General features: G+C 31.6%; 49 protein-coding genes (1 of these 49 only partly in view). 24 read left to right on the top strand and 25 right to left on the bottom strand.

Annotation, left to right across the window (positions count from 1 at the left end; all coding sequences use genetic code 11):
• Window positions 1-56 precede the first annotated feature (56 nt).
• The 4 genes from ASC44_RS15045 to ASC44_RS15030 form a co-directional block, all read right to left on the bottom strand.
• Entirely contained in the window at window positions 57-755 is a 699-nt protein-coding gene (locus ASC44_RS15045; RefSeq protein WP_055448446.1) for a lysoplasmalogenase family protein, read from the bottom strand.
• A 72-nt stretch (window positions 756-827) separates the two neighbouring features.
• Complete coding sequence (locus ASC44_RS15040; protein WP_055448445.1) at window positions 828-1,538, bottom strand: lysoplasmalogenase family protein; 711 nt, start codon at window positions 1,536-1,538, stop codon at window positions 828-830.
• 103 nt (window positions 1,539-1,641) lie between these two features.
• The gene (locus ASC44_RS15035) at window positions 1,642-2,817 is read right to left on the bottom strand and encodes a GlmU family protein (protein ID WP_055448444.1); all 1,176 of its coding nucleotides are present in this window, start codon (window positions 2,815-2,817) and stop codon (window positions 1,642-1,644) included.
• A 148-nt stretch (window positions 2,818-2,965) separates the two neighbouring features.
• Window positions 2,966-3,217 carry a type B 50S ribosomal protein L31 gene (locus ASC44_RS15030; protein WP_055448443.1) on the bottom strand — a complete coding sequence of 84 codons (252 nt, stop codon included), beginning with the start codon at window positions 3,215-3,217 and terminating at the stop codon, window positions 2,966-2,968.
• A 157-nt stretch (window positions 3,218-3,374) separates the two neighbouring features.
• Between ASC44_RS15030 and ASC44_RS15025 the strand changes: the two genes are divergently transcribed.
• From ASC44_RS15025 to ASC44_RS14995, 7 genes are all read left to right on the top strand, one after another.
• On the top strand, window positions 3,375-3,908 hold the full coding sequence (locus ASC44_RS15025; RefSeq protein WP_055448442.1) for a DUF4199 domain-containing protein: 534 nt from the start codon (window positions 3,375-3,377) through the stop codon (window positions 3,906-3,908).
• A gap of 34 nt (window positions 3,909-3,942) precedes the next feature.
• The gene (locus ASC44_RS15020) at window positions 3,943-4,908 is read left to right on the top strand and encodes a glycosyltransferase family 2 protein (RefSeq protein WP_055448441.1); all 966 of its coding nucleotides are present in this window, start codon (window positions 3,943-3,945) and stop codon (window positions 4,906-4,908) included.
• Between the two features lie 67 nt (window positions 4,909-4,975).
• A complete protein-coding gene (locus tag ASC44_RS15015) occupies window positions 4,976-6,706 on the top strand; it encodes a phospho-sugar mutase (protein ID WP_152973348.1) in 1,731 nt (576 codons plus the stop codon).
• Entirely contained in the window at window positions 6,707-8,536 is a 1,830-nt protein-coding gene (locus ASC44_RS15010) for an ABC transporter ATP-binding protein (RefSeq protein ID WP_055448440.1), read from the top strand.
• A gap of 315 nt (window positions 8,537-8,851) precedes the next feature.
• Complete coding sequence (locus tag ASC44_RS15005; RefSeq protein WP_055448439.1) at window positions 8,852-9,394, top strand: RNA polymerase sigma factor; 543 nt, start codon at window positions 8,852-8,854, stop codon at window positions 9,392-9,394.
• A 70-nt stretch (window positions 9,395-9,464) separates the two neighbouring features.
• Complete coding sequence (locus tag ASC44_RS15000; protein WP_152973347.1) at window positions 9,465-9,983, top strand: hypothetical protein; 519 nt, start codon at window positions 9,465-9,467, stop codon at window positions 9,981-9,983.
• Window positions 9,984-10,050: 67 nt separating this feature from the next.
• Window positions 10,051-10,509, top strand: a complete 459-nt coding sequence (locus tag ASC44_RS14995; protein WP_055448437.1) for a hypothetical protein — start codon at window positions 10,051-10,053, stop codon at window positions 10,507-10,509.
• A 44-nt stretch (window positions 10,510-10,553) separates the two neighbouring features.
• Here ASC44_RS14995 and ASC44_RS14990 read toward each other — a convergent pair whose 3' ends face one another.
• The 12 genes from ASC44_RS14990 to ASC44_RS14935 all read right to left on the bottom strand — a co-directional run bounded on the left by ASC44_RS14990 (window position 10,554) and on the right by ASC44_RS14935 (window position 20,400).
• Window positions 10,554-11,612 (bottom strand): WD40/YVTN/BNR-like repeat-containing protein, encoded by a 1,059-nt coding sequence (locus tag ASC44_RS14990; protein WP_055448436.1) that lies wholly within the window; start codon window positions 11,610-11,612, stop codon window positions 10,554-10,556.
• A gap of 335 nt (window positions 11,613-11,947) precedes the next feature.
• Entirely contained in the window at window positions 11,948-12,643 is a 696-nt protein-coding gene (locus ASC44_RS14985) for an SCO family protein (protein WP_055448435.1), read from the bottom strand.
• Window positions 12,612-13,235, bottom strand: a complete 624-nt coding sequence (locus tag ASC44_RS14980; RefSeq protein ID WP_055437615.1) for a toxin-antitoxin system YwqK family antitoxin — start codon at window positions 13,233-13,235, stop codon at window positions 12,612-12,614. Before ASC44_RS14980 ends, ASC44_RS14985 begins: the two co-directional genes overlap by 32 nt.
• 12 nt (window positions 13,236-13,247) lie before the next feature.
• The gene (locus ASC44_RS14975) at window positions 13,248-14,054 is read right to left on the bottom strand and encodes a YHYH protein (protein ID WP_055437614.1); all 807 of its coding nucleotides are present in this window, start codon (window positions 14,052-14,054) and stop codon (window positions 13,248-13,250) included.
• Window positions 14,055-14,133: 79 nt separating this feature from the next.
• Window positions 14,134-14,457 (bottom strand): EF-hand domain-containing protein, encoded by a 324-nt coding sequence (locus ASC44_RS18390; protein ID WP_055448434.1) that lies wholly within the window; start codon window positions 14,455-14,457, stop codon window positions 14,134-14,136.
• A 22-nt stretch (window positions 14,458-14,479) separates the two neighbouring features.
• Complete coding sequence (locus ASC44_RS14965; protein WP_083476320.1) at window positions 14,480-16,123, bottom strand: YHYH protein; 1,644 nt, start codon at window positions 16,121-16,123, stop codon at window positions 14,480-14,482.
• A gap of 66 nt (window positions 16,124-16,189) precedes the next feature.
• Window positions 16,190-16,939: a hypothetical protein gene (locus tag ASC44_RS14960; RefSeq protein WP_055448433.1), complete on the bottom strand. Its 750-nt coding sequence runs from the start codon at window positions 16,937-16,939 to the stop codon at window positions 16,190-16,192.
• Between the two features lie 112 nt (window positions 16,940-17,051).
• Entirely contained in the window at window positions 17,052-18,518 is a 1,467-nt protein-coding gene (locus ASC44_RS14955) for a CotH kinase family protein (protein ID WP_055448432.1), read from the bottom strand.
• Window positions 18,519-18,559: 41 nt separating this feature from the next.
• Window positions 18,560-18,844, bottom strand: a complete 285-nt coding sequence (locus ASC44_RS14950; RefSeq protein ID WP_055448431.1) for an EF-hand domain-containing protein — start codon at window positions 18,842-18,844, stop codon at window positions 18,560-18,562.
• A gap of 136 nt (window positions 18,845-18,980) precedes the next feature.
• On the bottom strand, window positions 18,981-19,457 hold the full coding sequence (locus ASC44_RS14945) for a Spy/CpxP family protein refolding chaperone (protein WP_152973346.1): 477 nt from the start codon (window positions 19,455-19,457) through the stop codon (window positions 18,981-18,983).
• Between the two features lie 5 nt (window positions 19,458-19,462).
• On the bottom strand, window positions 19,463-19,768 hold the full coding sequence (locus ASC44_RS14940) for a hypothetical protein (protein WP_055448429.1): 306 nt from the start codon (window positions 19,766-19,768) through the stop codon (window positions 19,463-19,465).
• Between the two features lie 53 nt (window positions 19,769-19,821).
• Window positions 19,822-20,400, bottom strand: coding sequence for an RNA polymerase sigma factor (locus tag ASC44_RS14935; protein ID WP_055448428.1), 579 nt, complete (start codon window positions 20,398-20,400; stop codon window positions 19,822-19,824).
• A 188-nt stretch (window positions 20,401-20,588) separates the two neighbouring features.
• Between ASC44_RS14935 and ASC44_RS14930 the strand changes: the two genes are divergently transcribed.
• The 3 genes from ASC44_RS14930 (at window position 20,589) to purL (ending at window position 27,485) form a co-directional block, all read left to right on the top strand.
• On the top strand, window positions 20,589-21,803 hold the full coding sequence (locus ASC44_RS14930; protein ID WP_055448427.1) for an RsmB/NOP family class I SAM-dependent RNA methyltransferase: 1,215 nt from the start codon (window positions 20,589-20,591) through the stop codon (window positions 21,801-21,803).
• A gap of 19 nt (window positions 21,804-21,822) precedes the next feature.
• Complete coding sequence (locus ASC44_RS14925; RefSeq protein ID WP_055448426.1) at window positions 21,823-23,661, top strand: endonuclease; 1,839 nt, start codon at window positions 21,823-21,825, stop codon at window positions 23,659-23,661.
• A gap of 161 nt (window positions 23,662-23,822) precedes the next feature.
• Window positions 23,823-27,485, top strand: a complete 3,663-nt coding sequence (purL, locus tag ASC44_RS14920; protein ID WP_055448425.1) for a phosphoribosylformylglycinamidine synthase — start codon at window positions 23,823-23,825, stop codon at window positions 27,483-27,485.
• A gap of 99 nt (window positions 27,486-27,584) precedes the next feature.
• On the opposite strand, the gene ASC44_RS14915 is transcribed toward purL, so the two are convergent.
• Together ASC44_RS14915 and ASC44_RS14910 are read right to left on the bottom strand one after the other, a co-directional pair.
• Window positions 27,585-28,034, bottom strand: a complete 450-nt coding sequence (locus ASC44_RS14915; RefSeq protein WP_055448424.1) for a hypothetical protein — start codon at window positions 28,032-28,034, stop codon at window positions 27,585-27,587.
• Entirely contained in the window at window positions 28,025-28,588 is a 564-nt protein-coding gene (locus tag ASC44_RS14910) for a hypothetical protein (protein ID WP_055448423.1), read from the bottom strand. Before ASC44_RS14910 ends, ASC44_RS14915 begins: the two co-directional genes overlap by 10 nt.
• Before the next feature lie 289 nt (window positions 28,589-28,877).
• Between ASC44_RS14910 and ASC44_RS14905 the strand changes: the two genes are divergently transcribed.
• The 6 genes from ASC44_RS14905 to ASC44_RS14880 all read left to right on the top strand — a co-directional run bounded on the left by ASC44_RS14905 (window position 28,878) and on the right by ASC44_RS14880 (window position 37,936).
• Window positions 28,878-29,678 carry a helix-turn-helix domain-containing protein gene (locus ASC44_RS14905; protein WP_055448422.1) on the top strand — a complete coding sequence of 267 codons (801 nt, stop codon included), beginning with the start codon at window positions 28,878-28,880 and terminating at the stop codon, window positions 29,676-29,678.
• Window positions 29,679-29,942: 264 nt separating this feature from the next.
• Window positions 29,943-31,718, top strand: a complete 1,776-nt coding sequence (locus ASC44_RS14900) for an AMP-dependent synthetase/ligase (protein WP_055448421.1) — start codon at window positions 29,943-29,945, stop codon at window positions 31,716-31,718.
• A 183-nt stretch (window positions 31,719-31,901) separates the two neighbouring features.
• The gene (locus tag ASC44_RS14895) at window positions 31,902-32,357 is read left to right on the top strand and encodes a MarR family winged helix-turn-helix transcriptional regulator (RefSeq protein WP_055448420.1); all 456 of its coding nucleotides are present in this window, start codon (window positions 31,902-31,904) and stop codon (window positions 32,355-32,357) included.
• A 1-nt stretch (window position 32,358) separates the two neighbouring features.
• Window positions 32,359-34,767: a 3-hydroxyacyl-CoA dehydrogenase/enoyl-CoA hydratase family protein gene (locus tag ASC44_RS14890; RefSeq protein WP_055448419.1), complete on the top strand. Its 2,409-nt coding sequence runs from the start codon at window positions 32,359-32,361 to the stop codon at window positions 34,765-34,767.
• 121 nt (window positions 34,768-34,888) lie between these two features.
• Entirely contained in the window at window positions 34,889-36,082 is a 1,194-nt protein-coding gene (locus ASC44_RS14885; protein ID WP_055448418.1) for an acetyl-CoA C-acyltransferase, read from the top strand.
• 54 nt (window positions 36,083-36,136) lie between these two features.
• Window positions 36,137-37,936 (top strand): acyl-CoA dehydrogenase family protein, encoded by a 1,800-nt coding sequence (locus ASC44_RS14880; protein WP_055448417.1) that lies wholly within the window; start codon window positions 36,137-36,139, stop codon window positions 37,934-37,936.
• Window positions 37,937-38,017: 81 nt separating this feature from the next.
• Here ASC44_RS14880 and ASC44_RS14875 read toward each other — a convergent pair whose 3' ends face one another.
• Genes ASC44_RS14875 through ASC44_RS14865 form a run of 3 tightly spaced genes read right to left on the bottom strand, consistent with a single transcriptional unit; the run spans window position 38,018 to window position 40,536 of the window.
• The gene (locus ASC44_RS14875) at window positions 38,018-38,803 is read right to left on the bottom strand and encodes a hypothetical protein (protein ID WP_055448416.1); all 786 of its coding nucleotides are present in this window, start codon (window positions 38,801-38,803) and stop codon (window positions 38,018-38,020) included.
• A gap of 37 nt (window positions 38,804-38,840) precedes the next feature.
• Window positions 38,841-39,419 (bottom strand): hypothetical protein, encoded by a 579-nt coding sequence (locus tag ASC44_RS14870; RefSeq protein WP_055448415.1) that lies wholly within the window; start codon window positions 39,417-39,419, stop codon window positions 38,841-38,843.
• 34 nt (window positions 39,420-39,453) lie between these two features.
• Entirely contained in the window at window positions 39,454-40,536 is a 1,083-nt protein-coding gene (locus ASC44_RS14865) for a hypothetical protein (protein WP_055448414.1), read from the bottom strand.
• Window positions 40,537-40,672: 136 nt separating this feature from the next.
• On the opposite strand from ASC44_RS14865, the gene ASC44_RS14860 reads away from it, so the two are divergent.
• The 4 genes from ASC44_RS14860 (at window position 40,673) to ASC44_RS14845 (ending at window position 45,203) form a co-directional block, all read left to right on the top strand.
• Entirely contained in the window at window positions 40,673-41,590 is a 918-nt protein-coding gene (locus ASC44_RS14860; RefSeq protein ID WP_055448413.1) for a helix-turn-helix transcriptional regulator, read from the top strand.
• Window positions 41,591-41,710: 120 nt separating this feature from the next.
• Window positions 41,711-43,360, top strand: a complete 1,650-nt coding sequence (locus tag ASC44_RS14855) for a M1 family metallopeptidase (protein WP_055448480.1) — start codon at window positions 41,711-41,713, stop codon at window positions 43,358-43,360.
• Window positions 43,361-43,362: 2 nt separating this feature from the next.
• Complete coding sequence (locus ASC44_RS14850) at window positions 43,363-43,935, top strand: YdeI/OmpD-associated family protein (RefSeq protein ID WP_055448412.1); 573 nt, start codon at window positions 43,363-43,365, stop codon at window positions 43,933-43,935.
• A gap of 56 nt (window positions 43,936-43,991) precedes the next feature.
• Complete coding sequence (locus ASC44_RS14845; protein ID WP_055448411.1) at window positions 43,992-45,203, top strand: bifunctional alpha/beta hydrolase/OsmC family protein; 1,212 nt, start codon at window positions 43,992-43,994, stop codon at window positions 45,201-45,203.
• 9 nt (window positions 45,204-45,212) lie between these two features.
• Here the strand turns inward: ASC44_RS14845 and ASC44_RS14840 are convergent, their stop codons facing one another.
• The 3 genes from ASC44_RS14840 to ASC44_RS14830 form a co-directional block, all read right to left on the bottom strand.
• On the bottom strand, window positions 45,213-46,613 hold the full coding sequence (locus ASC44_RS14840) for a glycosyl hydrolase family 8 (RefSeq protein ID WP_055448410.1): 1,401 nt from the start codon (window positions 46,611-46,613) through the stop codon (window positions 45,213-45,215).
• A gap of 193 nt (window positions 46,614-46,806) precedes the next feature.
• On the bottom strand, window positions 46,807-48,273 hold the full coding sequence (locus ASC44_RS14835; RefSeq protein ID WP_055448409.1) for a hypothetical protein: 1,467 nt from the start codon (window positions 48,271-48,273) through the stop codon (window positions 46,807-46,809).
• 164 nt (window positions 48,274-48,437) lie between these two features.
• Window positions 48,438-49,565 carry a vWA domain-containing protein gene (locus ASC44_RS14830; RefSeq protein WP_055448408.1) on the bottom strand — a complete coding sequence of 376 codons (1,128 nt, stop codon included), beginning with the start codon at window positions 49,563-49,565 and terminating at the stop codon, window positions 48,438-48,440.
• A 97-nt stretch (window positions 49,566-49,662) separates the two neighbouring features.
• On the opposite strand from ASC44_RS14830, the gene ASC44_RS14825 reads away from it, so the two are divergent.
• The 4 genes from ASC44_RS14825 to ASC44_RS14810 all read left to right on the top strand — a co-directional run bounded on the left by ASC44_RS14825 (window position 49,663) and on the right by ASC44_RS14810 (window position 54,964).
• Entirely contained in the window at window positions 49,663-52,866 is a 3,204-nt protein-coding gene (locus tag ASC44_RS14825; protein ID WP_055448479.1) for a VPS10 domain-containing protein, read from the top strand.
• Window positions 52,867-52,935: 69 nt separating this feature from the next.
• Window positions 52,936-53,556 carry a YceI family protein gene (locus ASC44_RS14820; RefSeq protein WP_055448407.1) on the top strand — a complete coding sequence of 207 codons (621 nt, stop codon included), beginning with the start codon at window positions 52,936-52,938 and terminating at the stop codon, window positions 53,554-53,556.
• 78 nt (window positions 53,557-53,634) lie between these two features.
• Window positions 53,635-54,165, top strand: a complete 531-nt coding sequence (locus tag ASC44_RS14815; protein WP_055448406.1) for an RNA polymerase sigma factor — start codon at window positions 53,635-53,637, stop codon at window positions 54,163-54,165.
• Between the two features lies 1 nt (window position 54,166).
• Window positions 54,167-54,964, top strand: a complete 798-nt coding sequence (locus ASC44_RS14810) for an anti-sigma factor (RefSeq protein WP_055448405.1) — start codon at window positions 54,167-54,169, stop codon at window positions 54,962-54,964.
• 537 nt (window positions 54,965-55,501) lie between these two features.
• Here the strand turns inward: ASC44_RS14810 and ASC44_RS14805 are convergent.
• Window positions 55,502-57,671, bottom strand: partial view of a TonB-dependent receptor gene (locus ASC44_RS14805; protein ID WP_055448404.1) — the 3' portion only. It continues 80 nt past the right edge of the window; the window shows 2,170 of its 2,250 coding nt (coding positions 81-2,250); its start codon lies beyond the right edge, outside the window; it ends in the stop codon at window positions 55,502-55,504.

Here is a 57,671-nt window from a genome sequence, read left to right as displayed (position 1 = left end):
TATAGAGAAATAATAATTACGACTATAATTTTATAATTAATTAATTTTTTTATTAATCAAACCTCTTCAACAACCTTTACTTCTACTAAAATCCCAAAAACAATTAGAAATTGAGCTATTCCATAAAAAAGCATAACCGAAATATCTTGAAAAGGAATAGTTATATAATAAGTTTTTATAGCCATAATAATCTCTGAGAGTATTAAAAAAAACATCGCTAATAATACCAAATTATAACTCCTGGCATTAACATCATTCTTTCTTAAATAAGCAAATAAACATAATAATAAAGAGACAAAAAAGTAGATTAAAACCGGTATAAAAAAATATCCCAAACCTCTATAAATAATAGCAAAAACTAATACCATTAAAACAAAACTTCCTGCTAAGAATGGTAATAATCTTGAAATTTTAAAATCTCTTGTATTAGTAAATCTAAAACAATAACTCACCTTAGCTAAAATAAAAAACAACATACCTATAATAAACCTCAAATTATTAATATGATTAATTACAGCAATACTTGCAACCCAAAATAAAAACAAAGATATTAAAGTTAAATAGTGTTTTTTTTTGTCGTTGCCTCTAGAGTTTCTTATATAAAATACTATTAATAAAACCATTAATAGTGATTTAGTAAGATACCGATATGGAAAAGGGTTTAAATATAATTTTCCCCAAAGATCTAAGGATAAAGATAAAAAATAACCAATTACAAAATATGGCTTATTAATATTAAAAAGTTTCTCAAGCATTTGGGGCTTCAAAATTATGTATTAATAAATGTTATTATATAAGTAAACACAAAGCAATTTAAACTCATTAAATTATTTTAAATCTATGTTCTTTTTATAATTGTTCTCTTTCAAAATCCCTAATACAATTAGATATTGTGCCAAGCAATAAAAGAACATAACAGTTATCTTATTGTACGCTATTAAAGGATTATAAAACATTTTAAGTATGTTTATACTATCTGCAATCATAAATGCTATTACTCCTACTATACCATACCAAAAACTAGGAGCATTTACTTCACCTTTTCTTAAATAAGCAAATTGCATTAAAAGCATAGCAACAAACAAATAGAGTAATAATGGGATGAAGTATTTACCTAAATTATGATAAACAATAGACATGACAATACTCATGTATATAAAGCAGAAAAATAAAAATGGAATTAATTTATTTATATTAAAGTCTTCGTTATTTAAAAACCGAATAGAGTAACATATTTTCGCACTAACAAATAAGAAACTAGCAATTACAAAATGAAACATATTACCATAGTTTCCAGAAATAAAAAAAAAGTCTCCAATAATAAAAAAACTTAGAGCTGTAATGACTAACTTCTTTTTATTGGCATCTTTCTGATTAGTATTAAAAAGATAAAATAGTAATAAGCTTAAACTTAATATTATTTTTGAAATGTACCGAAAGGCATATAGCGCATCATTATTCTTAAAAAAAGTATCTAAAAGATATAGTGCGATATATAAAACTGAAAATCTAAATGTATTTTTAAAAATAAATTTCATGTTGGTAGTTGGGATACCGAATATAAACTTTTAATTTAAATTTAACAATTAAAGACTTACAAAAAAATACTTTAATTACTCATTACCAAGCCTTAAAAAATATTTAGGCTCTTCGAAACTTACTAGTTTCTTCAAAAACATGCTCTAAAATAGATTGGTCTATTTCAGTAAATTCTAGTGCTCTTCTAGACATAACAACTTTACAAACCTCGAAAGCTTTTTTTGTTAAATACGTTGTAAAACCAGCACTTCCTCCCCAACTATAACTTGGCACAAAGTTTCTTGGAAAACCACTTCCAAAAATATTAGCGTTTACACCTACAACAGTTCCTGTATTAAACATGGTGTTAATACCGCATTTACTGTGGTCTCCCATCATTAAACCGCAAAATTGTAAACCTGTTTTAGCAAAACCTTCGGTTTCGTAATCCCAAAGCCTAACCTCTGCATAATTATTTTTCAGGTTAGAATTATTAGAATCGGCACCCAAATTACACCATTCTCCTATTACAGAATTTCCTAAAAAACCATCGTGTCCTTTATTAGAATACCCAAATAAGACAGAGTTATTAACTTCTCCTCCAACTTTACTATGTGGTCCTACAGTTGTTGCTCCATAAATTTTTGTTCCAAGTTTTAAAGTCGCATTATCACACAAAGCCAACGGTCCACGAACCATACTACCTTCCATAATTTCTGCATCCTTACCTATATAAATTGGACCAGAACTTGCATTAAGTGTTGCAAATTCAAGCTTTGCTCCTTCTTCTATGAAAATATTTTCAGGAGCTATTACATTATTAGATTTAGGTATTGGTTGTGTTTCCCTATCCTTTGTTAACAACTCAAAATCTTGAGCAATTGCATCTGCGTTTTTAGAAAAAATATCCCAAGTGTGCTCTATAATTAATAAATCTCCCTCAAACTCTATAGCTTTAAAAGTAGATAAATCGATATCTTCTTGATCTTCTTCAGTAAAGAAAGCGACAACTTCTTCATCCTTAAAAATTGCCTGATTTTTCTTCAAGCTCTTAATTTTATCAACCAAATCTTCAGTAGGACAAAAGGAAGCATTAATCATCACATTGTCTTCCATTTCCACCATTGGCCATTTTTCAGACAAATAATCTTCTGTTATAGTAGTTGTAGTTGCTAGTAAATGTTTTTCCCATTTTTCGCGAATGGTCAAAATACCTACTCTAATATCTGCAACTGGTCGCGTATAAGTAAATGGTAATAATTGGTTTCTTGCAGGACCATCGAAGAGAATGTAATTCATAAAAAAGTAAAGATTAAAAGCTATAAAGTAAAAGTTAAACTTACTTTTTCTTTAGAACTTAGGGTTAAAACAAAAATAGTCTAAATACTGAAAACAAAAAAGTCCTTTCAATTTTAAATGAAAGCTTTTTAATATATTGTAGTTTAAATTATTTTTTAAACTTAGCGTATTTAGTTTTGAACTTATCAATACGACCAGCTGTATCTATTAATTTAGATTTACCTGTATAAAATGGATGAGATGTTCTAGAGATTTCCATTTTAACTACTGGATACTCAACACCATCTACTTCGATAGTTTCACTTGTATTTGCTGTAGATTTTGTTAAAAATACGTCTTCGTTAGACATGTCTTTAAATGCTACTAGTCTATAATTTTCTGGATGTATACCTTTTTTCATCGCTTTATGCTTTAATTGTATTCTAAATTCGAGGTGCAAATTTAGTCATTTTTTGCAAACTCACACTATTATTTTAAAAATAATTTAAACTTATTTCTGTAACGTTTTTTTATCTTTGGCAACTAACCATTATAATTAACTTAAAAACTACAAATATATGGAAACATCAACAAAATCATCTGCAATTAATCTTGGCCTTTATTTAGGAGGATTAATGTCAATTATTACCATTTTAGGTTATGCCCTATATCTAGAACTTTTAACTAAATGGTGGCTTGGAATAATACTATTTATCGCAATTATCGCATTTGGAATAGTCTCGGCTTTAAAATCGAAAAAAATGCAAGACGGTTTTATTACTTTTAAAGAAGCCTTTAGCTCTTACTTTATTACTGTTGCCATTGGAATATTAATTAGTATGGTTATAAGTATTATAATTTTCAATTTTGTTGATCCTGAAGCTGCCTTAGCTTTAAAAGAGAAAACAATTGAAGCCTCTGTACAAATGATGCGCAGTTTTAATGCTCCAGAAGAAGCTGTTGCGACAGCCGTAGAACAGATGGAAGCTCAAAAAAATCAATTTTCTATAGCACCTCAATTACAATCGAATGCAATATTTTTAATTATTCAGGCAGTAATAGGTCTTATTGTAGCTTTAATAGTTAAAAGAGACCCAGAAAAGGCATTATAGGCTTATATTTGAAGTATCAATTTCAAAATAATATATGGACATATCTGTAGTCATACCACTACTTAACGAACAAGAATCTCTCACAGAATTACACGATTGGATTGCAAAAGTTATGCAATCCAATCGTTTTTCTTATGAAATAATCTTTATAGACGACGGTTCTACAGATGGTTCTTGGCAAACTATAGACACACTTTCTAAAACCGATGCTAATGTAAAAGGCATACGGTTTCTAAAAAACTTTGGAAAATCTCAAGCATTACACGCTGGGTTCGAAAAAGCACAAGGTGATGTTATTATTACTATGGATGCCGATTTACAGGATAATCCAGAAGAAATACCTTCGCTTTACAATAAAATTACTACGGAGCATTTTGACCTTGTTTCTGGTTGGAAAAAGCAACGTTACGATAATAAACTTACCAAAAACTTACCGTCTAAATTATTTAATTGGGCAGCAAGAAAAACATCTGGCGTAAAACTTAACGACTTTAATTGTGGCTTAAAAGCCTACAAAAATATTGTTGTAAAACATATAGAAGTAAGTGGAGAAATGCATAGATACATTCCGGTACTAGCCAAAAACGCAGGTTTCACAAAAATTGGAGAGCAAGTTGTACAGCACCAAGCAAGAAAATATGGTGAAACTAAATTTGGAATGGAACGCTTTATCAATGGTTTTCTAGATTTAATTACCATTTGGTTTATATCGCGTTTTGGAAAAAGACCAATGCATTTATTTGGAGCATTAGGCGTTATTATGTTTGCTATTGGCTTGGCTTTTTCATTATATTTAGGAATAGACAAGTTGTTTTTTCATACAGATGGAAGATTAATAACACAAAGACCTCAGTTTTACATTGCGCTAGTTACCATGATTATTGGTACCCAATTTTTTATTGCTGGATTTTTAGGTGAAATAATTTTACGCTCTAAACAAAACAAAAAACGTTATTTGGTAAAAGAGGAATTAAACTTAAATGCCAAAACACTAACTTAACATAGAGCTAAATATATTCTTTTATATTATGCTTATTTTTATATTCTATTAACTTACTATCCTACTCATGATACATATAGAACCAAAATTATTAGATAGAGTCAATACTTGGTTAACTCCAGCGTTTGACAAAGACACTCAATTACATATTAAAGATCTTATAGGTACAAATCCTAAAGAACTAAAAGAAAGTTTCTACAAAGATTTAGAATTTGGAACTGGTGGCATGCGCGGTGTAATGGGAATTGGTACTAATAGAATTAATAAATATACATTAGGAAAAAATACGCAAGGCATTAGCGATTATATGCATAAGGTTTTTCCTAACGAAACATTAAAAGTTGCTATTGCTTTTGATTGTAGACACAATAGTAAAAGCTTAGCTAAGGTAGTAGCAGATGTGTTTTCGGCCAATAATATTGAAGTCTTTTTATTCGAAGACCTTCGCGCAACTCCAGAATTATCTTTCGCTTTAAAACACTTAAACTGCCATTGTGGTATTGTTTTAACAGCTTCACATAATCCTCCAGAATACAACGGTTATAAAGTATATTGGCAAGATGGCGGACAATTGGTTCCACCGGAAGATGCTGAAATTATTTCGGTTATTAATAATTTAGACTATGCTGAAATTAAATTTGATGCAAATGAAAAATTAATTCAATATATAGGTAAAGAAGTAGACGACGTTTTTATTAATGCCTCTGTTAAAAACGGAAGCTTTAATACTTCCGCGGAAGCGAGAGAAAATTTAAACATCGTATTTACATCTCTTCACGGAACATCTATTACAGCAGTACCAGAAACATTAAATCGTGCTGGTTACACCAATGTTAATATAGTTGAAGAACAACGCGAACCAAATGGCGATTTCCCAACAGTAGTCTCTCCAAATCCAGAAGAGCCAGAAGCTTTAAAAATGGCTATGGAATTGGCGAGTAAAACAGATGCCGATATTGTAATTGGTACAGATCCAGATTGCGACAGATTAGGCGTTGTTGTTAGAGATCTAGATAACGAACTTGTTATTTTAAACGGAAATCAAGCGATGTTATTAATGACGGATTTCTTATTAAAACAATGGCAGAGTGAGAACAAAATTAACGGCAATCAATTTATTGCTAGTACTATTGTTTCTACACCAATGATGAGCGTTTTAGCCGAATCTTACAACGTAGAGTCTAAAATTGGTTTAACCGGTTTTAAATGGATTGCTAAAATGATAAAAGACTTTCCTGAACTTGACTTTATTGGTGGTGGTGAAGAAAGTTTCGGGTTTATGGTTGGCGATTTTGTTCGCGATAAAGACGCTGTTACTTCTACTCTACTAGCATGCGAAATTGCTGCTCAAGCAAAAGCAAAAGGCAGCAGTGTTTACCAAGAGCTAGTTAAACTTTATGTAGCACATGGTTTATACAAAGAACGTTTAGTTTCTATAACTAAAAAAGGAATTGAAGGTGCTCAAGAAATAAAGCAAATGATGATTGATGCCCGCGAGAATCCATTGAAAAATGTAAACGGTGAAAAAATAGTTTTAATAGAAGATTATCAGTCTTCTATTGCAAAGAACATTCAAAGTCAGGAAGAATATATTTTAGATGTTCCAAAATCTAATGTTTTAATTTATTATACAGAAGATGGTAGTAAAATTGCCTTAAGACCTAGCGGAACGGAGCCTAAAATTAAATTTTATATTAGTGTAAACACGACATTAGACAATGTGTCTGCTTTTAAAGAAACGGAACAACTATTGGAAAATAAGATTGATGCTATTTTAAAAGACATGCAACTTAATTAGATGAAAAAAATAATAATTCAATTATTACCTTTTATAAAAAATTTTAAGAAACACGTGATTTTAAACGTGATTTTTAATGTTTTAAATGCATTGTTTACAACATTATCTTTTGTTGCATTAATACCAATGCTTAATGTATTATTCGATAAAACTAATAGAGTAACAAAAGAACCTGTATTAAAAGGCATTGGTAATTTATTAGACTATGGAAATGATTTACTAAACTATAAAGTAAGTGGATATCTACACAATGACAATGAACAAATGGCTTTAGTTGTTGTAATAGCAATTGTTATTTCTACTTTCACATTAAAAAATCTTTTTGGCTATTTAGCTAACCAACATGTAATGTATCTAAAAAACGGAGTGTTAACTGCGTTAAGAAATGATATGTATGATAATATTATTAATCTGCCTTTAAGTTTCTATTCTAAAAGACGTAAAGGAGACATTATGGCTAGAATTTTAGGCGATATTGGAGAAATGCAAAATTCTTTATTTATCGTCTTAGAATTGATTGTTAGAGAACCTTTAAACATCATATTTGCGATAGGAACAATGTTTCTTATCAATTGGAAGCTTTCAATTTTTGTATTAGTATTTATACCAACTGCTGGATTTGTTATTTCAAGAATTGGAAAAAAACTTAAAAGCCAATCATTAACAGCACAACAAGAATCTGGTAGATTAATTTCTATAGTTGAAGAAACTCTAACAGGATTAAAGATTGTTAAAAGCTATACTGCAGAACCTGTTTTTAAAAATAATTTTAAAAACTCTGCAGATAGATTATTAAAACTATCTAATAGTATTGGTCTTAAAAACAATCTTGCTGGTCCTGTTAGTGAAATTTTAGGTATTATAACCATTGCTATATTATTATGGTATGGTGGAAAATTAGTATTAATAGATAAAGTTATTGAAGGCACAACTTTTATTGGTTTTATGGTTCTTGCCTATGGTATTTTAACACCAGCAAAAGCAATAAGCAAAGCATCTTATCGCGTTAAAAATGGAATTGCTGCTGCAGATCGTGTATTCGAAATTTTACACGAAGAAGATACAATGCCAGATGCTTCAAATGCTAAATCATTAGACCATTTTAATAATGAAATAGCAATTAATAATATTACTTTTAAATACGACAACGATCCTGTTTTAAAGAATTTCTCTATTAAAGTACCAAAAGGAAAAACAGTTGCATTGGTAGGACAGTCTGGTTCAGGAAAAAGTACGATTGCAAATTTACTTACTCGTTTTTACGATGTAAACGAAGGTAGTATAGAAATAGATAACAATAACATTAAAGACATTACTAAGAAATCGCTTCGTGGTTTAATGGGTTTAGTGACACAAGATTCTATTTTATTTAATGACACTATTAAAAACAATCTTTTAATTGGTAAAGAGAACGCTACAGAAGAAGAAATTATAGAAGCCTTAAAAATAGCTAATGCCTGGGAATTTGTAAAAGATTTATCTAAAGGTATAGAAACTAATGTAGGAGATGCTGGAAACAATTTTTCTGGAGGACAAAAACAACGCTTAAGTATTGCAAGAGCTGTTTTAAAGAATCCTCCAATTATGGTTTTAGACGAAGCCACCTCAGCATTAGACACAGAAAGCGAGCGCATAGTTCAAGTTGCTTTAGAAAACATGATGAAAAACAGAACCTCTATTGTAATTGCGCACAGACTATCTACGATTCAAAACGCAGATGAAATAATTGTTATGCATAAAGGAGAAATTGCAGAGCAAGGTAAACACAGTGAACTCATTGCTTTAAATGGCATTTACAAAAAGCTTGTCGACATGCAAAGTTTTGAATAATTAAAGATATAGCAGTAATAAATAAAAAAAGGATAAACATAACGTTTATCCTTTTTTATTCTACGAATAGATTTGGGGCATCTAAAACATAAGTATTATTTTCTAAAACAAATTTATACTAATTTTAGTTACCAACCTAACTTTATTACTTTTAATCGCTTAAAAACATCTTTTAGTCGGATTTACTGTTAATAAAATTGTTAAAAACAGGAGTGCCAGCCTATAAATAAATCCAGTGATCTTTTCAATTTATAAAAAAATTAAACCTATTTTAAACTAAATTGAATTATAGTAGTCTAAAAGAAAATCGATTTAGTGAACGCAGAAACCGAACTTATATCTCAACTACAAGCTAAAGGCAATAAAGATGCTGCTTTTAGAGAGCTTGTAGCACAATATAAAGAACGTTTGTATTGGCATATTAGAAACATTGTAAAGTCTCATGACGATGCAGATGATGTGTTACAGAATACATTTATAAAGGTTTATAGAAGTATCGATGGTTTTAAAGGTGACAGTAAACTCTATTCTTGGCTCTATAGAATTGCAACTAACGAAGCTATTACCTTAATAAACAAAAATGCAAAACGATTACAAATCACTAATGAAGAAGCTCAAAACTTAGCCATAAACAATATGGAATCTGATGTTTATTTTGAAGGTGACGCTATACAACTTAAGCTTCAAAAAGCAATTGCAACCTTACCAGAAAAGCAACAATTGGTTTTTAATATGAAATATTTTCAAGACATTAAATACAAAGATATGTCTGAAATTTTAGATACTAGTGAAGGCGCTTTAAAAGCTTCTTATCACATAGCAACAAAAAAAATTGAAGCCTATTTAACGAATAATTAAACTATTTGATGATTTTGAAGTCCTAATAGTAGTAAACAATTAAATATTTCCGATGTATCGGAAAGTAAACATGAAAAACGAAAACTTACATAACATTAAAGATTCAGGATTTAAAATTCCTCAAAATTATTTTGAAGGATTAGAAGACTCCATTTTAGCCGAAGCTAAACTTAAAAATTTAGTAAGTAATTCTGGTTTTAAAACACCCGAAGGTTATTTAGATAATTTTACTGTTTCTGTAAAAAAAGAAACAAAAGTTATCTCTATTTTCTCCAAGAAAAATATGCTAATGGTTTCAAGCATCGCTGCAGCATTAGTATTGTTCTTTAGCTTAAACGTTTTTGATAATTCACCTTTATCCTATAACGATTTAGATACAACTACTGTAGACAATTACATTTTAGATGAAACTGAAATTGGAGATTTAACTGCTCTTTTTCAAGATAATGAGTTAAGCGAAGGACAGTTTATTGAGTATACAATAAGTGACGAAACATTAAACAGTTACTTAGAAGATGAATATATTCAAGATTTATATTCAAAAAAAAATTTAAAAAATAAAAACAAAAATGAACCGAGCGTAAAATAAATTTAAATTAAAGAATACAAATTTTAATACACGAACACATTTTACCTCTAAAAAAATAAAAGCAAAGATGAAAACAATATTAATACCCTTTTTCGCTTTACTATTGTCAATTAATAGTCTTGCACAAAAGCCCGATAAGGAAAAAATAAAAGCCTTAAAAGTGGCTCATATTACAGAACAATTAGATTTAACTGCAAAAGAAGCTCAAGCTTTTTGGCCAGTTTACAATGCTAACCAAGAAGTACACTATAAACTTAGACACAATAAGGTAAGAAATCGATTAGAAGAATTATCTTGTTCAGACTCTGAAACTATAATAACTGAGACGGAGGCAAAAGAACTATTAGAAAAGATTTCAAAAATTGAAGATACTAAGTATAAAACTGAAAAAGATTATTATCAAAAATTAAGTTCAATTCTTTCTTCAACAAAAATTTTAAAACTAAAATTTGCCGAATACTCTTTTAGATCAAAAATGATAAAAGAATTTAAAAGCAGGCATAAAGGAGAAAAGTCAAAAAAATAATTAAAAAAAAAGCAGCCATTGGCTGCTTTTTTTATGTAAAAAATTTATCTAAAAGTAAGTTTAGCAATCCTCTTACTCCCTGCTGCATAAGCAACACTATCGTTTACAAAACGAAGTGTGTAAAAACCTTCGTCGCTTAAATGCTTCCAGGAATCTCCTGCATCGTTAGAGTAATCTATGCCTTTAAAACCAATGGCAACTAATTCTTTAGCTTCCCTACCTGGAATGTACTGTACGCAACTTCTATAACCAGGGTTTTGGTTTTTCGCAACTAATTGCCACGTTTTACCACCATCTGCCGTTCTTATTTTATTAGCAGAACTGTCTGCTGGCTTTGTGTAATCTCCTCCTATGGCAAATCCGTTTTTATTATCGTAAAAATCTAAACTATACATACCTTGTGGTCCGTTACCTTGTACAATTGGAGTATTAAAAACTTCCCAAGTTTCTCCTTTATTTGGAGAATACAAAATACGGCTTGCTCCTCCTCCAGTAGCGACCCAAGTTTCGTCTCCTATTATTGCAATATTGGTATCGCTTGCTGCAAAGGCTGCTTCGTCCTTTTTAGCTTTTGGTAAAATATCGCAAGATAATTTTGTCCAGGTGTTTCCACCGTCTCTAGTAATTATTATACTCAAACAATCGTCTGTAGGATCACCTATAGCAATACCTTCTTTATCGTTCCAGAAAGCCATAGCGTCATAGAATGCTTTTTCGTGATCTTCTTGGTAAACAATTGTAGTTTCTTGGTCTCCTATTTTATACAAATAAGTTGGGCTTGCCACAGATAAAGCAAAACCTGCTTCGCTAGTACTCGCAAAAGCTCTAAAATTTAATTCTTCCTTCTCTTCATCAATTTCTATTGGATAAACTACCTCATCTTCATCTATCATACCTCCTTCTCCATTAGAAGTCAGGAAAAACAGTCCTTCATATCCCTTTACTAGTTCTAAAGCGCGAACATTTAAAGTAGAATCTTTAATTAATAAACCTATTTCTACTTCTGAAAGTTCTCTAGGAATAAAAAACTCTTTTTTCTCTTCTTCTTTCTTACAAGAAAATATTGATAATGTAATACATAAGGTGATTAAAAACTTTTTCATTTGCTGTTTTGATTTTCTTAATTTCTTAATTTCTATAAAAGTAAAAAAGCTTCACGACATAATCGTGAAGCTTTTAAAAAATAGTCGATCTTACTTTAATATTGATATAAAACGTATAAATCATATTACACAACTAATATGTTAGCATAGTGCATATTTGTTTACAAAACGCTTGCGTCTCTTAGTTCCTTTACAATCAAATTCAAAAAAAACAAAAGAATCTACTTATAACAAAAATTAATAATAGAAATTTTCACTACGCTTCTAATACTGCTTTCAAATAAAAAAGCTTCACAAATAATTGTGAAGCTAAAAAAACAAAAAAATGCTATCAATCAATTCTCATCTTTAAGTGCTTTAATATCTGTTATTAATTGTGCAATTGAGGCTCTATTTAAACCGTTGTAAATCCCTCTTATATGCTTATTCTTATCTATTAATAAAAAGTTTTCAGTATGAAGAAAATCATCAATAGTTTTTACTTCTCCTAAGTCACTTTCTACAAAATAATGATCTCTTCCAAGCGCATAAATTTCATTTCTATCACCTGTAACTAAATGCCATTTGTTATCTATAACATTATTGTTATTAGCATAGTTTTTTAGAGCAGAGACTGTATCTGTATTTGGCATTACTGAATGCGACAATAATAAAATGTCGTCATCCTCTTTAAATTCTTCCTGAATTTTCGTCATATTGTCAGTCATTTGTGGACAAATACCAGGACAGGTTGTAAAAAAGAAATCCGTTATATATATTTTATTTTGAAAAGTACTTTGTGAAATAGTATCTCCTAATTGGTTTAACAATTTGAAATCGGGAATTTTATGAAAACTTTTTTCTTCTTTAGAACCAGGCGTCAACCAATGAGGAGTAAAAGATTCGTCTTGATAAAACGGTAAATAATCTACTCGACTAGTTTCAACAACTTTAATATTTTCTTTTTTTATCTGTTCTTTACAACTTATTGTAAGTACTAATAAAAATAGTAATACGATTCTATATTTTTTTATTTCTAATAATAACTTCATCTTCTAATCTATAACATGAATTTGCTCTACTTAAACCAAAAATACGACCATTTTTAGCTTCATAATTAACATATTGTTTACCGTTAGCTAACCAAGCTTTTTGGAAACCATGTTCTTTTCCATCAACAAAGTTTCTTAATTTAAACAATTGCCCACTTGAATACCATTTTCGCTCAACGCCTTGCTTAACGCCTTTCTCGTAATAAGTTTCTCCTGATAAAACACCATTATCCCACCATGTTTTATACTCACCTACTAAACGGTTGTTTTCGTAATAAGATTCCAACTGAAGGGTTTCGTTTTTGGTCCAGCGTCTAGCAACACCTTCTCTTCTACCATTGTAAAATCCCCATTTTTCTTCTAAAGTACCATTTGGATATAACTTTATAGAGTAGCCGTTGAATGGTTTACCTTTATAATACCATCTTCCTTTATTACCATTAAGAACTAATTCTTTTTTTAGTACTTCAACAGTATCTATAACAATAGTTAAATCCTCATTAGTAACGGTATTAGCACTTTTACTAGATGAAGCTTCATTACAACTCGTTATTGAAAAAGTAATAAGTATAAAAAAAAGAATTGGTTTCATATTTTATAAATGTTAGTATCCTTGAAAAGGTCCTGCAAAAAGAACATAGGCAGGTGTATATGCGTAATTACCTGTAGTATAGACTTCATTAATAATATGATAATGATACTCTTCCTCTCCAGCTGTATACTGTGTAGTAGATGTATGACCTCCTGACGCATCTAAATCTGTAGGATTTGTTCCTGTAGAATTACATTGTCTTCCATAAATAAATACACCATCAAGCAATATACCAACTAAACTATCATCATCGCTAGAAATTGGTGTAGGTTCTAAGTGATAATGATACACACCAGGACCTTTATGACCACCAGCCCAATCTAAACTTCCAGCAGCATCATCTAAATCTCCTGCACCTTCTTGGTCATTAAATATAGATGCACCACTAACCGCAATACCGATAGTATTTAATTGTGTAGAAACAGTACTACCCGTTAAATTTGGTATGGCATCAACTGTAAAACTTGCAGCCTCTCCTTGACCTCCACCAATATAAGTGTTTTGAGTTGTTTTCACAACACCGGCACTAGTTTCATCAAGATAAAGTGCATTATCCTCTTCCCAATAAATTGAAGTATGATCTGGAAAACCTGTTGTTTCAATATAGACTTCAGTTCCATCATCTGATAAAATAGCGGTAACTGCATCTGCATTAAACGCTCCATAGGCAGCATGCAACTCTGTTACTACTTCTTCGTCTGCAATTTCATCGGTATCATTACTATCTGCACTTGTTGAACTATCATCGTTACTAGTACACGCAAATACAGCAAAAGCTGTAATTGCAGTTAATATTAAAGGTTTAAAATTTGTTTTCATGTTTATATATATTTATTGTTTTAGTCTTTAGATGCTGAAATAAAATAAAACTTGTGTTTTATTTTAAAAATTTTATTTTTTATCTCTTACCTCCTCTTCTTTCAGGTTTAGGTGCTTTTTCTAACTCTTCTTTAGAAATAAAACCATCACTATCTGTGTCTATTTTTGAGAAACCATCTTTTAATGGTCCTTTTGCTTCATCTTTAGAAATCTTACCATCGTTGTTAGTATCCATTTGTTCTAACATTTGAGCCGCATTAGGACGTTCTCCACCACCTTGTTTACCTACTCTTCTTTCGGTTTGCTCACTTTTACTAGTTGTTGTATTTGAGTTTGTAGTACCGCAGCTTGTAAATATTACTACTAAAGTTACTACTGCTATATTTCTTAATTGTGCCTTCAATTATTCTGTTTTTAAATATTAATTATTTTTTTGTTTTTGTTAGTTCTTCTTTTGAAAGAAAACCATCTTTATTCGAATCTATTTGAGTAAAATCTTGTTTTAAGGGACCTTTTGCTTCATTTAATGAAATTTTACTGTCTTTATTTGCATCCATTTGTTCTAAAATTTGAGCTATGCTAGGTCTTCCTCCTTCTCTCCCTCCTTGTCCTTCTCCTCTTGGCGGTCCTTGTTGTTGTGTCTCTACCTCTCCCATAACACAACGTCCTACATATGGAAACTCATTAGTTACAAAATACATATATTTTCCATCGATGGTAATACCATTACACTCATCTAAATCGCCATAAGTATCTACATATTCGTAATCTGAACCATAAGTACCATCATGATGACCGCCTAACGATATATCCATATGTTCCATAGGATTATCGTAAGTACAATTCTCTCCTTCTCTATTACCTTCTAATAATTTATAACTTGGTTTATATTTTCCGCTTTTTGAGTAATACATTGGAAAACCATCATGTGCAAAACCTATATGAACTAGGTCTTCGCCTGTGTCAAATTTTTCAATCATAGATGTTGGTGTACCATGATAATGGTATGTTCCTGTTGGTTGTACGTGTGCATGATTAAAGTCTAAACCTAAGTCAATTACATTTTGTATTGCTTCTACTCTATAATTTTCTCCAGTTTCACAAACAACAACCTCAGCCGTTTGAGGTTCAAATTTAATACCATTAAGTGCTACACCTGGCTCTCTCATCCATTGAGATTCACCTGTATATTTTGGGTTTAACGGAAAAGTATAGGTTATATTTTGAGCAGAAATACTATTTGGATTACCTTGATTTGGAAATACTCCAGTTTTATGATTTGGTAAAGAATTGGTTACCATAACACGATCGTTACCTAAAATTGTAACCTCTGTTTTGGTACCATAACTTTCATCTTCTAAACTATACGCTTCAAAATAATTATTTTTGTCGTTAACATTATTTTCGTCATTGTGTGAGTGGTAATCTACTCCGTTGTGACTATGTTTATTTTTATGACTATTACAACTAACTAGTAGACCAATAGTAAAAATAGCTATAATTTTACAATTATTTTTCATCGTTTCGTTTAGTATTAAAAACTTAATCTCTTTTTCTTTTTTTGAATTATCATCTTTAGAGTTTGCGTAATAGGCTTCTAACTCTGCCAAATCAAGTTCGCCATCACCATTCGTATCTATTTCTGCAAAGTTTTCAGTTAAATCATGCTTTCTTTTTACTGCAATTTCTAACGCGTTCAATAAACCATCTCCGTTATCGTCGACTTCTTTTATTAACTTTTTAGGAGATACTTTTTTAGGTTTTCTTTTAGATGATCTATTCTCTAAAGAATCTTTTAATTCTTCTAAATCGATGAATGAGTCTTCGTTACTATCTATTTCGTCGAAATCTTCAGCAATTTTCCCTCTTTTATCTTTGGAAGCTTCATCTTTATCGATTTTCTCATCGTTATTAGTATCTAACTTAGAAAAGATTTCTGAAGCATCAGGCTGTCCGCCTCTTTGTCCACCACCTTTTCCACCTCTACCACCGCCTGGAGGTCCTTGTGCATATAAACCTATAGTTAGTAGTAATGTAAAAATTGTAAGTGTTAGTTTATTGTTCTTCATTTTAATTTGCTTTTAATGTTTAGATGTATAATTTTAAAATAACTTGCGTTAGATTATTATATTTTTCTAAATACCTAATTCTACATTTAATTTAGATGCTATAGCTTTTGTTTTATCTCTTAAACTTATACTATTTGCTAATTGTATTTCTGTTTGTATTAACCTATCAACCATAGCATTTTGATAGCCTCTACTATTTAAAAGGGCGACATAATTAGATTGTATCGAAAAAGAGTTTGCTGTTTTAAAGCCAATGTCTCGGTTAGAAATAATATCTAATAAAGAAACATGCAATTCTATTTCTGGTTTTAAACGGTTTGTAATAATGTTTTCAATTTTAGCTTCCTGACTGTTAAAATTGTCTAATTCGTTTGGGTAAGATGCTATTAAATGTTTTAATACTGCACTTTCTATAAACTCAAATTTATTTGTGCTATTTATTGAGTTTATTGCGCCATCATGTAATTGAGTTAGTTTATAGTTAAGTAAAACAATATCCTTTTTTAATTGAGTTGTTATCTCTTCTGGTTGCAAACCAACATTCCTTATTGTGTTACTAATTATTTTTACATTTTCTGAATATCTATATATTGAAGAATCCAAAATTTTTAAATTAGAATCTAACTCTTCGTTTAAACTTTGATAGATTTTATGCTCTACAATTTTATTTTTTCGTATTTCATTTAAACTATTAATTTTCCAGGCAATTAAAATACCGATAACAATTAATACAATTTCTCCAAAAGCATAAATTAAATAGCTTCTAGTTTTTCCTGAAGCAATTAAAGTTCTTCTAAGTTTTCTGAAAATCTTCATTCTTTGTAGTGCTTTAAAAATTACAATAATTTACTTTTTTATAAAAAAAGACTCCATAACTTTTACATTACAGAGCCTTTTCACATTAACCAACCAAAAATTTAATAAAAAATTAATTTAAATAATCACTTGCAGCACTTGCTCTTGCTGAAACATGAGTATTAAGTTCGTTTACTGCACTTTGAAAATCTGAGCTATTATTTAAAAACGTATAACCTTCAATTTCCGAGATTGCGTATGGTTGTACTAATGATGCATAAGTAGAATAAGTGGACTGCATTGTGCTTACATTAAATGCTCCATCTACAACTTCTTGAACATAAGTATCGTATTGAGATTTATAAACCGAGTCTTGATACAGATAACCAATTAAAGGCCATTCGCTCGCGTTTAATCCAGAAAAATCTAACGGTAAAGCACCTTGCATATTCCCAGTTTCTAGAGCTTCATTATTATCCCAAGGAATCCAAGTTAGCTTGCTAGTATCTGGGTTATTATATAAGAAGTAATTATGCGTCATTCTACCATAAGTATCCCAATTTTGAATCACTGTATTTACTGCCAGATATTTTAAAAACACATCCGTATCTAAAACAGCATCAAGATTTGTTCTCCAAGCCACAGGATCTGTAGTTCTAGTGTCATCATGTAAAATGGATAATAAGCTTTCTATATCAGAAAAATCACCTTCATCTTCGTTTGTTTTCTTTACATATTCAGATTCATTATAAGTACCTAGAGCAAAAGTTGCTGCATCTCCATCTGGCTTATATAAATTACCATTATCGTCTGAGAATTGTTCGTCTAATACAGTATCATCCACTTCTTCAACTAAAGTATAAACTCCAAAATATTCAGGTCCATTTCCATGATCTACATAAACAGTATAAAATGCAGCATGAGAAGATACTAAACCTGCATTTCTAAACACATCTGTAGCTACTTTTTCTCGAAGCATAGAATTGTCGTTAAAATTATTTTTAAGACTTAATTTTTTAAAACCATAGAAACGCTGGTTATCAATTTGAGGATAATCATCTTCAAACTCATCGAAATCTAATTTAAAAGACAGTTTTAAAATACCACTTTCCCAACTTGTTTTTAAACTTGAATTTCCTTTAAAACGGACACCAACTCTATACCATTCTTTTCCATTATAAAACACTTCACCTGGTACAAAAATTGGATCTTCCTCATCTAAAGCAGTTTCAACCGGACCTCCTGGACCACCACCTACTGGTCCTCCAGCTCCAACTGCTCCAGAACCAAACGTTCCGTAAAGATTGGTCATGTCGTCCAACATACTTTGCCAACGTGTTTCTGTAATAACAATATCTAGTCTTTTTACTGCATTATCTTCAAAGACTTCGTCAAAATTAGGGTCTGCATCTTTACTATGTGTTTCTGCTGTCCAATCTGTTGCTACAAAATCGCTATCGTCTGCTTCTTCTGCTGCTTCCTCGTCTGCAACTACAGCTGCAATATCTTCATCGCTAGCACAGGCGTTAAATGTTAATATAGTGGCTCCAAATGTTATTGCTACAATAAATAGGTTTAGGTTTCTTTTTAATCTTTTCATTCCGTTTATTTTTGGTTTATTTAACTGCTAATTAGTATTTTCTAGTTTCTTTCTCTTCTTTTTGGCTTTGGTGCTTTTTTTAATTCTTTTTCAGAAATAAAACCATCTTCATCTGTATCTATTTTAGAAAAGTCTTCTTTTAACGGACCTTTAAGCTCTGATTTTGAAATCTTTCCATCTTCATTTTTATCCATTTCTTTTAATAACTCGCTAAACGTAGGAGGTGTTTTTTCTTTTCTGTTTTCCGATTGTCCAAAAGAAATATTACCGACTAATACTGTTAGTCCAAAAACTAATATTGCTGTTTTAAATGTGTTGCTTTTCATAATCTAAATTTTATTTGTTATGTACTTTTAGATGCTACATAAACAAATAACTTGTGCGTGCTTTTGTTAAAAAAAGCACAAAAAAAAGACCTTTATATAAAATAAAGGCCTTTTAAAATCTATCTGTAAACAGTAGCTATTCTGGTCTATTCGGTCTTCCTCCTCTTGGGCCTTCTGCTCCAGGTCTATCTGGTCTACGTGCTTTTTTTATAATATCACTAAAGCGCTGTTTTTGCTCTGCATTACATAAATTATAAATGCCGCGAAGTCTATTAAAAATAGCTTTTTCTTTTAGAACTTCATTTTCTGAAATTAATATTATTAAGCTATCTATTTCATCTTGATTAACTTCTGAAACTGAAATTTTTCGAAACAATTCATCTTTATAAACCTTAACATTATCACCAATATTTCTCATACTGTCGTGATGGCTTTTTTCTACACTCCTAAATTGCTTTAATTGTGTCTCATTTAACCCTAATGCTTTTACAATAAATTCACCATTTTCTTTTGGCCCTTTATGTTCTGGTCTTCCTAAATAATTATATAAGAAAAAACCATTCATTATTATTAATACTACAAGGAGTATATATAAAACGTCGTTTTTTTTCATAACAATTAATTAAAAAGTGAAGATTCATTTTCTGCTGTAATTCCATAATCTGAAGCAAAACTTGAAACTGAAGCTTCATATTTAGAACTCTTTATTTGGTTTATGGCGTAAACATTAACAAAAACAATACAAGCTAAAGTTGCTAATTGCAGTTGCGGTGTAAACCAATTCCATATAGATACAGATTTAATTTCTTCTTTTTCGCTAAATAAGCGTTGCATAGTCTTATCCTTAAAAAAAGGAGGTGTTTTAACGCTTTCTATTTTATCAAAGACTTCTAAAGTCTTTTTAATCTTATCTTGTATAATCATAATCGTATTCTTTACTATATTCTTTTAGATGCAAATTGTTTTAAAAACTTGCGCTAACTATTATTTTTATAAAAATTTTCTAATAATTTTTGTAAGCTCTTTTTAGACCTAAACATTAAAGACTCTACTGATGACAGGCTCTTATTTGTAATCTCACAAATTTCCTTATAACTTTTACCATCTATTTTATGAAGTGTAAAAACAATACGCTGCGCTTTTGGTAATTGATTAATCGCATAAAATAAAGCCTCACTATCTTCTTTATTTTCTAATATTATTCCTGGATGATTCATATCCGTAAAATAAGACGTCTTATCCATTGGTATTGCATTTCCTGTAATAGATTGCAAAAAAGCAAAACGTTTTTTAGTGTTTTTCTTTCTTATAAACTCTAAACACTTATTGGTTGTAATTCTATAAATCCAAGTAGATAATTTAGAATCACCTTTAAACTTATGTATAGAATTAAACACTTCAACAAAAACTTCTTGTGCAATATCCTCGGCATCTTCAGTATTAGGCACAAACGAAATACAAGTCGCAAATACCTTTTGTTGAAAATCGTCCAAAAGAGTACTGTAAGCCAGCTGGCTTTTATTTATTAATTGTTTTATGAATTCTGTGTCAGTCAAAAAAAAGAATTAGAAAATTATATTAATAGTATTTAGATGCAATAGAAATTAAAAACTTGTGCAAAAATATTTTTTTTCGAAAAGATAACACTTTAGTTAAACTCTTCAACTATTAAACTTTTAATGTACCTTTGTAAGCTGAATTAAACATCAAAATAACTTGGTTTTTATTCTATTAAATATTGAAAATGAGATTACATAGAAATTTATGTTTTGCTACGGTTGATGGATTATTACTAATCTTTAACGAGGGAAAATACGCAGATAAAGTAGTACAACAACTTTTAAAACGAGATAAGCGTTGGGGAAGTAGAGATCGTGGTTTTGTAGCCGAAACAACATACGACATTGTGCGTTGGAAACGTCTGTATGCTGAGATTGCAGAGGTTAAAGAACCTTTTTCGCGTGACGACGTTTGGCGTTTATTTGCGGTTTGGGCAACACTAAAAGGTATTAAATTACCAGACTGGACTTATTTTGAAAACACACCTACAAGAAAAATAAAAGGACGTTTTGATGAATTATCTAAAGTTAGAAAAATAAAAGAATCTTTTCCAGATTGGATGGATGAACTTATTGTAAGTGAGCTTGGCGAAAAAGTATGGAACAAAGAAGCTACTGCTCTTAACCAACAAGCCGATGTTATTTTAAGAGTAAACACACTTAAAACAACAAAAGAGCAATTAAAAACAGCTTTATTCGATTTAGACGTTGAAACTGAAGAATTAAAAGGACACCCAAGTGCTTTAAAACTTGCTGAGCGCGGAAACGTGTTTACTACAGAAGCTTTTAAAAACGGGTGGTTTGAAGTACAAGACGCATCTTCTCAACTAGTTGCAGAATTTCTTGACGTAAAAGGTGGAATGAAAGTTGTGGATACTTGCGCAGGTGCAGGTGGAAAAACGTTACACCTTGCTGCCTTAATGGAAAATAAAGGTCAGATAATTGCAATGGATATTTATGAGAATAAATTAAAAGAATTAAAGCGTCGTGCAAAACGTGCTGGAGCTCACAACATAGAGATGCGAGTTATAGATTCTACCAAACCAATTAAAAAATTATACGATAAAGCAGACCGTGTTTTAATAGATGCACCTTGTTCTGGATTAGGAGTATTGCGCAGAAATCCTGATGCAAAATGGAAAATGCAACCAGAATTTATTGAGAAAATTAAGAAAACGCAACAAGAAATATTAAACTCATATTCTAGAATGGTGAAACCAGGTGGAAAGTTAGTTTATGCTACTTGTTCTATTTTACCTTCTGAAAATAATGAACAAGTTGATAATTTCTTAACATCGGAAAACGGAAAAGATTTTACCTTTGTAAAAGATAAAGTAATATTATCTCACGAATCTGGTTTCGACGGATTCTATATGGCATTATTAGAAAAGAAATCTTAATATTAATAAACCCTTACTTATGAAACAATTTTACTTATTAGTTTTAACAATTTTAATTTCTGCATTTGGTTATGCACAATTAACACCACCAGCAGACCTTCAATCTTATTATAGCGATGTAGATTTTACGCAAACACAATTAGATCTATTTGATGATTTAGCAACAACAACAATTAACGCTCATGCAAATTTCTTAAGCTATTCTAATGTTTGGGACGCTTCAAAAATAACCGATTTAGATCCAAATAATCCTAACAATGTTTTTCTTATTTACGGTTGGGAAAATGGTTCGGATGGCGATATAACTAATGATTTATCTAGAAGTAAGAACAGTAACGGAGGCGGTACTGGAGATTGGAATAGAGAGCACACTTATGCAAAATCTTTAGGGAATCCAAATTTAGGAACTTCTGGTCCTGGATCTGATGCACACCATTTACGTCCTTCAGATGTGCAACGTAATGGAGAAAGAGGTAGCCTTAGGTTTGCTGCAGGTTCTGGAAACTCTGGTACAACTTCTAGTGGATGGTATCCTGGAGATGCAACAGTTGGCGGTACAGATTGGAGAGGAGATGTTGCTAGAATGATGATGTATATGTACTCACGTTATGGTACGCAATGTTTACCTTCAAACGTAGCAAATGGTATCACTAACAGTGTAGATACAAACATGATTGATTTATTATTAGAATGGAATGCTGCTGATCCTGTATCTTTAATTGAAGATAATAGAAATACTTATCATGGAGACACTTCAAATACTCATGCTCAAGGTAACCGTAATCCTTTTATAGACAACCCTTATTTAGCAACTGTAATTTGGGGAGGAGTTCCTGCAGAAAATAGATGGGGAGCTCAACCTCCTGCGGATACAGAAGCACCAACAGATCCAACAGCATTAGTTGCAAATAACCCAACAGAAAACAGTATTGACTTATCATGGACCGCTTCTACAGACAACACTGCGGTAACTACTTATATTATTTATGTTGATGGTACACTTTACACATCTACAAACTCAACAGCGACTACTTATACTGTAACTGGGTTAGCTCCAGAAACAACTTATTCTTTTACTGTTTTAGCTAAAGATGCTGCAAACAATGAGTCTTCTCTAAGTAATGCTGATACAGAAACAACGTTAGCAGGAACTCCAGCGGGAACAAGTTGTATAACTCCAGTTGAACAAGATTTTGAACTAATGCCAGCCAATAGTAGCTCATATTCATCAAGAGCATGGACAGATAGTTATGGAGAGTGGAATGCAACTAGAGCAAGAACAGATCAAGATATAGCTGGCTCTAGAGCAATAGTAATTGACACAAGAACCAACAGCGCAGGTACCTTAACTTCTCCTCTAATAGCAGGTGGAATAGGAGAATTAACCTTAACAACTCAGCAAAAATACTCAGGATCAGGAGGTACACTTAGTATTTATGTAAATGGTGTTCTTAAAGGTAATACAACTTACGATTCAACTGTACAAACAACAACAATCTCTGGTATAGATACAGAAGGTAACATTACAGTAGTCATTCAAGACGACGATACTTCAAATGGAGCTAGAGTAGCAATTGATAATTTAAGCTGGACATGTTATACATCATTAAGCGTTGATGAATTTGCTTTAAATACTATTAAAATATACCCAAATCCTGTTAAAGGAAATCTTTTAAATATTGAAGCAAAAGAAGCTACTCGTTTTGAAATCTACGATATTTTAGGGAAGAAAATTTTAGAAGGAAATGTTACACCAACGAACAATCAAGTGAACGTTTCGAAATTAAATAAAGGCGTTTTTATCTTAAAATTAGAAACACCTAATGGAAGTATATCTAAGAAATTAATTAAAAGTTAAATTCTAATAATACATATTAAAAAAGCGATTCTAAACGAATCGCTTTTTTTTTGGTTAATAACCACGTGGATAACTATAAAATTAAGTCACGTTTTTAGGAAAAACTTATAACTAAAAAACCTAAATTTGTTGTTTTAAAAATAACTTCAAATAACTATATAATGATCCATTTCTTCGGAAACCAAAACAGTAAAGTCTTTGCTGTTCAAGCTACAAAAGAATTATCAACAGAAACCATCTCAAAACTGACTTGGTTATTTGGCGACCAACCAAAAATAAATGCAGCGTCTTTAGACGCTTTTTTTATTGGCCCGCGTGCTGCTATGATAACGCCTTGGAGTACCAACGCCGTAGAAATCACCCAAAACATGGGTATAATTGACATTATTAGAATTGAAGAATTCTCGGCTTCAACAGAAAACTTTAAGGATTTCGATCCTATGATTTCTGAAAAATACAAAAGCTTAAATCAAGAGTCTTTTATTATTGATATAAAACCAGAACCTATTCTTAATATCGAGGATATTTCTGCTTATAACAAACAAGAAGGTTTAGCCCTAAATAATGAAGAAGTTGAATACCTTGAAGGTGTTTCAAAAAAAATAGGCAGACCTTTAACAGATTCTGAAGTGTTTGGTTTCTCTCAGGTTAATTCTGAGCATTGTCGTCATAAAATATTCAATGGTACTTTTATTATTGATGGTGAAGAAAAACCAACATCACTTTTTAAATTAATAAAAGAGACTGCAAAACAACATCCTAACGATATTGTTTCTGCTTATAAAGATAATGTGGCTTTTATTAAAGGCCCAAAAGTGGAACAATTTGCTCCTAAAACAGCAGATAAGCCAGATTATTATACAACTTCAGATTACGACTCTGTAATCTCAATAAAAGCGGAAACACATAATTTCCCAACAACAGTAGAGCCTTTTAATGGAGCTGCAACAGGTGCTGGTGGAGAAATTAGAGATCGATTAGCTGGAGGAAAAGGATCTTTACCATTAGCAGGAACAGCCGTTTACATGACGTCTTATTCTCGTTTAGAAGAAAACAGACCTTGGGAACAAAAAATGGAAGCTAGAGATTGGTTATACCAAACGCCTGTAGATATATTAATAAAAGCTAGTAATGGTGCTTCAGACTTTGGTAACAAATTTGGTCAGCCATTAATTTGTGGTTCGGTATTAACTTTCGAACACGAGCAAGATGCTAGAAAAATTGGTTTCGATAAAGTTATCATGCAAGCTGGTGGTATTGGTTACGGTAAAGCAGAGCAAGCTTTAAAAGACACTCCTAAAGTAGGGGATAAAATAGTAATACTTGGTGGTGAAAATTACCGCATTGGAATGGGTGGAGCTGCTGTTTCTAGTGCAGATACAGGAGAATTCGCTTCTGGTATTGAACTAAATGCAGTACAACGTTCTAATCCAGAAATGCAAAAACGTGCCGCAAACGCCGTTCGTGGCATGGTTGAAAGCGAAGAAAACTTTATTGTTTCTATTCACGATCATGGAGCTGGAGGACATTTAAACTGCTTAAGTGAATTAGTAGAAGATACTGGTGGAAAAATTGATTTAGACAAATTACCTGTTGGAGATCCAACATTGTCCGCTAAAGAAATAATTGGTAACGAATCTCAAGAACGTATGGGATTAGTAATTGCCGAAAAACATTTAGAGACTTTAAATAAAATTGCAGAACGCGAACGTTCTCCTATATATACTGTTGGTGAAGTTACAGGAAACCATCGTTTTACTTTCGAGTCTAAAACAAAAGGTGATAAGCCAATGGATTTAGCATTAGAAGACATGTTTGGGAGTTCTCCAAAAACAATAATGAACGATGTTACTGTAGATAGAAACTATGGTGAACTAAAATATAATCCAGATGAATTTTACAACTATTTAGACCAAGTATTACAGTTAGAAGCCGTTGCTTGTAAAGATTGGTTAACAAATAAAGTCGACCGTTGTGTTGGCGGTAAAGTCGCAAAACAACAATGTGTTGGGCCTTTACAAATACCTTTAAATAATGTGGGCGTTATGGCTCTAGATTATAAAGGAAAAGAAGGTATTGCAACGTCAATTGGCCACTCTCCTATCTCAGGATTAATTAATCCAGTAGCAGGAAGTAGAAATAGTATTACTGAGGCTTTAACAAATATTATTTGGGCTCCTTTAAAAGATGGATTACAAAGTGTATCTCTATCTGCAAATTGGATGTGGCCTTGTAAAAATGAAGGTGAAGATGCACGTTTATACGAAGCTGTAAAAGCCATTTCAGAATATGCTATAGATTTAGGTATTAACGTGCCAACTGGAAAAGATTCTCTTTCTATGAAGCAGAAATATCCTAACGAAGAGGTTATATCTCCTGGAACAGTAATTATTTCGGCTGCGGGCAATTGTAACGCTATTTCTAAGGTTATAGAGCCTTTATTCAAGAAAAATGCAGGAGATGTATATTACATTAACTTATCTCAAGACGATTTTAAATTAGGAGGAAGTTCTTTCTCTCAAATTTTAAATACAATTGGTAATGATGCGCCAAATGTTAATGACTCTGCATTTGTAAAAAATGTTTTTAATACTATCCAACAATTAATAAAGGATGAGCAAATTGTTGCAGGACACGATGTGGCTTCTGGTGGATTAATTACTACTTTATTAGAGTTATGTTTTGCTGATACTAATCTTGGAGCAGAATTAGATATTACTGCACTAAACCAAAAAGATTCTACCAAAGTATTATTTGGAGAAAATTCTGGTATTGTTTTTCAGTCGAAGGACGCTTCAATAGAAAAAGTATTAAAAGAGGCTAACATAGAGTTTTTCAACATAGGAAAAGTTACAGAAAGCGATACATTAAGCGTAATTAATCAAGCTGAAGTTTTTACTATGACTGTTTCTAGACTTAGAGATGTTTGGTACAAAACGTCTTTTCTATTAGACCAAAAACAAACGGCTAATAATTTAGCTGAAGCACGTTACAACAACTATAAAAATCAGCCATTAAAATATACTTTTCCAAAACATTTTACAGGAAAACTACCAGTAATAGGAAACACAAGACCAAAAGCAGCTATTCTTCGTGAAAAAGGAAGTAATTCTGAACGTGAAATGGCAAACGCTATGTATTTAGCTGGTTTTGATGTAAAAGATGTGCATATGACCGATTTAATTTCTGGTCGCGAAACGCTTGAGGATATTCAGTTTTTAGGAGCTGTTGGAGGTTTTTCAAATTCTGATGTTTTAGGTTCTGCTAAAGGTTGGGCTGGTGCAATAAAATATAACGAGAAAGCAAACAAAGTCATTAACGATTTCTTTAGTCGTGAAGATACTTTATCTGTTGGTATTTGTAATGGTTGCCAGTTATTTATGGAATTAGACCTTATTAATCCAGAGCATGATGTACATGGTAAAATGATTCATAACGAGTCTAAAAAACATGAAAGTTCTTTTACTTCAGTAGCTATTCAAAAAAATAATTCTGTAATGCTATCTACTTTAGAAGGTACAGAATTAGGTGTTTGGATCTCTCACGGCGAAGGTAAATTCAACTTACCAAAAACCGAAGATCAATATAATATTGTAGCTAAATATGGTTACGAAGGCTATCCTAATAATCCAAATGGTTCGGACTTTAACACAGCAATGCTTTGTGATAAAACAGGAAGACATTTAGTAACAATGCCACATATTGAGCGTTCTACTTTTCAATGGAATTGGGCAAACTATCCTGAGAACAGAAAAGATGACGTTTCACCTTGGTTAGAAGCGTTTACAAATGCTAAACAATGGATTGACAATACTAAGAAGTAATAATTACTTCTATTAAAATAAAAACGGTTTAAGATTCAATTCTTAAACCGTTTTATTTTTTTATAACATTTACATAAATTAACAACGAAACAATCTTACTTACTTTTTTTTCTTAGATCGCATTTGGTTTCTTAATTGTAAAAATCCATTGCTTAATGTTCCTTTCTTTCTCAAAATAGGAATGCTTAAAGTTACCAAAAGTGCTATACAAGCTGCAGAGCCCAAACCTCCACCAAAGCCATAAAAATAAGTACTTGTGTTTAAAAAAATAATTGTGAATACAATTCCTGAGATTCCTATTAAAAAATAGTTAGACAAAACCTTTGAAGAAACCATACCAACAAAAGAGGCTCCAAAACAAACTAAGGGTAAATTTTGAGTTAAATAAGGAGATAATAATTTAGGAAACAGCAACACAAATATACCTACAAAAACACCTACTAATGCAGATGCTCGTACAGCTCCTTGTTTATAATTTACTTGTAAAATAAATGTTATCACAGCAGAAATTCCTCCTGCTAAAAACAATATAAAATGAGCTATATCCATTCAGAAATTAAAAAAGTGATAAAAAAAGTTAAAGCAACACCTCCAAAGGCCAAAGTACCTAGTTTACCTCCAACACCATGAAATGTATCTTTAGTTCCTATTAAAAGTAAACCTGTAATAGCACTAGCCATAGTAATAAAGATGTAGTCTGGAGCAACACTAACGTTAGACATACCTACAAAAGCACCGCAATAAACAGCGGTTGGTACACCTTGAATAAAAGTATTCTTTTTAAAAAAATTAGGCACAAAACTAATTACCAAACCTACTAAGCCGGCTGCCAAAACATTATTTAAACCAAAAGACACAGATAAGACATAAGTTGTAATTGCTCCAAAAAACACAAATGCTACAGTTAATATGTGTTCAAGATTATGATTTTTAGCATTTAATGGTGTTTTTTTATAAGTGACTAGAAGCAATACTAATACCAGAACAACAAATACTGAAACGAAAATATTATTCTGCGCGTCAAATAAAATAGCAGCTAAAAAACCTAAGTGACATAATATTATTAAAATAAAAGAAAGCTGCTTTACATGCTTTTTAATCATAACCTATTCTTTAATACACTTCAAAAGTACACAATATGTAAGTTTTAAACTTTCCTATTCAATATTTTATAATTAAAAATTTAGTTTTTTTGGAGTACACTATTCTAGTGAAACACGATCATTTTAAGTACTTTATCTTCTTCTTGACACCAATTGGGAAATTATATAATTCTGAAAATTTAATATTAAATAAGGAATTAACCGTTAAAAACTAGATTCTGTAATGTAATAGAATCTAAAACCTCTATTTTTGTTATGCTAGCGAATTGATAAACTGCAACCAACCTGTATGACGTATAACACCTATAAGAGCGAGGATTCATTAAACTTAATTGATGAGTTTTTTGAGTTAAAATTCTCAAAATCAACATTACCTTTTGAAAGCAGACTACTTCCACTTGGAAAGCATTTAATCTCTTACACACATAAAGGCACACATGAAGTATCTGTAGATGACGAAATTTATAATGTTAAAGATATTTCTATAAGCGGACAAACAAAGAAATCTTACCTATTAAATATTAATGAGGAGACCGAATGTTATGGTATTCGTTTACACCCAACAGCCTTATATAAACTAACCCAATTAGACGTTTCGATAATTAATGATAAGCACATTCCTTTATCAGAATTTTCTAAACCACTTTATAATACATTAAATACTTTCTTCGCTAAAAAGCTAAAACACAAAGAGGCTTTAATAGCTTTAGAATTACTTTTTAAAGAACTACCAGTAACAATCGACAGGCACACAGATAATGTTGATAATGCATTAGCTATTATAATGGATAAAAAAGGTAAGATATCTATTAATGATCTCCTAGAAAAAATACCTGTTTCTCAAAAAACGTTAGAAACAAAATTTAAATTAATGGTTGGACTAACACCAAAAAAATATGCGAGATTATATAGATTTAGTATGTTAATGAAAAAATATAACGAAAAAGAGCTTAAGTTTAGAGACTTAGTAGAAATGTACAACTTTCATGATGGGTCTCATTTTTCGAAAGAATTTAAGTACTTTATGAACCAATCTCCTAAGGCTTATTTCAAAAATGAGAGCGAGTTAATAAAAAAATACTTAAAATAGTAGTTATTACGATTTTTTACATATATAATTAATTTAATCTAATTATATTTACGATGAATTTATGTCAATATTTATTTAATTAAATGAAAGTTAAGGGATTCATTTAAAAATAGTTAGTTATTAAATAAACTTAAGTTATGCTTAAATTCATGCTATCAATCAATTAGCAAAGGAGCTGTTTTTTAACAGCTCCTTTTTTTGTACCTGTTTGAAATGGTTTTAAAAATCATTACTTTGCAAGACTTATAACTTCCAAACTAGAACATGACAGAAATAACTCGCCTTTTCGATTTCCCATATTACCAACTAGAAAAATATAATCTAGACGCAGCTTTAGTGACTAAGTATGACGGTAAATGGACACCAATGTCAACCAAAGAATATTTAGATAAAGCGAACGCTGTAAGTCGTGCTTTACTTAGATTGGGTATTCAAAAAGACGATAAAATTGCTCTTATCTCTTCAACTAATAGAACAGAATGGAATGTTATGGATATTGGAGTACTTCAAACTGGTGCGCAAAATGTTCCTATTTATCCAACTATTTCTTCAGAAGATTACGAATATGTATTAAACCACAGTGGTGCAATTTACTGTTTTGTAAGTGATGAAGAGGTTTTAGCGAAAGTAAATAAGATTAAAGCAAACACTCAAATTAAAGAAGTGTATTCCTTTAATCATATAAAAGGTTGTAAGCATTATTCTGAATTATTTGAACTTGGTAAAGACACCAGTAATCAAGAAGAATTACAAGCACGTAAAGATGCTGTCTCTCCTTTAGACTTAGCAACAATTATATACACATCTGGAACCACAGGTAAACCGAAAGGTGTTATGCTTTCACATAATAATATAACAAGTAATGCATTAGATGCTTCAGACAGATTACCATTTATAGATGGTCAACAAAATAAAATACTAAGCTTTTTACCTATCTGTCATGTATTCGAACGTGTTCTTATCTACCTCTACCAATACGCAGGTGCAACTATCTATTTTGCGGAAGGAATAGATAAAATTGGAGACAATGCAAAAGAAATCCAACCAAATCTAATGAGTGTTGTACCAAGACTATTAGAAAAGGTTTATGATAAAATTATAGCCAAAGCCGAAGATTTATCTCCTGTAAAAAAAGCATTATTCTTTTGGGCCGTAAATCTAGCCGAAAAATGGGAGCCGTATGGAGCAAACGGTGCTTGGTATGAATTTAAATTAAAAATTGCTAACAAACTTATTTTCAGTAAGTGGAGAGAAGCACTTGGAGGCGAGCTACATACTATGGTTTCTGGTTCTGCTGCTTTACAAGTTAGATTATCTCGTATATTCTGCGCAGCCGGTATGCAAGTAATGCAAGGCTACGGCTTAACAGAAACATCTCCTGTAATCTCTGTAGAAAGATATGCTGGAGAATATTTTAGACTAGGAACCGTTGGGAAGCCTATTAAAAATGTAGAAGTGAAAATTGCCGAAGATGGAGAAATCTTAGTTAAAGGTCCAAATGTAATGATGGGCTATTACAAAGATCCAGAAAAGACTGCTAGTGTTATGACTGGTGAGTATTTTCATACTGGTGATAAAGGCGACGTTGATCCAGATGGTTTTCTAAAAATTACCGGTCGTAAAAAAGAGATGTTTAAAACCTCTGGTGGTAAATATGTTATACCTACGTTACTAGAGAATGAACTAAAGCAATCTCGATTTATAGAACAAATTATGGTTATTGGTGAAGGCGAAAAAATGCCTGCAGCTATTATTCAACCTAATTTCGATTTTATAAAAGAATGGATCGACAAAAAGAACAATAACATAGAAAAAACTGGTGAGTCTATAGCCAACTCTCAAGAGGTTAAAGACCGCATCCAACTAGAAATAGATGAATGTAATAAAGGTTTTGGCCGATGGGAACAAATAAAACGTTTCGAATTAACACCAGATGTTTGGTCTATAGAAGGTGGACACCTTACGCCTACCATGAAAATGAAACGTACCGTAATTAAAGACCTTTACCAAGACCTTTATGATAAGATCTATAGAAGTTAAAGGTTATAGATTAAAATAGACTATATAAGTATTTAAATTAATACTCAATTATCACTGATTTTAAACAGACTTACTTAATTAAACCTTAAAATTTTATCAAATCGACAAAATTTTCAATATTTACTATGCGTGCATAATAAATATTTAGTATATTTGAATTCATAGATAACCGAATTCAATTTAATGAAAGATAAAACCATAGACTATTTATTGCGCACCACTTGGTTAGCTGTAAATAAAATGTATAACGAAGAAGCTGCTAAGTTTGAATCTACAATGGCAACTGGTTTTACTCTATTAAGTATCGATCCTGAAAATGGAACGCCTTCTACTTCTCTAGGCCCAATTATGGGAATGGAAGCTACTAGCCTATCTCGTATTCTAAAAAAAATGGACGAACTAGGTTTAATAGAGCGCAAGCCAAACCCAGAAGATGGTCGAGGTGTACTTATTCACTTAACAGACTTTGGTAGAGAAAAAAGAGAGTTTTCTCGTGAACGTGTATTAACTTTTAACGACACGATTAAAAACCACGTTTCAGAAGAAAAACTAAAACACTTTCAAGAAGTTACAGAAACAATTAACGAATTGATTTCAAACAAGAAAATATACAATCAAAAAGAACATACTTTAAAATAAGATGAGCAAACGTAGAATAAAAAAGATAGCCATTATTGGTTCAGGAATTATGGGAAGCGGTATCGCTTGCCATTTTGCTAACATTGGAGTTGATGTTTTATTATTAGACATCGTACCAAGAGAACTTACCGACAAAGAAAAAGCTAAAGGCTTAACTTTAGAAGATAAAGTTGTTAGGAATAGATTAGTAAATGATGCTTTAACAGCTTCAATAAAATCTAAACCTGCACCACTTTATGATATTTCTTTTAAAGACCGAATCACTACAGGAAATTTAGATGATGATATCGCTAAAGTAAAAGATGTAGATTGGATTATGGAAGTAGTTGTTGAAAGACTAGACATCAAGCAGCAGGTCTTCGAAAAACTAGAAAAGTACAGAACTCCAGGAACATTAATTACTTCGAATACTTCTGGTATTCCAATTAAATTTATGAGCGAAGGACGTAGTGAAGATTTCCAGAAGCATTTTTGTGGAACACACTTTTTTAATCCTGCACGTTACTTAAAATTATTCGAAATCATTCCTGGACCTAAAACCGATGCTTCTGTTTTAGATTTCTTAAATGGTTATGGTGAAAAATTCTTAGGAAAAACTTCGGTTATTGCCAAAGACACACCTGCATTTATTGGAAACAGAGTTGGTATTTTTAGCATACAAAGTTTATTTCACGCAGTTAAAGATTTAGATTTAACGGTTGAAGAAGTCGATAAATTATCTGGCCCTGTTATTGGTCGTCCAAAATCGGCAACTTTTAGAACTGTAGATGTTGTTGGATTAGATACTTTAGTTCACGTTGCAAACGGAATTAGAGAAAACTGTCTAAATGATGAACGTTTAGAATTGTTCGAATTACCAGATTTCATCAACACCATGATGGAAAATAAATGGTTAGGAAGTAAAACTAAACAAGGTTTTTATAAAAAAACAGTTTCAGCCGAAGGTAAAAAAGAAATATTAAGTTTAGACTTAAACACATTAGAATATCGTTCTGCAAAAAGAGCAAAATTCGCTACTTTAGAATTAACAAAATCTATTGATCGCGTTGCAGACCGATTTAAAGTATTAGTAAAAGGAAAAGATAAAGCCGGAGAATTTTACAGAAAAAGTTTTTCAGCATTATTCGCTTACGTGTCAAACCGTATTCCTGAAATTACTGATGAATTATACAAAATTGACGATGCTATGAAAGCTGGTTTTGGTTGGGAACATGGTCCTTTCCAAATCTGGGATGCTATTGGTGTTGAAAAAGGAATTGAAATGATGCAAGCTGAAGGTTTAAAACCTGCAGATTGGGTACACGATATGGTTGCTTCAGGAAGCGATAGCTTCTACTCTATTCAAGATGGTGCAACGTACAGTTATGATATTCCGAAGAAAATACAAGAAAAAATTCCTGGACAAGATTCATTTATCATTTTAGATAATGTTAGAAAAACAACCGAAGTTTTCAAAAACTCAGGTGTTTCTGTTCAAGATTTAGGAGATGGTATTCTTAATGTAGAATTCCAATCTAAAATGAATACTATTGGTGGTGACGTTTTAGCAGGATTAAATAAGGCTATTGATATGGCTGAAAAAGATTTTGCTGGATTAGTTGTTGGTAATCAAGGTCCAAACTTCTCGGTTGGAGCAAACATAGGTATGATATTTATGATGGCTGCCGAACAAGAATACGACGAGCTTAACGCAGCAATTAAATATTTCCAAGACACGATGATGCGTATGCGTTATTCTTCAATCCCAACAATTTCTGCTCCTCATGGAATGGCTCTTGGTGGTGGTTGTGAAATTTCATTACACGCAGATAAAATTGTAGCAGCAGCAGAAACTTATATGGGACTTGTAGAGTTTGGTGTAGGTGTTATTCCTGGTGGTGGTGGTTCTAAAGAAATGGCTTTAAGAGCATCAGATACTTTTAGAAAAGGTGATGTGCAATTAAATACACTTCAAGAATACTTTTTAACTATTGGTATGGCTAAAGTATCAACTTCTGCTTACGAAGCATTCGATTTAGGTTTAATGCAAAAAGGAAAAGATATTGTTGTGGTTAATAAAGACCGTCAAATAGCAACCGCAAAAGCACATGCTAAATTAATGGCAGACGCTGGTTATACACAACCTGCAAAACGTAACGATGTATTAGTTCTTGGTAAGCAAGCTTTAGGAATGTTTATGGTAGGTACAGATTCTATGAAAGACTCTAACTACATTAGTGAACACGATATGAAAATTGCTAACAAATTAGCTTACGTAATGGCTGGTGGCGATTTATCTGAACCAACTAAAGTAACCGAACAATACTTGTTAGACTTAGAGCGTGAAGCTTTCCTTTCGCTTTGTACAGAACGTAAAACTTTGGAAAGAATTCAACACATGTTGACTAAAGGGAAACCGTTACGTAATTAGAAAAAAAGAACAAAGAGGAAAGAATAAAGACCTTTATCGATAATATTTAGAGACAGATTGAAAAGTCTTTTTTCTCTTATCTATATTCTTTAGTCTTTTCAAAAAAATAAACATTAGAACTATGAAGACCGCATATATAGTAAAAGCATATAGAACCGCAGTTGGTAAAGCACCAAAAGGCGTGTTCCGTTTTAAAAGAACAGATGAATTGGCAGCAGAAACCATCAAATACATGATGAAGGAATTGCCTGGTTTGGATCCAAAACGTATTGACGATGTTATTGTTGGTAACGCAATGCCAGAAGGTGCACAAGGATTAAATATGGCACGTTTAATCTCTTTAATGGGATTAGAAATTGTTGATGTTCCTGGTGTAACCGTTAATCGTTTTTGCTCTTCAGGAGTAGAAACTATTGGTATGGCAACAGCAAAAATACAAGCCGGAATGGCAGATTGTATTATAGCAGGTGGAGCAGAAAGTATGAGTAGTGTCCCAATGACTGGTTTTAAACCAGAATTAAATTATGACGCTATTGTAAAAGGAGGCCATGAAGATTATTATTGGGGAATGGGAAATACTGCTGAAGCGGTTGCAAAGCAATTTAACATATCTCGTGAAGATCAAGATGCATTTGCCTTAAATTCTCATGCAAAAGCATTAAGAGCTCAAGCAGAGAATCGTTTTCAAGACCAAATAGTACCAATAGAGGTTGAACAAACTTATATTGATGCCAATGGAAAAAAAGCAACAAAATCCTATACAGTAACTAAAGATGAAGGACCTCGTCCTGGTGGAAGTCTTGCTGCTTTAGCAAAATTAAGAGCAGTATTTGCTGCTGGAGGAAGCGTAACAGCTGGTAACTCATCTCAAATGAGTGATGGTGCTGCTTTTGTTATGGTAATGAGTGAAGACATGGTTAAAGAACTAGGTTTAGAGCCAATTGCTAGAATGGTAAACTATGCAGCTGCAGGTGTTGAGCCTCGTATCATGGGTATTGGACCAGTAAAAGCTATTCCAAAAGCTTTAAAACAAGCAGGTTTAAAACAAAGCGACTTATCTTTAATTGAATTGAATGAAGCTTTTGCTTCTCAATCTCTAGCAGTAATTCGTGAGTTAGACTTAAATCCAGATATTATTAACGTAAATGGTGGAGCTATTGCACTTGGTCACCCATTAGGCTGTACAGGAGCAAAACTATCTGTACAATTATTTGATGAAATGCGTAAGCAAAACATGCAAGGTAAATATGGAGCAGTAACTATGTGTGTAGGGACTGGTCAAGGTGCTTGTGGAGTATTTGAATTTCTTTCTTAGAAAGAATCAAAATAAAAAAACTAATAAAAAGAACAACAAGATTATAATATAGCTATGGCAGAAGAAAAAGAATTATTAAGAGGTGGACAATTCCTAGTAAAGGAAACAAATTGTGAAGACGTATTTACTCCTGAAGATTTTTCAGAAGAACAAAATATGATGAAAGAAGCCGTTACTGAATTTAACGATCGTGAAATCATACCACACAAGCCTCGTTTTGAAGCTAAAGATTATGCATTAACTGAAGAGGTTATGCGTAAAGCTGGTGAATTAGGATTTTTAGGTGTAGCAGTTCCTGAAGCTTATGGCGGATTAGGAATGGGCTTTGTATCTACTGTTTTAACTTGCGATTATATTTCTTCTGGTACAGGTTCTTTTAGTACCGCATTTGGAGCGCATACAGGTATTGGTACTATGCCAATTACATTATATGGTACAGAAGCTCAAAAGCAAAAGTACGTACCTAAATTAGCTTCAGGAGAGTGGTTTGGATCTTATTGTTTAACTGAACCTGGTGCAGGATCTGATGCAAACTCAGGAAAAACAACAGCTGTACTATCAGAAGATGGTAAATCTTACAAGATCAACGGTCAGAAAATGTGGATCTCTAACGCTGGTTTTTGTACTGTAATGATTGTTTTTGCTCGTCTTGAAGATGATAAAAACATTACAGGTTTCATTGTAGAAAATGATGCTGCAAATGGTATTACAATGGGTGAAGAAGAACATAAATTAGGTATTCGTGCTTCTTCTACACGTCAAGTATTCTTTAACGATACAGTTGTGCCAATAGAAAATATGTTAGCTGGTCGTGGTGAAGGTTTTAAAATTGCCATGAATGCACTTAACGTAGGGCGTATTAAATTAGCTGCTGCTTGTTTAGATTCTCAAAGAAGAATTGTAACACATGGTGTAAAATACGCTATGGAGCGTAAGCAATTTAAAACACCCATTGCAGATTTTGGAGCTATTAAAATGAAACTAGCAGAAATGGCAACAAATGCTTATGCTGGTGAATCTGCAACTTATAGAGCTGCAAAAAATATTGAAGATAGAATTGCTTTACGTGAAGCTGCTGGTAATACACACCAGGAAGCAGAACTTAAAGGTGTAGAAGAGTATGCTATTGAGTGCTCGATATTAAAAGTAGCAGTATCTGAAGATGTACAAAATTGTGCAGATGAAGGTATCCAAATTTTTGGTGGTATGGGCTTTAGTGAAGAAACTCCTATGGAATCTGCTTGGAGAGATGCACGTATAGCACGTATTTACGAAGGAACTAACGAAATTAACAGAATGTTATCTGTTGGTATGTTAGTTAAGAAAGCTATGAAAGGTCACGTTGATTTATTAGGACCAGCAACTGCTGTAGCTAATGAGTTAATGGGAATTCCTTCTTTTGAAACACCAGATTACTCTGAATTATTTTCAGAAGAAAAAGCAATTATTGGTAGACTTAAAAAAGTGTTTTTAATGGTTGCAGGTGCTGCTGTTCAAAAATTTGGTCCAAAAATGGAAGAGCACCAACAGTTATTAATTGCTGCTTCAGATATCTTAATTGAAATCTATATGGCTGAATCTACAATTTTAAGAACTGAGAAAAATGCTAAACGTACAAGCGAAAAAGAACAAGCTGTACAAATAGCAATGTCTAAATTATACTTATACAATGCCGTTAGTATCATTGAAAACAAAGGAAAAGAAAGTGTTATTTCTTTTGCTGAAGGAGATGAGCAACGCATGATGTTAATGGGACTTAAACGTTTCACAAAATATACAAACTTCCCAGATATCGTTGATTTACGTAATGAAATTGCTGAGAAAGTAAAAGAAGAAGGTAAATATTGCTTCTAAAAATTAAGTTTTAATTAAATAGTTAATTAGCCGATACTTGCCAAGTATCGGCTTTTTTTTGTTTTAAGGTTTCTATTAACCTTACCTTATATCTAATAAATACGGATTAAAATCGAAGGAACAGCGGTCTTTTAACGCTTCATCTACAAAAAAGCGAATTGTATACTTATCTTTTTCTGAAAACTTATTCAAATCAATTGTATTTGCTTTAAATAACGCTATTTTGTAAGACTTTGATTTGTCATTGTAAAACACAAAATAAAAATCCTTTTTAAACTTTTTCTTTTTAACATCAAAATTCCACAAATTATTCGATTGAGATATTCTTGAAAATGATATTTGAGATTTATTTATGTTATAAATATTTCTAATTTTATCTTTGATGGTGCTATAACCTATCTTCTTAATACTAGTATATAAATCTTTGTTATCTTCTTCCTCAAATTTCTCTAAGTCATCACTTGTGTAGAAAGTATTTCCATCTTCATTTTCAAATTCATCCAATATTATTGGGTATTCAGGTTTAATATTCTCTTCTCTGTCATATTCTAAATGATGTTCTTTACACATCGGGAGAATGACATTTTCAATTGGAGTATGTGCATCTTTGAATTCTGATTTAAAGAGCTCTAAATCTATTTCAAAAAAATCATCTTCAATCTCAAAAGGTGCCAAAATAGAAGCAATAATTTCTATTCTACCTTTTCCCTTTAAGTGTGCCGCCTCTAGCGGTTTTCTTTTTTTACAGCCATCATGTCTGCATGTGGTTTTCTCTTTTATTTTTCGCGATAGGTTACACACAATGTTTCTTGCTAGTGGACCAATAAAATCATTGAACTCCTTCGAACTTCCGTTAAATGTTGCCATTGTTTCTTTTAAAATTTAATTATTATTTGTATTATGATTATTCCCAATCAAAAGGTGTCTTCAGAATTAAAGTTTTGTTTCCATCAACAGCTTTAAATTTTAGTTTTTCTATATTTAAGTTGGTGTTTTCCTTATAATACAAAAATTCTTCAATCAAACCTTCAAGCGACTCCTCTATTCCAGCATCCAATCTATCAGGATAATCCAGATACCTCACGCCATGTATTAAATAGTTTTCTTCTATATTATCGAATAAATTCTGAACAATTAAATAAACCTCAATACATTTATCATAATCTGGAGAAGACTTAAATTTCTTACCCTTTCCTCCAAGTTCAATTGCATTTCCAGAATCAAAATAAAATTGTAAATCTATTCGTGCTTGAGCATCTGTAGATCTTTGTTTCCCTAATCCATTATATAAAACATCTATAATACTTGAATAATGATTAAAAGCAGCTTTTCTTACTAAAATTGGAGATTCATTTTCAAATTTTGTAACTGTTTCTGCAATATCGAATTTAGTTGGTAATATATCTAAAGATTCATCGTGAATATTTGGAACTTCTCTACGCCAATACTTTGCTTCTACTTTATAATGGATTCTTGTTTTCATATTAGTATAATTATTGTTAAATGCATAAAAAAAGTTACAACCACTCCATAATAGTAGCTACTAAGTAATCTTCATAATTTAAATAGGTTTTATCGCAATCCTCATGAATTAATTCTTTTACATTAATAATTTTATTTTTTAATATTTTTTTAATAAAAACACCTAAATCTGGTATATATTTTTCTGATTGTGGAATTTTAGATTCGTGTATTAATTGTACAAAACGAAAAGTAGTTTCTAAAAAATGATAACCACCATTTAAAGAAAATGTATTAAAATTATATGGCATTCTTTTAATTATTTCATTAGCAGTAGTAGCCTTTTTAAAAATCTTATTTCTTACTAATACATTAAAGAACTTCTGTTCGTTTAATTTTGTAGCAAATTGAAGTCTAAATAAATTTGGTATGCTTTTTTTAGAATTCTGCAAAGTATTTTCACATATAGAAAACTCGTTCAGTACATGTAATAAAAGAAAAATCATTATAACAGTATTTCCTCCATTTACAATTTCTAAATGTCCTTCTTTTCCTTTTTTAACGATAATCGTTTCAAAATCTGATTGCAATACTGATTGACTGTCTTTATTTTCACTCTCATTATCTTTATTAGTTTTTATAAACTGTTGCCATACATAATCAACATTCGATTTATTATAAGTATAAACATCGTGATAAATGGGTAACATATAAGATTCTCTACTATTAAAAAATGCTCTTATTCGCTTCGGTTCTACATCATCAAAGGAACATGAAATGCCACCTTTATAATTTGCATGTTTCATTGCGATAAAACTGTGAAGAAACAATCTGTATTTTAATAATCCTAATCGTAAGCCATTCCATTTATTATCGACAGTCTTAAAGCTATTAAAAGTTACTTTTTCCTCTATTACACTAAGTCTATTTACTATAATATCTTCGACTCCTGAATGGTTATCGCATAGTATTTCATTTTCTAATGATTCAAAAAAACCTATTGTATTAGCAGTAAAATATTCAGATTGTTCTAGTTTAGTTATTTGATTACTGTAAAAAGAAGGTTTATAATAAAGTAACTCTCCTTGATTTTGTAACCAGTTTTCAAATTCGTTTTTAAGTAAAAAATTGCTTTCCATGAGTTTAGTATTTTGTTTTGCTTCGCGCAAAGAACACTACTCAATCCGCCTAATGAAGTCGGACTCAGAAAAAATACATATATTTAAAAAAAATACTTTTTTATTCTTAACTTCTTTTTTGAAGTAAACACTCACAATGGCAGACTATAAAATTTTAAAGCGTTTAAATTGCATTGCGCAGTTAGTTAAATCTTATCCAGGAATAACTAAAATACAACTTATAGAACGACTACTTTATGATTACGATTTGGTTGTTGCAGAACGAACTCTAGAGCGTGACAAGAGTGTTTTAGAATTAGACTTTGGTATAACAATTACATATAACTATAAGTCTCGTGGTTATGAAATTAAAGAGAATAACGAAGCCTTGAACACGTTTTTTAAGTTTGCAAAGTTTGCTTCTATGGCAGAGGTTTATCAAAGTGGTATTAAAGATTATAAATCATTTCAAAAATGGATAATTCCAGAAGACAGTTCTGGATTTACTGGTGTTCAATATTTTAAAAAACTAATTCACGCTATTTCTTTAAATCAAAAAATTTCTTTTATCAAAGAAAATTATTACGAAAACACTACAAAAGAATACACCGTTTCTCCTTTATGCATTAAAGAATATGCTAATCGTTGGTACTTAATTGCTATAGCTGAAGGTGAAAACGAAATTAGAAATTTTGGAATTGATAGACTTTCGAGAATAGAAATAAAAAACATAAAATCACAAAAGGTTGAAGACTTCCAAAAACAACTAAAGCAATATGATTACGTTGTTGGCTTAAATTATAGTGAATCCAAAAATAAAGACCTTGAAAAAATTAAAATTAAAGCGCACAACAATCAATTAAAATATTTACGTAGCTTGCCTATTCATCACTCTCAAATTTGTATTGAGAATAAAGAAAATGATTGGGGAATGGTTACTTACAAACTAAAACCCAACTACGAGTTTGAAATACAAATACTTAAACTAGGTAATATGGTGGAAGTTTTAGAGCCACAATGGTTTAGAAATAAAATTAAAAAGCATATAATAGAAATGTATAAAATGTATAACTAACTGTTATAATACAGTAAAAACAGTAAATAAGTTTTAATTATTAAGTTGTTATAAAGACTGCTCTCAGAAATGAAGCAGTCTTTTTTATTTTTAGTACTTTTAAATCAAAATTTAAAATACATGAATATCAAAAAAATATCTTTTTTAATTTTCACCTTTCTTTTAACCTCATCACTCTATGCGCAAGGCTTACTAGAAGACAGAAACAACTTTACAAGGCAAGACACACTTCGCGGTAGTATAACTCCTGAGCGCGAATGGTGGGATTTAACGTATTACCATTTAGATATAAAAGTGAATCCTGACGAAAAAACGATTTCTGGGAAAAATACTATTCAGTATAAAGTATTAAAATCGCAACAGGTCATGCAAATAGATTTGCAAGAGCCATTACTGTTGACCAAAGTCACACAAAACGATAAAGAATTAATTATTAAACACGATGAGAATGCTCATTTTATAACACTTTTAGACCATCAAAATATTGGAGACATTAACAGCGTTATTGCCTATTACGAAGGTAAACCACGCGAAGCAGTAAGAGCACCTTGGGATGGTGGGATTTCTTGGAAAAAAGATAACAACGGCAATCATTTTATAGCCTCGTCATGTCAAGGTTTAGGCGCTAGTGTTTGGTGGCCAAATAAAGACCATATGTACGATGAAGTAGACAGTATGGATATTAGTGTTACCATTCCTAAGGATTTAATGAATGTCTCAAATGGAAGACTTAAAAGTGTTGTAAAAAATAATGATGAAACCATTACTACCCATTGGCATGTAGCAAACCCAATTAACAATTACGGTGTGAATATTAATATTGGAGATTATGCCAATTTCTCTGAAGTTTATAAAGGTGAGAAAGGTGATTTAGACATGAATTATTATGTTTTAAAAGACAATCTCGAAAAAGCTAAAGTGCATTTTAAAGATGCTCCTAAAATGATGAAAGCTTTCGAGCATTGGTTTGGACCTTATCCTTTTTACGAAGACAGTTTTAAGTTAGTTGAAGTACCCTATTTAGGTATGGAGCACCAAAGTTCTGTAACCTATGGAAACAAATACAAAAAAGGCTATTTAGGTCGAGATTTATCAGGAACTGGATTAGGTTTAAAGTTCGATTTTATTATTATTCACGAAGCTGGACACGAATGGTTTGCCAATAATATTACTAATATTGACATTGCAGATATGTGGATTCATGAAAGCTTTACTTCCTACTCTGAGAACCTATTTTTAGATTATTATTACGGTAAAGAAGCTTCGGCAGACTATGTTATTGGTACACGAAGAAATATTCAGAATGATAAACCTTTAATAGGTAAATACAATTTAAACAATGAAGGTTCAAGCGATATGTACAATAAAGGAGCAAACATGTTGCACACTTTACGTCAACTAGTTAATGATGATGAAAAATGGCGACAAATACTACGTACCTTAAACTCTAAATTCTATCATCAAACAGTAACTACAAAACAAATTGAAGACTGTTTAGCAGAAGAATCTGGTTTAGATTTAAAAGGCTTTTTTAATCAGTATTTAAGAACCACTAAAACTCCTGTTTTAGAATATAAAGTTGAAGGCAAAAAACTAAACTACAAATGGAGTAACACTGTTGAAGACTTTACAATGCCTATTCAAATTGAAATTGAAGGAGAGTCTCAATGGATTACACCTTCTTCAGAAAATAAAACATTAAAATTAAAGTCTAAAAATGCTAAAATAAAAGTAGACAGAGATTTTTATATAGATATAAAAGCCCTTTAAATATGGATTTAGAAGAGCTCTATTTTAAATCTGACACAGAATGGCGAGAATGGTTACACACCAATCATGAAAGTGATGAAGGCATTTACCTCATCTTTTACAAAGTAAGTCACGACAAAGAAAGCATGCGTTGGGAAGAAGCTGTAAAAGTAGCCTTATGCTATGGTTGGATAGACAGTACTGTAAAAAGTTTAGGAGATGGAAAACGACGTCAATACTTTTGTAAACGCAACCCTAAAAGTGTTTGGAGTGCACTAAACAAAAGGCATATTAAAGCTTTATTAACGGAAGATTTAATGCACGAAAAAGGTTTAGAGATAATAAATATTGGAAAACAAAACGGAAGTTGGACTGCTTTAGATGCTGTCGAAAAAGGGATTATTCCTGAAGCTTTACAAACTGCTTTTGATAACAATCTAAAAGCTTTTGAAAATTATAACAACTTTGCACCTTCTTACAGGAAGCATTACTTGTATTGGTTAAACCAAGCCAAACGAGACGCTACAAAAGAGAAAAGAATTACAGAAATAGTAAAATTTTGTGAGGCTAATATTAAATCGAGAAATATATGGTAATTTCTTTATTTTGAAAGGCTTCAAATATTTTTCGACTGAATAAAAAAACCATCTAAATGAATATTCAAAAAGTAAATTTCACAAACGCTGAAGGACAACAATTAGTAGGCAGATTAGAACTTCCTATAAATCAACACCCTCATAACTTTGCTATTTTTGCACATTGTTTTACTTGCAATAAAAACTTATCTGCAGTAAAAAATATTACGCGTGAATTAACGTCTAATGGCTTTGGAGTCTTACGTTTCGATTTTACTGGTTTAGGTGAAAGTGAAGGTGATTTTGAAAACACTAATTTTTCAGGAAATGTGGAAGATTTAATTAGTGCATCAAATTATTTAAAAGAAAACTATACTGCTCCTACTCTATTAATTGGACATTCGTTAGGTGGTGCAGCTGCTATTTTTGCGGCATCAGAAATTGAAACTGTAAAAGCAGTAGCAACAGTTGGTGCGCCTTCTAACCCAAAACATGTTCAGCATTTAATACATAGTAGTGTTGAAGAAATTAAAACGACAGGAAAAGCTAACGTTAATATTGGCGGAAGACCATTTACAATTAAGAAACAATTTTTAGATGATATAGAAACTAAGTCTTTACCAGATGTTGCTAAAAACTTACGTAAAGCATTATTAGTAATGCATTCTCCACAAGATACCACCGTTGGTATTGAAAATGCTGAAGAGATCTACCTTGCTGCAAGACATCCTAAAAGTTTTGTTTCTCTTGATGGAGCAGATCATCTACTGATGAGCAAGGAAGATTCTATCTATGTTGGAAGTGTTATTGCTACTTGGGCAAAACGTTATATATCTATTCCTAAAACTGAAACTATTTCTACGTCTCATCAAGCTGTAGCTAGTTTAGACGCAGAAGATGGTTTTACAACACAAATGACGGTTGGAAATCACACTATGATGGCAGACGAGCCTACAAGCTATGGTGGTAACGATTTTGGTCCTTCGCCTTATGAATTGGTTTCTGCTGGCTTATCTGCTTGTACTGCAATGACTGTTCAAATGTATACCAAACGTAAAGGTTGGAATTTAGAAAATATTCAAGTGCATACATCGCATACGAAAGTTGCTAAGCAAATTGTTGAAAACGGAGAAAACAAAGAGATTAAAGTCGATACATTTAATAGAGAAATACAATTAAAAGGAAACTTAGACGATAAACAAAAGGAACGTATTCTTCAAATTGCAGACAAATGCCCTGTACATAAAACACTGCATAGCGATATTGAAGTCGTTACCAAATTGGTTTAATTTTCTTTATTATGATTTAATAATTTTAAAAGTTTCATTTTCAATATTTAAAAAATAAACACCCGAATTTAATTCACTTAAATCCAATTTTGTTTCTAAAGCATTGACTGTTTTTAAAATTAATTTTTGTCCACTTATTGAATAAAAAGTAAGTTTTCTTTCATCATAATTTTTAAAAGAAATGTTTAAAAAATCTAAAACAGGATTAGGAAATATTTTAAATGCATTCTGAGAAGTACTACTTACACTTAATGTATTATTATCTAAAGCATTATACATATTTCCTGATAATGCGAACATATAAATAGCCCTTAAAGTCGCTCCAAAATAAGCAGTTGTAGGTTGATTTTTTAATTCGGTATAACCATTATTTACAAACGATTGATTTGTTGAAGTCATTGCTGCAGATGAATAAGCTCCTGTAAAAGTAGGATCTTTGTACGTTGTATTTATTGCTACACCTGCTTGTGAATAACCGGGATAAATTTGGTTAAATCCACCTTGCGCATTCACAAAATCTATACATAATTGATTATAACTAGCTGCTTCAGTATCTCCATACCAAACATAATCTATAGCCATTCGCCATGGCGTACGTGCAGCATCATAATAATATGAGTGTCCTTGATCGTAAGCCCATGATGTTTCACTAGAATATGTTCCATCTGCTTTACTCCAATCTGAAACCAAATTGTAACTGGCATTATTTTCTGAAAGATTTGCATTTAAAATAGTATAACTTTTATTAGCTACAGCATTCCAGAATGCAGTATCGTTTGAGTAAACACCAAATGCTCTAAAATAACCTGGTGCTAAATAAGATGGATTAGTAGCATTACTTCCTCCCCAAGCATCACCTGGCTTTAAAACAAAAGTTCCATTTTCTATTTCGTGTGCTTTAATTATATTTATTAAAGACAACGCATCATTTTCATAATTAATTGTTCCTGTACTTTGCCATTTCTTATCAGCAACAATTAAAGCATAGGCAGCATCTAACTCTGCATCCGTTGCACCATTGTTCCCTATAACGGTAGTGCAACCTTCTATTTTCCAATTCATAACACCATTTGCGTTTAAAAAATCTTGATAGAATAACCACAAGCCATCAAACAACTCTTTATCGTTTGCATATGCAGACAACAGCATACCATAAGCTATACCTTCAGACACCGTTTGGTTTTCGTTGGGACTATCGAATTTTATACGGTAACGTCCATTATTACAGTCTACTGCAAAAGTATTTCTCCACGAAACATAAACATCATAAACATCATTTTCTAGAACGTTTGTTGGTTGCGTTCCGTATTGATAGTTAATATTCTCAAAGTTAATTGCATTTATTTGAGCATTGGTAGTTAACAAAAATAAAAAGTAGGCAAACAAAGTTAAGGTGTAAAGGTTTTTCATATTTGGGGTAATCTATTTTGGTTCTTAATATATACGTGAAAATGTAATAAAAGGACTATTATAAAAAAATATTAAATTAACGAACAAGTTTTATAATTCGTTTATGTAAATATATTTATAAAAAAGAAAAGTGCCTAAAAAATTAATTTTCAGACACTTTTCTCAACAATAAAATAAACAAACAAATAATCTGTTATATTCCGCTTATAAAACTACCATAAGGATCTTTAAACTGAATGCCTTCGGTAAATCTATACTTACTTAATTGTTTATATTGCACTAATCCCCAAAGCACAAACTCTTTAATAAAATAGCTTTCTTCTTTTGCTAGATTTGGTTGGTATTCTGCCAATAAATCATCTAAAGGTGTTACGGCATCTAATAAGGCCTTGTACTCTTTATCTCTTAAATCGTCTAATAACTCAAAACCATCACGATTATTAAAAAACCATGATACAATATCGTCATAAGGGCTTTCGTCTTCTTGCTTTTTTAGTTTTTCAATCTCTGGGAAGAACTCAGGAAATAAACTCTGTACAGCTTCACCAATTAATTTAAAAGCCACTTGTGCTGCTCCTTCCTGTTCACCTTCGTAAACCAATTCTACTTTTCCTGTTATTGCTGGAATAATACCAAGAAAATCACTTAAACGTACCATTGTATTTTCATCTCCAGATTTTAGAGATCGCAATTCGGCAGTACTTAAAAGGTTTTGGTAAGCAGTAATACTTAAACGTGCACTCACACCACTTTTAGCATCTATATATTCGCTTTCACGCGCTTCGAAAACAATTTGCTCTAGTAAATCTTTAGCTAGTTCTGGTACTTGTATTGCTTCAGATTGTGTTTTATCTAAATTAGCTTCTTGCTCTGTAATTAGTTTTGCTGTTTCAATATCTGTTGGATAATGTGTTAAAATTTGCGAGCCAATTCTATCTTTTAAAGGTGTAACAATACTTCCTCTATTGGTATAATCTTCAGGATTAGCAGTAAATACAAATTGCATATCTAGGTTCAATCGTAATTTAAAACCACGAATTTGAATATCGCCTTCCTGTAAAATATTAAATAAAGCCACTTGTATTCTGGCTTGCAAATCGGGCAACTCATTTATAACAAAAATACAACGGTTTGCTCTTGGTATCATTCCGTAATGAATTACACGATCATCTGCATAACTAAGTTTTAAATTTGCTGCTTTTATTGGATCTACATCACCTATAAGATCTGCAACCGTTACATCTGGTGTTGCTAATTTCTCAGCAAAACGATCGCTTCTATGTAACCAAGTAATTGGTGTGTCATCACCTTTTTCTTTAATCAATTCAATAGCAAAACGTGAAATTGGCTGTAATGGATCGTCGTTAATTTCACTACCTTCAACTAAAGGAATATTTTCATCTAACAAATTAAGCATTAAACGTGCTAGACGTGTTTTTGCTTGACCACGTAAACCTAACAAGTTAATATTATGTCTTGATAAAATGGCACGCTCTAACTCAGGTATTACAGTATTTTCATATCCATGAACACCTTCAAACGTGGTTTCTTTATTTTTTATTTTTTCAATTAAATTATCTCTTAATTCGTCTTTAATCGATTTGCTTTTATATCCAGCTTTTTTTAAATCGCCTAAAGTTTTTATGTTTTCTATTTTCATATCTATTTTTTAGAAAAGAGATAATAGATTAAAGAAAATAGACTTAGCAATACGTCTACTCTATTCTCTCTTTTCTATGCTCTTTTATCTTTTTTTATTAATTGGAGTGAGAATCTTTTCACTTTTCACTCATAACTTTTCACTCATAACTTTTCACTATAATATTATCCTTTAATTCTCTTTTTTCTATTTGTTTCGTAATCTTCAAAAATCATTTCACCTAAACCTTTTAAGCCTGTATAAAATGCTTTTCCTTGGTTTGCTTTTGTAAACTCTTCTACAAATTGCTGTAAATACGGATCTTGAGCAATCATAAATGTAGTAATGGGTATGTGCAATTTCCTGGCTTGCTGTGCTTGTGCGTAACACTTATTTGTGATGTATGGATTTAAACCATTACTGTCTTTATAATACGTGCCGTCTGGTAATTTTAAGCAACTTGGCTTTCCATCGGTTATCATAAAAATTTGCTTATTGGTATTACGTTTTCTTCGTAATAAATCCATTGCTAATTGTAAACCTGCAACAGTATTTGTATGGTATGGACCAACATTTAAATATGGTAAATCTTTAATTTTAATAGGCCAAGCATCGTTACCAAAAACTAAAATATCTAAGGTATCTTTTGGATAGCGTGTGGTAATTAATTCAGCTAAAGCCATAGCAACTTTTTTGGCAGGTGTAATACGATCTTCACCATACAAAATCATACTATGGCTAATATCTATCATTAAAATAGTACTCATTTGCGATTTGTGTGTAGTTTCTTCCACTACCAAATCATCTTCGGTTAATCTAAAATCACCAATACCGTTATTAATTTGGGCGTTACGAAGGCTTTCGGTCATGGACACTTTATCCATACTATCACCAAATTGATAATTTCTAAAATCGCCTGTGTGCTCATCGCCTATGCCAACACCTTTACTTTTGTGGTTTCCCGAACCACTACGTTTTATGTTCCCAAAAATTTGATCTAATGCAGATTGTCTAATGGCACGTTCCGTTTTGGCGGTAATACCTGTTCCTTTTTTACCATCTGGTTTTATTTCGTCTCTTATATAGCCTTTTGCTTTTAGGTCTTCTATAAAATCGTCGATGGTGTACTCTGGAGTCGTTAACTTATACTCCTTATCTAATTCTTTTAACCAATCTATAGCTTCGTCAAAATCTCCTGAAGTATGCGTAATGAGCTCTTTAAAGATATCGAAAAGCTTTTCGAAAGGTGATTGCGAAGGTGCTTCGTATTGTTTAAAAACGAAACCTTTTTTGTGTATTTTTTCTTTTTTCATTGCACTATAAAAATACGACAAAATAGCGTCTAAATAAACCTCTTAACATCTATTTAAGATTATGTTTCTTAACTTTATACAAACTAATTTACCAAAAATGAAAAAACTATCCTTCCTACTTTTATTACTTCTCTCTTTCACAGCGTTTTCGCAAGACTTCTCTATGGATTTAGTAAAAAATATGAAACCAAGAAATATTGGTCCAGGCGGAATGTCTGGTCGTGTAACAGCTATTGATGCTGTGCATAGCAATCCTGATATTATGTACGTTGGTACTGCTTCTGGTGGTTTATGGAAATCGACTTCTGGTGGTATAAAATGGGAACCTATTTTCGATAAAGAAGTAACAGCATCGGTTGGTGCAGTTGCCATACAACAATCTAACCCGAGTGTTATTTGGGTTGGTACAGGCGAAGGTAACCCTAGAAACAGTTTAAATGGAGGTTATGGTATTTACAAATCTTTAGATGCCGGAAGAAGCTGGAAATCTATGGGTTTAGAAAAAACACGACACATACATCGTGTTGTAATAGACCCAACAAACCCAAATGTTGTTTACGCAGCGGCAATAGGTAGTCCTTGGGGAGAACATAGTGAACGTGGTGTTTACAAAACCATAAATGGCGGAGAAACTTGGACTAAAATTCTATTCGCTAATAATAAAACTGGCGCAGCAGATTTAGTTATGGATCCAACAAATCCAAACAAATTAATTGCAACGCTTTGGGAACACAAACGTGAGCCTTGGTTTTTTAATTCTGGAGGAAAAGGTTCTGGTTTACATATTACTCACGATGGTGGAAAAACATGGAAAAAAATTACAGAAAAAGAAGGTTTCCCTAAAGGAGAACTAGGCAGAATTGGTGTTGCCATTGCTCCCAATAAACCAAATATAATTTATGCTTTAGTTGAAGCAAAAAAGAACGCATTGTACAAAAGTGAAGATGGTGGTTTTAGTTGGAAAAAAATTAACGATAAGAGCGATATTGGAAACAGACCGTTTTACTACTCTGAAATATATGTAGATCCACAAAATGAAAATCGCGTGTATTCTGTGTTTACTTACATTAATGTGAGTGAAGATGGTGGCAAAAACTTTAAACAATTAATGCCTGCTTATGGTGTGAGTAATGGTGTACATCCAGATCATCATGCGTGGTGGATTCATCCTGAAAATGGAAATTTCATGATTGATGGTAACGATGGTGGTATGAATATTACAAAAGATGGTGGTAAAACTTGGCGTTTTATTGGTAATATGCCTGTGGCTCAATTTTATCATATTAATGTAGATAACGAGTTTCCTTATAACGTTTATGGTGGCATGCAAGACAATGGATCTTGGCGAGGACCTGCTTATGTTTGGAAAGCTCAAGGCATAAGAAATAGTTATTGGCAAGAAATAAGTTTTGGTGATGGTTTTGATGTCATTCCAGATCGAGACGATTCTCGTTACGGTTGGACTATGAGTCAGCAAGGTTATGTAAGCAGATACGATTGGCAAACAGGTAATAATTATGGTGTACAACCAACACATCCAGATGCTGAAGTTCAATTACGTTTTAATTGGAATTCGGCAATAAACATAGACCCTTTTAATAATAAAACACTTTACTTCGGAAGTCAGTTTGTACATAAATCTAACGATAAAGGTGATACTTGGTCCGTTATTTCTCCAGATTTAACAACCAACAATCCTGAGAAACTAAAACAACGCGATAGCGGTGGAATTACAATTGATGCTACAGGTGCAGAAAACCACTGTACAATTTTAGTTATTGAACCTTCACCTGTTGAAAAAGATATGCTTTGGGTGGGAACCGACGATGGACGTGTACATGTTACCCAAAATGGAGGAAAAACATGGAACGATGTTAGTAAAAATTTAAAAGGCTTGCCAAAAGGCAGTTGGATAGTGCAAATAAAAGCGAGTAATAAAGCAAAAGGTGAAGCACTTTTAGTGGCAAACGATTACAGACGTTTTAATTTCGAACCTTATGCTTACCGAACTAAAAATTACGGAAAATCTTGGGAACGCATTGTAGACGCTAACGATGTTAAAAGTTATACCTTATCTATTGTTGAAGATTTAGAAGAACCAAACCTACTTTTTTTAGGTACAGATGATGGTTTATATGTTTCTACAAATGCTGGACAAAAATGGACAAAATGGGATTCTAATAACTTCCCAACAGTTCCTGTAAAAGATTTGGTAATTCACCCAAGAGAACACGATTTAGTGATTGGTACTTTTGGTCGTGCAGCATGGGTTCTAGACGATTTGAGACCGTTACGCGCTATTGCAAGACATGAAATAGCAAATACAAAATTAGAACTCTTCTCACCTCCCACTGCTTACAAAGCAGCTTACCAACAAGCAACAGGAAGTCGTTTTGGTGGTGATGCCATGTACTCTGGAGACAATAGAGGTTCTGGAGGACGTTTTAGATATTATGTGAAGGTTGATGAAACTAAAAAAGAAGAAAAGAAGGATGATGAAAAAGAGAATGATGAGATAATTGAAGACGACGAAAATGTAGTAAAATGGGATTCAATTACTATGAAAATTTATAACAACGATAAATTAATAAGAACTATAAAACAAAAAACTCCAGACTCTACTGGAATATATAATTGGACTTGGAGATTGCGAGAAAAAGGTGTCGATTACCCTTCTAAATCAATAAGAAAAAGAACTAATGAACCTAGTGGTATTTCAGTTAAACCTGGATCTTATAAAGCTGTGATGCATTATGGTAATTTAACTTCGGAAGAACAAATTGTTGTTAAAGACGATCCGCGAATTGAGGTTTCTACCGAAAGTACAAACGAAATTTATTCAGCATTAAAAGAAATAGAAATAATAAGACAGACCATGGCTGATGCTACAAAGCAATTAGCCGAAAGTAAAAAGTCTGCTGAAAAATACAAAAAAGACCTCAGCGCTTTAGATAAAGAAAACTATAAAGACGAAATAAAAGCATCGAAAAATAGCATTAAAAAAATAGATGAATTGCTTGCTATTTTCTTCGGAACAGAAGACAAACGTCAAGGCATTACAAGAAGTAATCTACCTACTGTAAACTCTAGATTAAATAAAGCGAGCAGTTATATTAGTTCAAGAAAAAACGGTATTACTGGCACAGAAACCATTCTTTTAACTCATGCAAAAAAGGCTTTAAATGATGCTTTAAAACAAACAAATATATTTTTTAATGACGAATGGAAATCTTATCAAATAAAAATTGAAAGTCTAAGCATTTCAGAATTTAAAGAGATAAAAGAATTTAAAATAGATTAACAACAGTTACTTGCAAAACACTATTAATAAGCTTAACTTTCTAAATTAAAACTTAAACTAATTATTACCATGAAAAAAATAGTATTACTCTCATTCTTAACGGTTTTAGCATTTACTACAAGTTGTAAAAATGAAACTAAAACTACTGACTCAGAAAAGGTAGTAGCAGAGACAACAAAATTTGTTGTTAAACCTGAAGGTACCTCTGTAAAATGGACTGCTTATAAAACAACAGAAAAAGTACCTGTTGGAGGACAATTTAATATTTTAAAATTTGAAGAAAAATCTGGAGCAACTCCTGAAGAAGCATTAAATAATCTAAGTTTTTCTATTCCTGTTAGTGGATTATTTACAAATAATGACGCTAGAGATTTAAAATTAAAAACTTCATTTTTTGGAGAAATGTTAGATCCAGAATTCTTAAAGGGAAAAATTAAATATAACAATGGTAAATATGCTGCTTCTATTACAATGAATGGTGTTACTAAAGATTTACCGTTAGATGTTAAAATTACTGACGAAAGACGTGTAACTTTATCTGGAACTATGGATATTAAAAACTGGGATGCTTTAGGCGCTTTAAGTGCTTTAAACAAAGTCTGTTTCGATTTACATAAAGGAGAAGATGGTGTTAGTAAAACTTGGGAAGATGTTGCTATTGAAGTCAGTACTTTTTTAAGAGAAAACTAATAATATTTACGTATATTGATATTAATAAAGCAGCTACTTTTAGCTGCTTTATTACTTATCGCACATTAAATTCCATTTATGACATTAGAAATTTTAGTATCCAAATTTCAAGAAAAGGATGAAAGAGCCTTTGAGAAATTATACAATATGTACAGCGAAAGCATGCATGGTGTTATTTATAATATTGTTAGAGATCATGACATTGCTCAAGAAGTGATGCAAGATGTTTTTATAAAAGCATGGCATAAAGCAGATTCTTATAGCTCTAAAAAAGGTCGTTTTTTTACTTGGATTCTTAATATTGCTAGAAATGCTGCCATAGATAAAACACGATCTAAAAGTTTTAAGAACAGTTCTAAAAACCTTAATGCCGATTATTTCGTAGATATCTTACCAACTCAAGATAACCTCGACAACTCTACCGATGCTATTGGCATTGCAAAGTTTGTTGGGAAACTAGCCGAAAAATGTAAAAAGGTTATAGACCTACTTTACTTTAAAGGTTATACGCAAAAAGAAGCGTCTGAAACACTCGACATGCCTATTGGGACGATAAAAACTCACAATAGAAATTGTATTAAGGAATTAAGAGAAATGGTATTAAATTAAAATGGAAAAAGAACAATACATAGCATCTGGAATATTAGAACTTTATGTTGCTGGTTCATTAACTGAAACAGAAAACAACGAGGTTTATAATATGATGCTAAAACATCCTGAAGTACTCCAGGAAGTTTTGGACATAGAAGCTGCCATAGTTAAATTAACTAAAGCTGCAGCTCCAAAAGATAAAGTGACTTTTAATTCTATATTAAATAAATTAAAAGATACAGGTAACGACACAAAAGTAGTATCACTTAATAAACGTACCAATAGTTGGTATAATTATACTGGTTGGGCTGCAGCACTTATTTTAGGTGGTGGATTGTTATGGATGAACACCCAAAACAATACATTAGAAACACAAATTACCGAGATACAAACTGAAAAGGATTTCTTTGAAACGCAAATAGAAGATTTAAATTCTGATTTGGTAGATTCTAAGAAGATAATTAATGTATTTAGGAATAAGGATATTATTAGTGTACCACTTGCTGGACAAGCTGTATATCCTGAAGCTTATGCAAACGCATACTGGAATAAAGATGACAAAACAGTTTATTTAGATCTAGCAGGTTTACCAGAACCTCCTGAAGGTAAAGTTTACCAAGTTTGGTCTTTAACTTTAAACCCATTAACACCTACTAGTTTAGGTACAATAGATGATTTTAAAACTGATAACAATAAGATATTTAGTTTAGAAAACGCTAACGAATCTCAAGCCTTTGGTATTACATTGGAGCCAGCAGGAGGAAGTGTTTCTCCAACGCTAGAACAATTATATACATTAGGAGTTATAGAATCTTAACGGAACAAATTACATTAACTTAAATAGCCTCAAATAATCTTTGAGGCTATTTTTTTTGTTACTATTTATTGGATTACTTTCACTCTCAATGATAATCAATTTAACATTTCTGTTATATCAATTATTAAAAATTAGTCTTCATTCCACCCATTATCTTACGGACAGCTTATGCTTTACATTAATGAGAAGAAGAAACAAACCTCATTAAGACTATTCCATTTGGTATTAATATATAGACCAGAAAGAAACTTACTATTAGTTTAGATTAAGAATTACCATGATACAAAAAAGAGGCTCAAACATAATGTTTGAGCCTCTAATTATAAAGTAATTTACTTCCTTGAGAAATTACTTTATGTGATAAAGAAAGTCCTTACTTATCTAGTTAAGAACATAAGCAAGGTACTTTCTAATCAACCAACAAAAAAACAAACAAAAATTTCTAACTTTTTCATAGCGTAGACTTTAGGTTATATTCTGATTACACACTACTTACGTAAAAAAAGTAGTAACGGTTTTAGAATAAATCACTTAATATTAAAAATTATAAGTTAATGTCGCTTTAGCATTAAACGGTGTTCCTGGAGTAAAATGAATTTCTTCCACAGACTCCGTTTCATTTTGTAACCTAGACTCCGTTAAAAACTGCGTTTCATTCCATTCTGTATCAAAAAGGTTTTCTATTGAAACTCCTAGAGTAAGATTAGAATTTATTTTATAGTTTAAATTAAAATCTGTAACAAAATAACCTTCGGCAGTAACAGAGTAATCTTCGTTTGCAGCTCTATCGTCTAAAAAACGATAGCGTAAAGCACCTGAAAAACCTTTATAATCGTTTAATGCTAATCCACCAACCATAGTAAAACTTGGTGCTAATGGAATATAATCTTCACCATCATTGTCTTCTACACTTCTTGCTTTTGTTAAAGTAGCGTCTGTATTAAAATACAAGTGCTTACTTAATTGGTATCTTAAACCTAGATCTAAACCTAAACGTTCTGTTTTCCCGCTAGGTTCCACAATTCCAGCATCACCAACATATACAAACTCTTGTTCTAAAAATAAGTACCAAGCAGTAGTGTTTATTACTAATTTATCTGTTGGCTTCCAAATGTTTCCAAAATCTACACCATAAGCTCTAGGTAAAACATCTTTACCGGCCTGGCTTACCACTACTCTAGTATCGTTAGAGTGAAAACCTATTCCAGATTTTAAAAACCATTGTAAATTATTATTTTGGTTATACTGTATGTTTAATTTTGGAAGTAAAGCTGTTTTAGTTTCCGATTGCGTTTCATAATCTTCAACTAAAGCATCATTATATAAAAACTTAAAATACTCTAATCTTAAACCTGGTGTAATTTTAAACTTACCTAAATCGAATTCTGCTTTATAATAAGCAAAGGCATTAGTTTGGTTAATATCTCCAAGTTGTAAAAACTCTAAAGTTGTATTTCGGTTTAAAGTATGAGATAATTCTACATCATTAACTCTATCATGTCTTAATCCGAAACCACTTGTTGCCTCAATAATATCATTATTAAAAGCATTCTGTTTTTTTATTTCGGTATTAAAACCAAAAATAGAACGGTCTTCTTTTTGCTTAATTTGATCTCCGTTTATAGGATCGTCAAGAAAGAATGTAAAGTTTGAATACAACTCGAAATCGTAATGAGAGTAAAAAGCATTAGATTTTATAGTCATATCGTCACTAGCAAATAACTTATGTTCTAAGTTTATATTTGTTCTGCTAGTGTTTCCGCCTTCAGTATCATCAATAGCTCCAAAACGATTTATTTGTCCGCTTTCAACTGCACGATTAGGGACCTGTCCAGAAGCATCCCAACGGCTTGTAAAGTGTGTAACTGTTGCAGAAATTTTGCTATTATTTTCTAGTAAAGTAGAATACTTTCCTATTAAATTAAGCCTATTAAAATTTTGAGACGTATTGAATGGACCATCTGTTTCAATATATTCTATTCCTGCGTAAGCGCTACTTTTACTATTTCTATCGGTTAAATTAAAAAGTCCTAATGTTCTAATGCTATTAAAATCGCCATAAGATACTTTTACTACGTTATCTTTTAAACTTGTTTTTGTTTTAAAATCGATATAACCAGCAGTCGTAAAATCTTTAGCATTAGCATAATAAGGACCTTTACCAAAGTTTATATTTTCTATTGTTTCTGGTATTACAAAATGTAAGTCGCTATAACCTTGACCATGAGCATGAGAAACATTATTCACAGGCATGCCATCTACATTAATAGAAACATCTGTTCCATGATCGATATCGAAACCTCTTAAAAAAATTTGCTCTGCCTTTCCTCCTCCTGCATGTTGACCAATTATTAATCCTGGTACTTTTCTTAATATTTCTTGTGAAGAATTAATAGGTGTAGTTTCTAAATCTATTTTAGCTAAAGTGTTCAATACATTAATTTGCTCTGTTAAAACAAGTTCGTCTAACTGAAATACTTTGTATTCTAAATCTATTATTAATTCGCTATTTAAGTTTTCTTTATTAAGAATAATTTCTCTCTTTTTAAAGCCTAATAAACTTACTTTTATTGTATCGCCAATCTTGTTGTTTTCTAGCACAAAATACCCGTTTTCTGCTGTGTGTGCATGCGATTCTGTATTTGTATTATAAATATAGGCAGTGCTTAAAGGTTGTTTACTCTCGTTATAAACAGACCCTTTTATT

The sequence above is a fragment of the Lacinutrix mariniflava genome (assembly GCF_001418015.1).
In the GTDB taxonomy this organism is placed as follows: domain Bacteria; phylum Bacteroidota; class Bacteroidia; order Flavobacteriales; family Flavobacteriaceae; genus Lacinutrix; species Lacinutrix mariniflava.
The sequence above is the reverse complement of the archived record's forward strand: the minus strand, read 5'-3'. Positions and strand labels throughout refer to the sequence as shown.

Excerpts from the sequence above, each read along its gene's own strand:
- ASC44_RS15045 (WP_055448446.1), bottom strand. The coding sequence starts at position 755 with ATGCTTGAGAAACTTTTTAATATTAATAAGCCATATTTTGTAATTGGT.
- ASC44_RS15040 (WP_055448445.1), bottom strand. The coding sequence starts at position 1,538 with ATGAAATTTATTTTTAAAAATACATTTAGATTTTCAGTTTTATATATC.
- ASC44_RS15035 (WP_055448444.1), bottom strand. The coding sequence starts at position 2,817 with ATGAATTACATTCTCTTCGATGGTCCTGCAAGAAACCAATTATTACCA.
- ASC44_RS15030 (WP_055448443.1), bottom strand. The coding sequence starts at position 3,217 with ATGAAAAAAGGTATACATCCAGAAAATTATAGACTAGTAGCATTTAAA.
- ASC44_RS15025 (WP_055448442.1), top strand. The coding sequence starts at position 3,375 with ATGGAAACATCAACAAAATCATCTGCAATTAATCTTGGCCTTTATTTA.
- ASC44_RS15020 (WP_055448441.1), top strand. The coding sequence starts at position 3,943 with ATGGACATATCTGTAGTCATACCACTACTTAACGAACAAGAATCTCTC.
- ASC44_RS15015 (WP_152973348.1), top strand. The coding sequence starts at position 4,976 with ATGATACATATAGAACCAAAATTATTAGATAGAGTCAATACTTGGTTA.
- ASC44_RS15010 (WP_055448440.1), top strand. The coding sequence starts at position 6,707 with ATGAAAAAAATAATAATTCAATTATTACCTTTTATAAAAAATTTTAAG.
- ASC44_RS15000 (WP_152973347.1), top strand. The coding sequence starts at position 9,465 with ATGAAAAACGAAAACTTACATAACATTAAAGATTCAGGATTTAAAATT.
- ASC44_RS14995 (WP_055448437.1), top strand. The coding sequence starts at position 10,051 with ATGAAAACAATATTAATACCCTTTTTCGCTTTACTATTGTCAATTAAT.
- ASC44_RS14990 (WP_055448436.1), bottom strand. The coding sequence starts at position 11,612 with ATGAAAAAGTTTTTAATCACCTTATGTATTACATTATCAATATTTTCT.
- ASC44_RS14985 (WP_055448435.1), bottom strand. The coding sequence starts at position 12,643 with ATGAAGTTATTATTAGAAATAAAAAAATATAGAATCGTATTACTATTT.
- ASC44_RS14980 (WP_055437615.1), bottom strand. The coding sequence starts at position 13,235 with ATGAAACCAATTCTTTTTTTTATACTTATTACTTTTTCAATAACGAGT.
- ASC44_RS14975 (WP_055437614.1), bottom strand. The coding sequence starts at position 14,054 with ATGAAAACAAATTTTAAACCTTTAATATTAACTGCAATTACAGCTTTT.
- ASC44_RS14965 (WP_083476320.1), bottom strand. The coding sequence starts at position 16,123 with ATGAAGAACAATAAACTAACACTTACAATTTTTACATTACTACTAACT.
- ASC44_RS14960 (WP_055448433.1), bottom strand. The coding sequence starts at position 16,939 with ATGAAGATTTTCAGAAAACTTAGAAGAACTTTAATTGCTTCAGGAAAA.
- ASC44_RS14955 (WP_055448432.1), bottom strand. The coding sequence starts at position 18,518 with ATGAAAAGATTAAAAAGAAACCTAAACCTATTTATTGTAGCAATAACA.
- ASC44_RS14950 (WP_055448431.1), bottom strand. The coding sequence starts at position 18,844 with ATGAAAAGCAACACATTTAAAACAGCAATATTAGTTTTTGGACTAACA.
- ASC44_RS14945 (WP_152973346.1), bottom strand. The coding sequence starts at position 19,457 with ATGAAAAAAAACGACGTTTTATATATACTCCTTGTAGTATTAATAATA.
- ASC44_RS14940 (WP_055448429.1), bottom strand. The coding sequence starts at position 19,768 with ATGATTATACAAGATAAGATTAAAAAGACTTTAGAAGTCTTTGATAAA.
- ASC44_RS14930 (WP_055448427.1), top strand. The coding sequence starts at position 20,589 with ATGAGATTACATAGAAATTTATGTTTTGCTACGGTTGATGGATTATTA.
- ASC44_RS14925 (WP_055448426.1), top strand. The coding sequence starts at position 21,823 with ATGAAACAATTTTACTTATTAGTTTTAACAATTTTAATTTCTGCATTT.
- purL (WP_055448425.1), top strand. The coding sequence starts at position 23,823 with ATGATCCATTTCTTCGGAAACCAAAACAGTAAAGTCTTTGCTGTTCAA.
- ASC44_RS14915 (WP_055448424.1), bottom strand. The coding sequence starts at position 28,034 with ATGGATATAGCTCATTTTATATTGTTTTTAGCAGGAGGAATTTCTGCT.
- ASC44_RS14910 (WP_055448423.1), bottom strand. The coding sequence starts at position 28,588 with ATGATTAAAAAGCATGTAAAGCAGCTTTCTTTTATTTTAATAATATTA.
- ASC44_RS14905 (WP_055448422.1), top strand. The coding sequence starts at position 28,878 with ATGACGTATAACACCTATAAGAGCGAGGATTCATTAAACTTAATTGAT.
- ASC44_RS14900 (WP_055448421.1), top strand. The coding sequence starts at position 29,943 with ATGACAGAAATAACTCGCCTTTTCGATTTCCCATATTACCAACTAGAA.
- ASC44_RS14895 (WP_055448420.1), top strand. The coding sequence starts at position 31,902 with ATGAAAGATAAAACCATAGACTATTTATTGCGCACCACTTGGTTAGCT.
- ASC44_RS14890 (WP_055448419.1), top strand. The coding sequence starts at position 32,359 with ATGAGCAAACGTAGAATAAAAAAGATAGCCATTATTGGTTCAGGAATT.
- ASC44_RS14885 (WP_055448418.1), top strand. The coding sequence starts at position 34,889 with ATGAAGACCGCATATATAGTAAAAGCATATAGAACCGCAGTTGGTAAA.
- ASC44_RS14880 (WP_055448417.1), top strand. The coding sequence starts at position 36,137 with ATGGCAGAAGAAAAAGAATTATTAAGAGGTGGACAATTCCTAGTAAAG.
- ASC44_RS14875 (WP_055448416.1), bottom strand. The coding sequence starts at position 38,803 with ATGGCAACATTTAACGGAAGTTCGAAGGAGTTCAATGATTTTATTGGT.
- ASC44_RS14870 (WP_055448415.1), bottom strand. The coding sequence starts at position 39,419 with ATGAAAACAAGAATCCATTATAAAGTAGAAGCAAAGTATTGGCGTAGA.
- ASC44_RS14865 (WP_055448414.1), bottom strand. The coding sequence starts at position 40,536 with ATGGAAAGCAATTTTTTACTTAAAAACGAATTTGAAAACTGGTTACAA.
- ASC44_RS14860 (WP_055448413.1), top strand. The coding sequence starts at position 40,673 with ATGGCAGACTATAAAATTTTAAAGCGTTTAAATTGCATTGCGCAGTTA.
- ASC44_RS14855 (WP_055448480.1), top strand. The coding sequence starts at position 41,711 with ATGAATATCAAAAAAATATCTTTTTTAATTTTCACCTTTCTTTTAACC.
- ASC44_RS14850 (WP_055448412.1), top strand. The coding sequence starts at position 43,363 with ATGGATTTAGAAGAGCTCTATTTTAAATCTGACACAGAATGGCGAGAA.
- ASC44_RS14845 (WP_055448411.1), top strand. The coding sequence starts at position 43,992 with ATGAATATTCAAAAAGTAAATTTCACAAACGCTGAAGGACAACAATTA.
- ASC44_RS14840 (WP_055448410.1), bottom strand. The coding sequence starts at position 46,613 with ATGAAAAACCTTTACACCTTAACTTTGTTTGCCTACTTTTTATTTTTG.
- ASC44_RS14835 (WP_055448409.1), bottom strand. The coding sequence starts at position 48,273 with ATGAAAATAGAAAACATAAAAACTTTAGGCGATTTAAAAAAAGCTGGA.
- ASC44_RS14830 (WP_055448408.1), bottom strand. The coding sequence starts at position 49,565 with ATGAAAAAAGAAAAAATACACAAAAAAGGTTTCGTTTTTAAACAATAC.
- ASC44_RS14825 (WP_055448479.1), top strand. The coding sequence starts at position 49,663 with ATGAAAAAACTATCCTTCCTACTTTTATTACTTCTCTCTTTCACAGCG.
- ASC44_RS14820 (WP_055448407.1), top strand. The coding sequence starts at position 52,936 with ATGAAAAAAATAGTATTACTCTCATTCTTAACGGTTTTAGCATTTACT.
- ASC44_RS14815 (WP_055448406.1), top strand. The coding sequence starts at position 53,635 with ATGACATTAGAAATTTTAGTATCCAAATTTCAAGAAAAGGATGAAAGA.
- ASC44_RS14810 (WP_055448405.1), top strand. The coding sequence starts at position 54,167 with ATGGAAAAAGAACAATACATAGCATCTGGAATATTAGAACTTTATGTT.